Here is a 56,239-nt window from a genome sequence, read left to right as displayed (position 1 = left end):
AGGAGATGCAATTTTTGTAAAACCTCAAAAAATTTACCTTAAAAATACAAATTTAAATTATTGTTACTGTGAAAATTCAAAAACAGGAACACTTAGAGAAACATTCTTTGCTAATCAATTATATGAACACAAGTTAACCTATCCTAAAAATGGTGATTTTTTGGTAGATGAGAGGTATACTTTTGAAATTGGAGGGAAAAATAAATCATTCTCCCAAATTAAAGATGTAAAAAATTCTTTCATAGTTGTGGACGGTGTTGAAATAGGTCATCAAAACAAAATTCCACTTTGGTTATTTGGATTTTTATATTAAAATTTATAAAAATAAAAATATTGAAATTAATTTAACATTCAACATTTAACATTTAACATTCATAACTAATCACTCATTTCAGTTAAAAAGTAAACTCCTGACCCTATAGTTTTTATCTTTTTACAAAAGGATTTTTTGGCTTAATATCAATAGTATAACCCAAAATTCCTAAAATTTTATCAAATGTTGCAACACTTATTTTAGTTAAATTTCCGTTTTCAAGTTTAGAGAGTGTCGCACGGGAAATATTAGCCTTTTTTGCCAATTCTTCCTGTGATAAATTTTTTTCTTTTCTTAATTTTTTAATTATTTTTCCAAGATCTGATAATATCATCTTTTATTTCCTTATTTTGCCAGCTATCAAGCATTCTTTTACCGATTATTTCAAAATGGGAATTATTAGATATATATTCTTTTAAAAAAGAAATGCCTTTTTTTAAAGCTTCTTTACATTCTAAATAAAGCTCTTTTGCATTATTTAAAAAGCAGTATTTTTCTCCAAATTCAATTAATTCTTCATCATACCATTTTTTTCTTCCAAACATTGTAAGGGCAGGTTTGTCTTTAAAAATATAAGCAGTTGTAGTTACAACATCATAAGCAGGAGCAAGCCAAATTTTATTAAAATCATCGCTAAATAAAAGCCCAAAATTTTTAAGATGAGCATCTCCGTTTTTTAAAAAATAATTCATTACAATCATTTTAAAAAAAATCTCCATATCGTTTACATCACTAACATATTGATAAATTGTTTTTGCAACCTGTTCGTAGCTTCCTGTATATTTAAAAATTTTTGTTTTATCCATAAGAGAAATTACTTCTTCAAATCCTATATTTTCACTGTCAAATCTTTCAATTACTAAAAATTTTTTATTTTTAGAAAGATATATCTTTGGAATTTTAATTCCGGTAAATTCTAATGTTTTTAAACAAATATATTCATTTTCGGCTAAATACTTAAATTCATCTCCCCAGGTTTTAATTATATAATTTTTAAATACAAAATTTTCTTTATCTTTTAAAACAGCCATAGTTTTTGGCTGAACCCCGGATATTGCATTTTTTTTCAAAAAAGTTTTTAACAAATAATTAAAAGTATCATTAGTATCATTTTCTAAAATATAATCTAATTCAAAATTTACACCAAAATCATTTGTTTGACCATATTTAATCCTCCCCTCTATATTCGGGGCCAAAATTGAAAAGAGTAAATAATCGTCTATATATCCATAATTTTTTGTTAAATAATTTTTAAAAACTTCAAACAAATACCCCTCTGGCAAAAAAATATCAAAATAAGGGATTATTTCATTTTCTTTTATATAGTATTTTTGGGTGTTTGGAAGAGAAAGAGAAATTGAATTTTCAATATCAAAGTTTTTATATTCTAAAATATACTTTTTATCTTCTTTATCAAAAGTTGCAATATGTTGTTTATGATGAAATATATCTATCATGATTTTACTTTTTGTTTAAATTACTTTACAATAGTATCATATTATTAATAAAATGTAAAGTATTTTATACATCTATTTAATCTTTCATTCCCTCCCCATACTCATCACTAATTTCAATTAAAAAGTAAAATCCTGACCCTTTTTAATTCAACATTTAACATTCATAATTCAAAACTCATAACTCATCATTCATAACTCATAATTCAACACTCATAACTCATAACTAATCAATAAGCCCCTTTTCCTGTAATCATAACTTTAATTGTTTTTAAAATAATTTTTAAGTCATATAAGAAAGACTTATTTTCAATATATTCTAAATCTTGATTTATTCTTTCTTCAAATGTAGCTTCATTTCTTGATGAAACTTGCCATAAACCTGTAACTCCGGGTTTGACAGATAAAAGTTTATTCACTATTTCTTTAGGAATATTATACTCTTCAAATTCTGACATTATATAAGGCCTAGGTCCCACTACACTCATATCACCTTTTAAAACATTTATAAATTGAGGTAGCTCATCAAGAGAAGTTTTCCTTAAAAATCTGCCTATGGGAGTAACTCTTGGATCATATGTTTTTAGTTTTCTGTATTTTTGCCACTCTTCTTTTGCCTGAGAATTTTTTTCTAAAAATTCTTTCAAAATTTTATCATTATTTTCATACATAGTTTTAAATTTATACAAATTAAATTCTTTTCCATTTAATCCAGGTCTTTTTTGAATAAAAAAAACTTTCCCACCATCTGTTAATTTGATGATTATAGCTATTGGAATAGTGACAGGCAAAGTAACTACAATAGTAAAAATAGAAAACGCAATGTCAAAAATTCTTTTTATCATTTATTAGATCCTTATTAAGTTAAATTTTTTTTAAAATTTTATATTTAAAAAATTGTTTGCTTATTAATATTAAAAAAATTAAATTAGTATATAAATATCTTTTCCAAAGTCTCTTTGGATCTTGAATCAATCTATATAACCATTCTAAAGAATATTTTTGCATCCAGTTGGGAGCTCTTTTTTTTACTCCTGCATACACTTCAAATGCTCCACCAAATCCTATCATACAAGATTTAATTTTATTTTTATGTTCTGCCATCCATTTTTCTTGCTTTGGACAACCAAGTGCCACAAATACAAAATCTGGATTATAATCATTTATCATCTTTATAATATTATTTTTTTCATTATCATTCAATTTCCTAAATGGAGGTGAATAACTTTTTATTTGAATGTTAGGATATTTATTCTTTGCTTTTTTTTCTATTTTTTCTAAAATTTCCCTTGTTGAGCCATATAAAAATATCTTTTTTTTTAATTTTGCACATTCTCTTATTAAATCCGGCATTAAATCCATACCTGCAATTCTGTCTTGATCTATTCCATAAATATATTTTATAGCTTTTGCAATAGGCATACCATCAGGAATAACAATGTCAGCATTATCTACTACTTCTTTAAATTTTTTATCCAAATATGCTTCTATTAACATATGAACATTTGTTACACATACATAACTAGAAATTTTTTTTTCAGATAATAAAATTATATTTTTTAAAAAATTTTCATAAGATCCTATACATATATTAATATTTATTATTTTTTTTCTAAAAATCATTGATAACCTTTTCATATATATCTATTAATTGTTTATAATTTTTTTCAGGAGTATATTTTTCCAAATACTCATCTCTTGCATTTTGATAAAAAGTCTTATCTTTTTTTTCAAAAAACTCTGTAATTTTACTTCTTAAGTCTATAAAATCTCCTGCAATAAAATGCAAACCTAAATAATTATCTTTCACTATCTCTGCTTGACTACCAATATCTGATGTAATTATAGGTGTGCCTGTTGACAAAGTCTCAACTAATACCATTGGAAATCCCTCATACCATTCTGATGGAAATATTAAAGAAATACTTTTTTTGAGTAAATTTATAATCTCTTTCTTGGATTTAAATCCTAAATATTTTATATTTTTATTTTTTTTAGTATATTTTAAAACCTCATTTTTTAAAGGCCCTTCACCCACTACATATAGATTATATTTAGTATTTTCAAAAGCTTTTAACATAGTTATTATTCCCTTTTCTATAGACAATCTTCCAACATATACAAAATAATTTTCTCTATTTTTATATCCATTTCCAAAATCATCTACAAAATTAGATTTAACTAAAAATTTCTCTTCAGAAATATTCATATTAGAAGATAAAAATTTATTTTTTTGAAAATTCGTTAATGTTATAAATTTATCAACTTTGCTATGCCATGTTTTTATATATTTATGAATATTTGTTACCAAAGAAAGAGACAAAGTTTGCATAAATGAATTTCTATAACATTTATGTATAATACCTGAATATGGAAATATCTTATCCATACATTTTTCACATATATTTCCATTTCTAAATAAAATAGCATTTGGACATATTAATCTATAATTATGTAAAGTTAAAACCACAGGTATTTTAAATTTTTTTGCTACCCAAAATATAGAAGGAGAAGCAATAGGGAAAAAATTATGTACATGAATAACGTCTGGTTTAAATTTTTTAATCTTATCTTTTAACATATTAGCAGATTCAATATTATAAATACCAGATATACCTATTTTTAATTTACTAAAAATATTATTTATTCTACTATTCTCAAAAATTAATTTATCTACCATATGTCCTTTAGCTTTTAATAAAGACATTTCGTTATAAAAAACTGTATCTTCTCCACCATTTTGTTTATATTTATTATGAACCATTAATATTTTCATTTTATAGTACATTCTTCCATAATTTTTTCATATATTTTAAAAGCTCTGTATTGTAATTTAAATAAATATATATTATTTGTTATTTCATTGATTATTTTTTCTTTTGAATCTTTCTTTTTTTTAGAAGGCATTGAAATAAATGTAGAAATATCGTAGATATTTTTTTTTCTTTTTAATTCTTCTTTATCCATTAAAAAAACTAAATCTTTTGCCTTTTTTATAATATTTTCATCGGGTAGACATAAATTAAAATTATATTTTTCATTTATTATTGATATAAATTTTTTAGGCTCTTTAATCAATATATCAAAATTAAATAAAACTAAATTGGAAGATTTACATATTTTTAGTATATTTGTATAAAAATGTATATAATATTCAAATCCTATTTTTATAGACACATTCTCTCTTAGAAAAAACGAAATAACAGCATCTTGTGGATTTCTAATTAATATAACTATGGGTTTATCTAATTTTAATGCTTTTAAAACATGACCTACTTCATGTCTATGACGTGCAATTTTAATATCCTTATTTAAGGATTTTAATAAAGCTACTGCAAATGTATTTCCGCTTCTAGGAAAACCTTCTATTAATATATCACTATTTTTATTAATTAAAATATCTTTTCTTTTAACAAAATTTAAAAAATTTTCATATATTATATAATTCGTATTAAATAATATTTTTAATTTCCATTTTAGGTTTTCTTTATTCATATTTGTAAATCTCCTTCTTTGATGGTAATTTTAATAAACAATAATAAAAAACAAAAAAAGCTTGAAAATATTCGTAATAATTATCTACCATACCTATAAGTAATAAAAATATTATAATAAATTTTCTATCATAAAAAGAAAAAATATTTTTTCTTTTTAATTGATAAAAAAACAGAACAAATATTATAAAAACATTAACTAGACCTAATTCAGCAATAAAAGAAAATATTGAACCATAAGGATAATTAAAAGCACCTTGTAACCAATGAGGAGAATGTAATAACTCTTGCCATAAATAATAAGTGTTATGATACATATATTCTGATATATTTTTAAAAGGAAAAGCATGAACATATTCTCCTGTAAAAAATAAAGCCGCTCTACTGGAATAGGTACCTCCTCCCATTCCAATAAACAAAAAATTAATTGCATGATTTTTAAAATCATTTATAAAATTAACTATATATACTCCTTTATAACTTAATTTAGATAAATTTTCAAAAGATGAAAATGAATGTAATATTAATATTACTCTTTTAATTATCATAAAAAAATTATCAGGTTGCAAAAGTTTATATAATATTAATACAAAAATAAAAAATAGTACAAATTTAAATAAAGATTTATAACTTATACTTAATAATAATGCTATCATTACAGCTAAAATTAAATGATTTACAGATGCTAAAAATATAATAAATATAGAAAAAAAAACTAGCGTTTTATTTATATTTTTACCATAGTAAGTAATATACATATACAAAACTAATATCATAGTAAAAACAAATACTACATTAGCAGAATCAGGTGTAAAAATAAAAGGTATTCTAAAAGTACCTGCTATTATGTCTCCAAAATTAACATCAAAATTAAAATGAAATTTAATAACCCATTTTAAACTATTAATAAAAGAAAAAATAATTTGAACAAATAAATAAGCTTCTATAACTTTTTTCATAACATAATAATTATTTATAGGTATTATATTATTCAATTTTTTAAAATTAGTTATTAATAAAAAAATAATTGGAGAAATAAACAAAAAAAATAATAAAGTATTAAACATAAAATAAATACTGTTATTTATATATATTGATATTATTAAATTAAATATAATTAAAAGAGCTAAATAAATAAATGTAATATAATTTATAGGTAATTTTTTATTTGATATTTTTATAAATAAAAACAATTCATAAAAAATTAAAAAAAATAACATCTCTGGTTTATAAAAAAAAGAAATAAATATTAATGGTAAAAAATTTTTCCAAAATAATTTATTTGTTAAAAAGTATTTAAATTTCATAATTTTCCTATAATAAGTAGTTTTTTTCTTTTCCCCATATATTAAAAACACCATGATAAAAAGCTTTATTAAATAAAAAAAATGCGTCAAATTTAAATGTAAATAAAAAATATAAATTGTATTTTATAAAAAACATAAATAACTTGAATTTATTAAATTTTAAATATAAAAAAGTTCTATTACGATAAAAACAATAATCTTTTAAATTATTATTTTGATAAATAAAATTTTGATTCAAAAATCTTTTAGATTTCATTCTTGATTTAGGATGAATAAATAAGCTTTTTGTATAAATACAAGTTTTAAATTTATTTTTTATTCTATAAAAATACTCTACTTCGTCTCCCCAAATAAATAATCTTTTATTAGGAAAACCTATGGTTGCAATAACCTTTCTATTAATTAGTGTTCCATTGAATAAAGTAATATAATTATAATAAATATCATTATTTAAATCTTCTATAGAATAAAATTCTTTTTTATCAAACAATATTTTAAATGCCAAATCTTTTGTATTTTCTTTTGAAACAACCAAAGGTTGTAATACTAACAATCCACTTATTTTATGAAAATTTCTTAATTTTATTAAAGTTTCATTATTAAATGGTTTTCCATCATCATCCATAAGCCATAACCAATCATATTCTTTTTCATAAGCTCTTTTTACACCCTCATGAAATCCTCCAGCTCCTCCTGTGTTTTCATTCATTCTAACATAATGAACTTTTATAATGTCTCCATTAGTTAAATTTTTAATTTCAAATTCTTTTTCCCAAGGTTCATTTAACTCTTTTGGAGGTAATTCTTGTATATACCCTTTTTCCAAAAGTAATTCTGGAGTTTTATCTGTTGAAGCATTATCTATCAAATAAATTGCTTGTAATGGCCTTGTTTGTTTTTGCAATGCTTCTAAACATTCTATTAAAAGCTCTTTTCTGTTATATGTAACTACTACTGCACAAACTGTTTCTTTATTACTACTCATTTAACTTTCTCCTCAAAAACTTCTAAAGCTCTTTTAATTATATCATCCATATCATAATATTTATACTCAGCAAGTCTTCCTACTAATATTATATTTTTGAAATTATTTGAAAATTCTAAGTATTTATTATATTTTTCTTGGTTTTCTTTTGTAAAGATTGGATAGTATGGTGTATTTTGATTTTTTATATATTTTTGTGGATATTCTTTTAAGATAACTGTTTTATTAGTTTCAACCGGATGAATATATTTAAATTCGGTTATTCTTGTAAAGTCATAATTGTTTGGATAATTAACAGTTGCTACTTCTTGATAATATTCTTTTTCTAGAGTTTCAAATTTCATTCTCACACTTCTATATGGAAGCTCTCCAAACTTATAATCAAACAGCTCATCTATTTTGCCGGTAAAAATAAGTCTTCCTTTAAATTCCTGATTTAAAAAGTATATTTTTTTAGTATCTTGATCTATTTTAATAACTTCTTTAAAATCCGTATTTAACATTATTTTTATATTTGGATGATTTAACATTTTTTGAAATAAACTTGTATATCCTTCTTTTGGTATTCCTTGATACTTATCATTAAAATATCTATCATCTTTTCCAATAAAAACCGGCACTCTTGCTGTAACCTCACTATCAATCTCTTCTGGTTTTTTATCCCATTGTTTTGCTGTATAATGGACAAATATTTTTTCATAAACAAAATCAGCTAAAAATTTTAAATCTTTATCATTTGATTGTTTTAATTTTAGTATTGGAACTTTTGAATTATATTCATAATTTTCAAGAAGTTTTTTTTCTATTCTACAAGAGAGTTCAATTGGAAAAACTTCATACAAAGCATTAAAATTAAACGGAATTGGAACTTTTTTGCCATCTATAAAAGCCAATACCTTATGATGATATATATCCCATTCTGTAAAATTACTTAAATAATCCCAAACTTGCTTTTCATCAGTATGAAACAAATGAGGTCCATATTTATGTACTAATATATTTTCAATTCTCTCATCATAGCAATTCCCACCAATATGATTTCTTTTTTCTATTATTAAAACTTTTTTATTTAATTTATTTACTATTCTTTCAGCTAATACACTCCCTGCAAAACCTGCTCCTATTATTATATAATCAAACATATAATTTTCCTTTCATAATATTTATTCCTGTTTTTTGTAAATAAACATACATAGTAATTGTTATGAATAATTCTACAACTAATACTGAAATTGCTGAACCTATTTCTTGAAATAAGGGCACTATTATTAAGGATAAAATAATATTTAAAATACTTCCACTTATTAAAATTTTACTAAAAGCTTTTTTTCTATTAAAATTAAGCATTGTCTGAATTCCAAAAATATTACTTAATGCAATAATAAAAGGTAAAAACGCAATAATCTTTAAAACTAAAATACTTCTTTCATATTTTTCTCCTGCAACTAAATGAATAATCTCAGGAGCAAATATAAAAAGCAAAAAAGATAAAATAAAACTAAATAGTCCAATATAAATAGTAATTTTTCTAATGAAATTTAATCCTTCTAATTTATTTTCTTTTACTTTTTTAGAAATATATGGATAAACAGTCTGTGAAATAGGTCTTAATAAACCTTGGACTGCACTTTTAATTTTATCTGCTATTGAATAATATCCTACAATCATATTATTTGTAAACAATCCTAAAATAAATGTAGTAGATACCGTATATAAACTTATTGCTATATTTGATATAAATATATGCCAACCATCTGTAAAATAAGTTTTAAGTGTTTTTAAAGTTTGCAATCTAAATTTTATATTAAAATCTTTTTGAATAATATATAAAGCTATTAACCCTGCACTTATAAATCCTAAAGAATTAATCAGTGGCACCTTCCAATAATCACTCTCTTGATGAATAAAAACAAATATTGCTATTGTAAATATAACCTTAGATAATATGTTTAAAAATGTTATATATTTCATTCTCTCAATTCCCTGAAAAAACCATTGAGGAAATAGAACCTGACCTATCACCATCCCAAATGTCAATAAAAAAACTTCTAAATGTACTCTAAACTTATTAAAACTATAAACTAAAATTAGCAATAATAAAAAAGAAACAATCATTAAAATAAATTTTATAATCATAACACTGCTAAATATTTCATTAAGTTTTTCTTTATTATCTCTATAAATAGAAACTTCCCTTGTAGCTGTAAGATTAAATCCATAATCGGTTAATATATTAAAATAAGCTATAGTTGCCCCAGCAAATGCTAAAAGTCCAAATTTTTCCACGCCTAAAACCCTTACTAAATAAGGAAATGTAATAAGAGGCAATATATAATTTGCTCCTTGTAATATAGCTAATGAAATAAAATTTGACAATAATCTTTTGTGCTCTTCTTTTTGAAATTTTTGTTTTAGTTTTTTAATCATTGAATTACAAACCATGGATTTAAAAGATTTTCTTTGTTATAAACTAATAGTCGATAGTCGTTAATTGGTAATTGATAAACTTTTGCTCCAGTTTTCCTAACCACAGCATCAGCTGCTGCTGTGTCCCACTCCATAGTAGGAGCAAGGCGAGGATAAATATCTGCTTTTCCTTCTGCTACAAGACATAGTTTTAAGCTACTGCCAATAGAGATAAAATCATAGTCGATAGTTGATAGTCGATAGTCGATAGTCAAGGATTTAATAAATTTTTTTGTTTCATCATTTAAATGACTTCTGCTTGCTACTATAATAAACTTATCATCATTTCTTTTTATTGGAAGTTTTATTAGTTTATCTTTTTCTATTTTATATGCATTTTCATTATCATTAAAATAAATCCAATCTAAAACTGGTGCATAAACGACTCCAAAAACAGGTTCATTTTTATGAATCAAAGCTATATTTATAGTAAATTCTCCATTTTTTTTGATAAACTCTTTTGTCCCATCAAGTGGGTCTATCATCCAAAAATATTCCCAGTTTTTTCTCTCTTCGTATGGAATATCTTTTCCTTCTTCACTTAAAACAGGTAAATTATATTTTTTAAGTCCTTTTATAATTATATTATGAGATATTTTATCTGCCATAGTCAAAGGAGATTTATCATCTTTATATTCTACTTCAAAATCTTTATTATAAATATTTAAAACTTCTTTTCCTGCTTTTCTTGCTATTTCTAAAACATCATCTATATTAAACTCAAATTTATCTGTTTTAAATATTTTATTATACACTTAAAAACCCTTCTCTCTAAACTATTGTCTATCGTCTATTATCTAAAGTCTAAATATTTTTTATTTTTTAAATAATCTATTATTAAACTTACTGATGAAATAATATCATACTTTTTAGTATCAATTATAATTTCTGGACTTAATGGTCTTTCATAAGGAGAATCAATTCCTGTGAAATTTTTAATCTCTCCATTTAAAGCTTTTTTATAAAGTCCTTTTGGGTCTCTTTGTATACAAACTTCAAGTGGAGTATCCACAAAAACTTCTATAAAGTTTTTTGTTCCTATAATTTCTCTGGCTTTCTCTCTATCTTCAATAAAAGGAGAAATAAATGCTGTAATTGTAATAATCCCTGCATCTACAAAAAGTTTTGCAACTTCACTTATTCTTCTAATATTCTCTTTTCTATCTAAATCACTAAATCCTAAATTCTTATTTAATCCATGCCTTATATTATCTCCATCAAGTAAATATGTATGATATCTCATTTTATTCAGCTCATATTCTAATTCATTTGCAATAGTGCTCTTACCACTTCCACTTAACCCTGTAAACCAAAGGACACAGCCTTTTTGATTTTTAATTTTTTCCCTGTCATTTCTTGTAACTTTATTAGGATGCCATACAATGTTTTTCATAAAAATCCTTTCCAGTATCCAGACTATAGACTCCAGACAATAGTCAATAAAAGCAATGCTTTGCCGTGCTGTTTTTTAAATTTTTAACATAGTTAAAAATACTATCGACTATCGTCTATTGACTATTGTCTATCGTCTCATTTAACATAATGTTTCTTTACATACTTTACTATCAAATCCGCTGCTTCATCAGGATTCATTTTCTCTGTATCAATTACAATTTCAGCATGTTTTGGTTCTTCATATACATCACTAATTCCTGTAAAGTTTTTTATTTCACCTTTTAATGCTTTTTCATATACTCCTTTATAATCTCTTTTTTTACAAGTCTCAATACTTGCTTTTACATAAACTACGATATTATTTTTTACCATTTCTCTTATCATTTTTCTGCTTTCACGATAAGGAGATACAAAACTGCAAACTGTAGAAACTGAATTTTTTTGAAGAGTTTGGATTAAGTGTCCTATTCTTTTAATATGCCTGTTTCTCTCTTCTCTGCTAAATCCCGCATTAGGGAACATTTCTCTTACATCTTTAGAATCTATTCTCTCAAGTGGTATATCAAGCTTTTTTAATTTTTCATATACTTTATCAGCAATAGTTGTTTTACCACTTAGAGGAAGTCCTGTAAACCATAAATTAAAAGGCTCAATTCTTTTTCTACCCCATCTTATTCTTTGCCATGCTTTTTCATGCCCCCAATATAACCCAACTTTTGCTATTGTTTCCAATAATCCCGTTGCAACCGCAAGTTCTACATTTCCAAAAAAAACATAAACAATACTCATTGTAGTACCGGTAGCTATAAAACGCCAGCTAATCCCTTTTACAATTGAACGAATATTTGTCTCTTTATACAAATCTCATCCTTTGGATGAGATAAGGTTTTGGGTATAAGGTTTTAGGTAATAGAAATAATTTTGTGTAATTATCATATATTTTTACTCCTATAATTTATTAATGATTTTATCATTTTTGAGATATCTTCTAATTCTTTTAACAAAGCTATATACTCTTTTTTAGTTATATAATTTATTTCATATGCAATTGTTATTTGAGTAATTAATTCAGCAACTGAACCATTAGCTATATATAAAAACCTAATTGATTCCTTATTTGAATTTCTTTCATCTCCTTCAGCAATATTACTTGGAATAGAAACTGCACTTCGTCTCATTTGATCTTTTAATGAAAAGTCTCTTTTAAAAGTTTCTTTATTTGTTAAATAGTATATATCTACTACTAAACTTTTTGATTTTTGCCAAACATTTAATTCTCTAAAATTACCCATTTATCACCTTTTCACCTAGAACCTAACACCAAATACCCAATACCTCAATCACCTATTTTTCTACATCCCCACTCAGGAAAATGCTCTCTTATAAATTTATTAAGTGCAATTTCAGCTTCTGTATAAACTCTTTTTTTAGCTGTTTTTGTAGCTTCTCCTACTATCATTCCGGCAGCTACAGTATTATTTGTAATTTTATCTATTAATATAAATGCTCCTGTCTCTTTATTTTCTTCATAAAAATCAAATGCTATTTTTTCACTCAAATCAATTTTTACTCTTGCAATGTCATTCAGCTCAAGCGTTTTTGCTTCAAGTTTCTCCCAAGTATTTACATCTTTTTTAAATAATATTTTAGAAACTAGTGCATTTGTCTCTTTTGTATAAATTTTTAATATATATTCTCTATTTTTCAAAGGTTCTTCATCCATCCACACAATCATTGCTTCAAAAGAGTCATTAAATTTAGGTTCTATTTCTCCAACTTTAACTATCAAATCCCCTCTACTTATATCTATTTCATCGTTTAAAGTAAGGGTGATTGCCATATTTTTAAAGGCAGAATCAATAGTTTTAATGGAATCAATAGTATCAATAGTCTCTGGATTTATAGATGGAACAATGGATTTTATTTTCGAAAATTTTTTTGATGGGTATACAATTATATTATCTCCTGCTTTTATTTCACCACTGCTAATAGTACCTGCAAAGCCTCTAAAATCAAGATTTGGTCTGTTTACATATTGGACTGGAAAGCGGAAATTAGTCGATAGTCGATAGTCAATAGTCGTTAATTCTACCGTATCTAAATATTTAAGAAGTGGAAGACCTTCATACCAAGGTGTATTTTTTGAGTTTTCTACTACATTATCCCCTTTTAATGCACTTATAGAAATAAAGTCTATTTTAAAGTCCATATTCTTATATGGAAGAGATAATCTTAATTTCTCAAACATTTTTTTATAATCATTTACTATTTCATTAAATCTTTCCTCACTATAATAAACCAAATCCATTTTATTTATCGCAACTACAATGTTTCTAATTCCAAGCAATGTTACTAAAAATGAATGTCTTCTTGTCTGAGTAAGTACCCCTTTCCTTGCATCAATTAAAATTACCGCCAAGTCAGCAGTGCTCGCACCTGTTACCATATTTCTTGTATATTGTTCATGCCCTGGTGTATCTGCTATTATATACTTTCTTTTATCAGTTGAGAAAAATCTATATGCTACATCAATGGTAATGCCTTGTTCTCTTTCACTTTGAAGTCCGTCAACTAAAAGTGCAAAATCAATTTCTCCATCTACTGTTCCGTATTTTTTTGTTTCGTTTTTAGCTTGTGCTAATTGATCTTCAAATAGCATTTTGGAATCATACAAAAGTCTCCCTATAAGAGTTGATTTACCATCATCTACACTACCACATGTTATAAATCTTAGCATCTCTTTATTTTCGTGTTGCTTCAAATATTCAACTATTTCCATACACACCCTTTTTACTATTAATTCTATCTAAACTATTGATTCTATTGTTTCTATTATTTCTAAAAATACCCTTCTATCTTTTTCTTTTCCATACTACCTTCTTGGTCTTTATCTATAAGTCTTCCTTGTCTCTCACTTGTTTTGCTTAAAAGCATCTCTTCAATTATTTTTGGAAGAGTATCAGCATTTGAATTTATAGCCCCCGTTAAAGGATAACATCCAAGAGTTCTAAATCTTACTTTTTCCATTTTTGCTTTTTTTCTAAGTTCTTCTGGCATTCTATCATCATCTACCATTATTTTAGCACCTTCCCACTCTACTACCGGTCTTTCCTTTGCAAAATAAAGTGGAACTATAGGAATATTTTCAAGATATATATATTGCCAAATATCAAGTTCTGTCCAGTTACTTAAAGGAAAAACCCTAACACTTTCACCCTTATGAATATGTGTATTATATAAATTCCAAAGTTCTGGCCTTTGATTTTTTGAATTCCACCTGTGATTTTTATCACGAAAACTAAAAATTCTCTCTTTTGCACGAGACTTTTCTTCATCTCTTCTTGCTCCACCAATTATTGCATCAAAACCATATTTATTAAGTGCTTTTTTAAGAGCCTCTGTTTTCATTATATCAGTATGAACTTTACTTCCATGAATAAAAGGATTGATGTTCATTTCAATCCCTTCCGGGTTAGTATATACTAAAAGTTCCATTCCAAGCTCTTTTGCTCTTTTATCTCTAAACTCTATCATTTCGCGAAACTTCCATAATGTATCCACATGAAGTAAAGGAAATGGTGGTTTTGCCGGATAAAAAGCTTTCATAGCCAAATGTAGCATTACTGAACTATCTTTTCCTATACTATACATCATTACTGGATTGGAAAAATTTGCAGCTACTTCTCTTAAAATATATATACTCTCTGCTTCTAGTTGTTTTAAATGTGTTAATCTTTCATTATCTATCATGATAAATCCTTATACCATTCATAAATTTTCTAATTTTAGCATGTAGCAAGTAGTCAGTCGTCGGTAGATTATTTTCTACTCGCTGCTCGCTCATTTCTACATACCATCTATATACCTTTTCAATTCCTTCTTTTAATGTTGTTTTATACTGCCAACCTAAACTATGCAACTTACTAACATCTGTAACTTTTCTCATCGTTCCATCCGGTTTTTCTGTATTGAAATAAAAGTCTCCTTGAAAACCAATAATATCTTTAATCAAATATGCAAGGTCTTTTATTGAGATGTCTTTACCCGTTCCTATATTTATATGTGTATTGGTTATTGGTATATTTGTGTATTGGTTATTAGTTATTTGTTTGTTTTCACCAATATACGAATTACTAATATACCCATCAACAATGTCTTTAAAATCTACATTTTCCATTAAAAATACACAAGCATCCGCCATATCGTCTGAATATAAAAATTCTCGCATTGGTTTGCCTGAGCCCCAGATTTCAATCAACACCTTTGGTTTTGTTGATTGGTTATTTGTTATTGGTGTATTGGTGTATTGAATACCAAAGTGATTTAAAACTTTTAGTAAATCTTCTTTTGAACTTTTTTCCCCAATAACTAATAACGAATTACCAATAACAACTTTAGTCCCATTTAAATCTTTTCTAATTCCTTCCCAGTCTCCATTTTCAAGACATTTTCCTAAATGAATTTTTCTGATAAGAGCTGGTAGAACATGGGATTTTTCTAAATCAAAGTTATCATTTTCTCCATATAGATTAGTTGGCATTACTGAGATAAAGTTTGTGCCGTATTGTAAATTAAAACTCTCACACATTTTAATACCTGCTATTTTTGCTATAGCGTATGGTTCATTTGTATATTCAAGCTCTCCTGTTAATAAATATTCTTCTTTTATAGGTTGAGGACAGTTTTTAGGATAGATACAGGTACTTCCTAAAAACATCAGTTTTTTTACTTCGTATTTATATGCATTATAAATTACATTATTTTGAATTTGAAGATTTTCATAAATAAAATCTGCTCTATATGTATTATTAGCAATAATTCCCCCAACTTTTGCTGCTGCTAAAAATACATATTCAGGTTTTTCATTTTTTAAAAACTCCTCCACATCATTTTGATTTAATAAATCTAATTTTATCCATTTAACTTTATCATTTAAAGGCTGTCTGTTTCTATAAGTACTGATGACATTTTTATATCCCTTTTCAAGTAGCTTTTTAATAATAGCACTTCCTACAAGTCCTGTCCCTCCTGCTACATATATTTTACTATTTTTATTCATTTATATTCCTTTGTATTTGTTGTTTTATATCTTCAATACTTGGAATTGTATCTTTTAATTTATCTGGAAGTTTTGTAGTTAATCTATATTCACTAACTCCTATTGGCTTATTTATATCTCTTAAAGCATATTCTACAATTAAATCATTTTTTAATTTGCATATTAAAATACCTATAGTTGAATTATCTATTTCTGATTTTAAAATATCATCTACAGCAGATACATAAAAATTTAATTTTCCTGCATATTCAGGTTTAAATTCACCATTTTTTAATTCAATTACTACAAATGAATGAAGTTTTAGATGATAAAACAATAAATCTATTCTAAATTCTTGATTTTCTATTTCTAATTTATACTGCTTACCCACAAATGCAAACCCACTGCCAAGTTCAATTAAAAAATCTTTTATATTTTCAATTAAGGCATTTTCTAACTCTTTTTCTTTATAATCCTCACTAATAGTTAAAAAATCAAATATATATGGATCTTTAGTGATTTCTTTTACCAAATCTGATTGCAGTGGAGGCAAAGTATTATCAAAATTATTTACAGCTTTTTTCTGTCTATGATACAAGTCACTTTCTATTTGATGTATTAAAACATTCCTGCTAATTCCGTTTTTTAAAGTGTTTTCCACATAAAATATAGCTTCATTAATATCTTTACACTTTTGAATTATGACTATATTATGTCCCCATGGGATTTGAAACAATAAGGAAACAAGTTGTTTCCCTTTTTCATTATCCCAAAAATTTACCCATTGTCTAATAAATTTTAAATTTCTATAAGAAAATCCTTTTACATCAGGAAATGCTTTTGATAAATCTTTACTTAGATTTTCTAAAAATTTACTTCCCCATTTATAATTATTTTGAACTTCAATAATTTTTTTACCAAGATACCAATAAAATTGCAATAATTCACTGTTTACTTTTAAAGAAGCTTTTATTTGGGCAGATTTAAATTTAAATTTTAAATCTTCTAAAATTTTTTTATAATCTTGTAAATTATCAATAATCATATATTTCCCTATTTAAAATTATCAATTTACAATTAAACATTACTTATAATCCACAGCTTTTTGGAACTTCAAATCCGCATTCTTTAAGAACAAGCTCTTGATAGTTTTCTTTTAAATCACTCTCTACCATCTCTTTTGTCATCTCTTCAAGAGTTATTTTTGACTCCCATCCAAGTTTTTCTTTTGCTTTTGTTGCATCTCCTAAAAGTAAATCAACTTCTGTCGGTCTAAAATATTTAGGGTCTACATTTACAATATCTTTTCCTATCAAATTTTTTACATGATCGATAATATATTGTGGATGGGCCACATTGATTGTTTTTAAAAGGTTTTGAAGTTTTTCTTCATCTATTGCAGTAACAATTCCTTTTTCATTAACTCCTTTACCTTCAAATGAAATTTCTAACCCAAGATATTTTCCTGTAAGTCTTACAAATTCTCTAATTTCTGTGGTTCTACCTGTCGCTATTACCCAATCTTCCGATTTTTCATATTGAAGTATCATCCACATCATTCTTACATAATCTTTTGCATGTCCCCAGTCTCTTTTTGCACTTAGATTCCCTAAATAAAGTTTTTTATCAAGTCCTAAAAGGATTCTTGCCATTCCTCTTGTTATTTTTCTTGTTACAAATGTTTCTCCACGTCTTGGACTTTCGTGATTAAAAAGTATTCCATTGCAAGCAAACATATTATACGCTTCTCTATAATTTACCGTAATCCAATACGCATAGAGTTTAGCTACTGCATAAGGACTTCTTGGATAAAATGGTGTTTTTTCACTTTGCGGTACTTCCTGAACTAATCCATATAATTCACTTGTACTTGCCTGATAAATTTTTGTTTTATTTGTAAGTCCTAAAAGCCTTACAGCTTCTAAAATTCTTAAAATCCCTATACCATCCGCGTTTGCAGTATATTCCGGTTCTTCAAAACTAACTGCTACATGTGATTGTGCTGCAAGGTTGTATATTTCATCAGGCTGAACTTCTTGAATAATACGAGTTATATTCATACTGTCTGTCATATCTCCGTAATGTAAAAAGAAATTTACATTTTCTTCATGCGGGTCTTTATATAAATGGTCTATTCTTTTCGTATTAAAAAGGCTTGTTCTTCTTTTTATACCATGAACTTCATAACCTTTTTCAAGTAAAAATTCTGCTAAATAACTCCCATCTTGACCTGTTATTCCTGTAATCAAAGCTTTTTTAGGTTTTAGATTTGAGTTTTGAAATTTAAGATTATTTTTTTTCATACTTTTCCTTTTTATGATATTTTGATAATCCTGTTAGCATTTTAGAAATTTCATCTAAATCATTTATCCATTTTAAACCTGTTGGTTTATTGATATATTCTATTTCTATTCCAATATATGCTTGAGTAATAAATTCTGCTACCGAACCTTTTGAAATTTCTATAAATCTAATCTGTTCTTTTAGAGATTCTTTTTCCAGTCCTTCTGCAATATTACTTGCTATAGATAATGCACTTCTAATTATTTGATCTTTAAAACCAAAATCTTTTAACTCTTTTAATTCTTTATATACATTAGCACACATTCTTGAAGATTTTTTCCAAAAATCTAACTTTTCACATTTCATATCTTAGCACCTATCACTTAGCACATACTTCTATTAAAATCATCTTCAATTCTTACAATATCATCTTCGCCTGTATATTCTCCAACCTGTGCTTCAATTAATACCACAGGTATTTTACCGGGATTTGACAATCTGTGAATCTCTCCCATTTTTATGTATGTTGATTCATTCGGTCTTACAAGATATGTTTCATTTCCTACCTGAACTTCTGCTGTCCCGCTTACTACCACCCAATGTTCGCTTCTGTGGAAATGTTTTTGAAGGGAAAGTCTTTTACCCGGTTTTACTATTATTCTTTTTATTTTATATCCGTTTTCATCTATTAAATTCTCAAACACTCCCCACGGTCTATGTACTGTAGTATGAAACTCTGTTAAGTCTTTATTTTCTTTTTTTAACCTTTTTACCACATCTTTTACTTTTTGTGTTTTGCCTTTTTTTGTTATGAGTAAAGCATCATTGGTATCTATTACAATAAAATCTTCAAGTCCTATTGTAGCAACTGTTTTTTTTGGATTATCGCTGTAATAAAAGTTATTTTTGCTTTCTATCTCAACAGGTTTTACATTTGAATCTATTTCTTTGACTAAACTGTCAAAACTTCCTACATCATTCCATTCAAAATCTGATTCAACCACTTTTATTTTATCACTATTTTCCATTACTGCATAATCTATACTCTCTCCCGGAATATTTTCCATATCTTCTAATCTTATTCTTAAAATGTTTTTATCTTTTTTTGCATTTTTATAAGCTTCTAAACTTTTTTCATATATTTCAGGAGCATATTTTTTAAGTTCTTCTAAAAACACTCCCGCTTTAAACATAAACATTCCGCTATTCCAGTAAAAATTGCCTTTTTTTACATACTCCTCTGCTGTTTTCAAATCAGGCTTTTCATGAAATTTTTTTACATCTTCTTTATCTGCTTCAATATATCCATACCCTGTATGAGCTTCACTCGGTTTTATTCCAAATGTTACCAGATATCCCTGTTGGGCTAATTCTTTTGCTCTATTTATCGCTTCTTCATATTTTTTTTCATTTTTTATTAAATGATCACTCGGAGTTACAAAAAGTATTTCATCCTCATTGCTTTGAAACGCTGCGAGGGCAATTGCTGGAGCTGTATTTCTTCCTATCGGTTCAAGTAAAAAACTTGTATTATTTAATTTATTTATCTCTTCTAACTGGTCTAATGCTAAAAAATATTGATTTTCATTTGATACTATAAGCTGTGAATTGCACAGTTTTGAATTTCTCTTTGCTGTAAGCTGAAAAAGTGATTTATTATCAAAAAGTTTTATAAACTGCTTTGGCATTAATTTACGACTTAAAGGCCAAAGTCTCGTACCGCTCCCCCCGCAAAGAATTATATTTTTCAAAAACTCTCTCCTAAAAATTTTTTATAATTTTATCAAATTTCACTCAACCGTAACCGATTTAGCCAGATTCCTTGGCATATCCACATCATTACCCATTCTAATTGCTACTTCAAGTGCTAAAAGCTGGGTTATTACCATCATTTCAAAAAACTCCGCCATAGGATGCCTGCTTTTGTTTATTTTTATAAAATCATCAGTCAGTTCAATTTCTTCCTGAGATATTGTAAGCACTGTGGCGTCTCTTGCCACAAGCTCTTCAATATTTGATTTTGTTTTTTCAAACAGTATATTTTTACTGAGAAGCGCCACTACAAAAAGCTCTGGGTCTGCTAATGCAATAGGTCCGTGTTTCATTTCACCTGCCGGGTAGCCTTCTGCGTGAATATAGCTTATTTCTTTTAGTTTAAGCGCCCCTTCAAGTGCAAGAGGATAAAAAATATCTCTTCCTATAAAGAAAAATCCGTGTCCGTGAAGATATCTTTTTGAAAGCCTTTTAATTTTTTCGTGTAGTTTTGGATTTACTTTTGTAGCTTTTATGGCTTCGTTTATTGCTTCATATTCGTTTTTTTCTGCCAGATAGTTGCTAAGCATCCAAAGAGTCATTACCTGAGTGGCAAAAGCTTTTGTAGAAGCTACGCCTTTTTCTATTCCCGCTCTTAGCAAAATTGTTTTATCTGCAACTCTAACGATTGAAGAATTATCCACATTACATAAAGCTAATGTTTTAAGCCCTGCTTTTTTTGCCATTTTAAGAGTCTCAAGAGTATCAGCCGTTTCACCGCTTTGGGAAATTACTATAAAAAGAGTCTCTTTTGTTAATAGAGGCTCTCTGTATCTAAGTTCGCTTGCAACTTCCACATCCGTTCTAATTTTTGTGTTTCTTTCAAGCAGATATTTGCCTACAAGCCCCGCATGATAGCTTGTCCCGCATGCTGAAATGATTATATTGTTTATTCCTTCAAAAAATTCTTTGTCAAGCTCGTCAAATTTAATACCCTCTTTTGTATTGCGTCCTAATGTATTTTCTTTTAGCACATCGTATTGTTCATAAATCTCTTTTTCCATATAAAATCTGAATCCGCCTTTTTTGGCTGATTCCCTGCTTGAAGGCAGGGGTTTAAATACTGGGTTTATCGCTTTGTGGTCAAACAGACAAATTTCATCTTCAACATATCCGTATTCACCGTCTTCTAAATAATGTGCGCTGTTTACATATCCGATTAAAGGCGCGTCGGATGAGGCAAAGAAAAATTTGTCTTCGTTTTTAGCCACTATTAAAGGGCTTCCTTTTTTGGCAAAAAATATTTTTTCAGGGTCTTTCTCATTAATAAGCAAAATCGCATAAGCGCCTTTTAGCTTTTCAAGTGTTTTTTTGAATGCTTCAAACGCATTGCCGTTGTAAAAATGCTCAAACAGTTTAACAATAACTTCAGTATCTGTTTGAGAGATAAAATTTAAATTCTGGGCTTCAAGTTCTTTTTTAATTTCAGCATAATTTTCAATAATCCCGTTATGCACAACCGTGCTGAATTTTCCTGTCTGCGGGTGAGCGTTTATTTCTGTGGGTTTTCCGTGGGTTGCCCATCTGGTATGCCCGATACCAAGTTTCAGATTAATAAATTTTACATTTTTTAACTTAACTTCCAGGTTTTTCAGTCTTCCGACAGCTTTTATAACTTTAAGTTCCCCTTCGTCCATAACGGCGATTCCGGCGCTGTCATATCCTCTGTATTCAAGCTCTTTAAGACCTTCAAGTAAAAAATCCTGTGGATTTTTAATCCCTTTAACTCCTACTATTCCGCACATATTAACCTTTCATATTTTCATACATATAATTGGTGGCTTCTATAAATCCGGGAATACTTCCGCAGTCAAACCTTCTGCCTTTAAACTTATATGCTATCACCATTCCTTCATTTGCCTGCATTTTTATAGCGTCGGTCAGCTGAATTTCCCCGCCTTTTCCAGGCTTTACATTTCTTAACAAATCAAAAATATCGGGGGTTAAAATATATCTTCCTATAATTGCTAAATTGCTTGGGGCTTTGTCAACATCCGGTTTTTCCACCATATCATCTACCATTATTACACCGTCTTCTATTTTTTTACCGGATACAATTCCATATTTATTTACTTCGTTTTTATCCACTTCTTCAACAGCTATTATTGTACATTTATATTTTTTGTAAAGTTTAACCATCTGTGTTAAAACTTCCCCCACACACAAATCATCCGCCAAAACAACCGCAAAAGGATTGTTGCCAATGAGTGGTTCGCCACTCAAAACCGCATGTCCGAGTCCAAGCATCTCTTTTTGTCTTACATATGTAAAAGTGCATTTTTCTATCATTTCATTTGTTTCTTTAAGCAAAGAGGCTTTACTTGAATCTTTTATTTTATTTTCAAGTTCTGGGGAAAAATCCAGATAATCCTCAATAGCCCTTTTGTTTCTTCCTGTTACAAACCCTACTTCAAAAATTCCCGCATTCATAGCTTCTTTTATTCCGTAATGAATAAGGGGTTTATTAACAACCGGCAGCATCTCTTTTGGAACCGACTTTGTGGCCGGTAAAAATCTTGTGCCATACCCCGCCGCAGGAAACAGTACTTTTTTTATCATTTTTTCTCCTTATTCTACTAACATTTGATTTATAATTTTCTTTACTTCATAAATAACTTTTCTATCTATTTTTCCTAATTTTTTTATTATTCTTTTTTTATCAATAGTTCTTATTTGATCTAATACAATATAAGAATTTTCTCCTGCTTTAATCCTAGTTGGATAATTTCTTGTTTTAGAAGTCATCGGTGCAATTATTAGAGTATTTATATTAAAATTCATTTCATTTGGAGAAATTATAACACAAGGCCTTGTTTTTTTAATTTCAGAACCAATTGTAGGGTCTAAATTTACAAGCACTATTGAATATTGATTATACATCCATATCCCAATCTAAACTATCATCAATTAAAAGTTTATCATCATTATTTTTGTGCATTTTTTTAAATGCTTCATCCCAACCTTTTCTGCTATTTATTGGAATAATTATTAATTTATCATTTTCTTTTATTATTTTTACTTTTTCTGAATTTATTTGAAATTCTTTAGGTATTCTAATTGCCTGTGAATTCCCACTTATAAAAACTTTTGCTATTGCCTCCATATAAGAACCTTTTTTATTAAAAGTATATACAAATATACATTAAAAATCAAATTCAACATTCATAATTCAACATTTATAATTCAACATTCATAATTCAACATTCATAATTTATTTAGCTTTTTCTCCCACTCATATGCACTCTTACAAATAAATCCCAAATCATCATATTTTGGTTGCCATTTCATTTTTTCTTTTATTTTTGAATTGTCTGAAATCAGCATTGCTGGATCTCCCGCCCTTCTCTTAGCATTTTCCGCTTTAAAATCAACTCCGCTGACTTTTTTCATTGTATCAATTACCTCTTTTACGCTGGCACCCCTGCCGTATCCTACGTTAAAAATATCACTTTTATTATTATCTAGATATTCAATTGCATTTATATGCACATCTGCCAAATCAACTACATGAATATAATCCCTTATGCAGGTTCCGTCAGGTGTAGGATAATCATCTCCAAATATATACATTTTATCTCTTTTACCCACTGCACATTCACTAGCCACTTTTATTAAATGGGTTGCATTTTTTGTTTTCTGCCCTATCATCAAATCGGGGCTCGCCCCCGCCACATTAAAATATCTGAAAATTACATATTTTAATCCGTGAGCTTTAGCAGCATCCTGAATAATATTTTCGCTGAACAGTTTACTCTGTCCGTACGGATTTATCGGATTTGTAGGAAAATCTTCACTAATACCGACATTTTTCACTTTTAACTTTTCACTTTTCACTTTTATATCCGGTTCGCCGTATACCGCCGCCGTAGAAGAGAATATAAATTTTTCCACTCCGTATTTAACGGCCAAATTTACTAAATTAGCAGTGTTTGCTGTATTGTTTAAATAATATTTTAAAGGCTTTTCCACACTCTCAGGCACTATCAGACTTGCCGCAAAATGGATAATCGCATCAAATTGCTTTGTTTTAAAAATACCTTCAATTTCATTCCAGTTGCTAAGATTTGCTTCAATAAACTGAAAATCTCTAATTGTTTTTAGAGTATCAATTGTATCTTTAAATCCACTCACCAGATTATCTATTACAGTTACATCATAATCACTGTTTTCTAATAAAAGCTTTACCACATGGCTTCCTATATATCCGGCCCCGCCGGTAACTAAGATAGATGTTAGATGTTTAATGTTAAATGTTGAATTTGTTTTCATTTTAGCCCTTTTTGATTTTGTTGTGATGTTTTAATAATTTTAGTCAAAATATTGATTATTGAATCAATTTCTTTTAACAAATTTTTATTTTCTTCAAAATATCCACTATCTATTAATAATTTTATCCAGTACCTTGTTTCTCTTGCTTCTTTAGCCGCTATACTCATTTTAGCAATAAAATCTTTTTTAGTTATACCAGCTTGAGCTTCTTGAACATTTGCTCCAATTGAAGTCCCACATCTTAATAATTGTTTTGACATTATATATTCTTTTTTCACTTCAATTATATATTTATAAATTTTTGCAATTTCAAGAGCAAATTCATAACTCTTTTTAACTATTAAATTATTTTCTTTAATTTTTCCTTTCTTATTCATAATTTAACATCCAAAATTTCTCATTCATCATTCAACATTTATCATTCATCATTCAACATTTATAAAACTCCCTGTACCACTCAACAAAATTTCTAATCCCTTCTTTAACATCTGTATAAGGTTTATAGCCTAAATCTTTCTGTAAATCAGTTGTATCGGCCCACGTGCTTGCAACATCCCCGGGCTGCATTGGAAGCAGGTTTTTTTTAGCTTCCCTACCAAGTACTTCTTCAATTGCCTCTATAAAATCCATAAGTTTAACCGGAGCGCCGTTTCCTATATTGTAAACTTTATAAGGAGCCACACTCTCGCTCGGCCTTCCGTTCCACTGAGGATTTGGTTTTGGAGGATTGTCAATTACCCTCACGACACCTTCAACAATATCGTCTATATATGTAAAATCCCTTTGCATATCGCCATAGTTATATACATCAATCGGTTTATTTTTGAGTATATTTTTTACAAATTTAAATAAAGCCATATCGGGTCTTCCCCAGGGCCCGTAAACGGTAAAAAATCTCAGCCCCGTTGTAGGAATGTTGTAAAGATATGAATATGTGTGGCTCATAAGCTCCTCTGCTTTTTTTGTGGCGGCATACAGGCTGACCGGATGGTCTACATTGTCATCTGTTGAAAAAGGCTGTTTTTTATTTAGCCCGTATACACTCGAGCTGCTTGCATAAGCTAAAGATTTTACACCTGTTTGCCTTACGGCTTCCAGTATGTTCATATGCCCTACTATATTTGAACTGATATAAGCATCCGGATTTTTAAGGGAATACCTCACCCCCGCCTGTGCCGCAAGGTGGCATACTTTATCGAATTTTTCTTTTTCAAAAAGTTTAAAAAGATTAAATTTATCTTCAAGATTCAGTTTTATAAACCTGTAATTCGGATATTTACTAGACTCTACAATTTCGTTATATTCTATTTTTTCCTTGTCAATTCCGGCCTCATTTAATCTTGCATATTTTAAATTCACATCATAATAATCATTTATACTATCAAGCCCTACTACCTCATCCCCTCTTTTTGCAAGTCTGTTGGCCAAATGAAATCCTATAAATCCTGCCGTTCCTGTTACTAATATTTTCATATTATTCCTTTTTTACTTATTTATTATTTATATTTATTCTCCATTTTACATTTTCCATTTTCCATTATTAATTAATATTTAGTCTTTAGAATAAATATCCCTTGTATAAACTTTTTCTTTAATATCCTCTAAATTTTCATCAATTCTGTTTGCCAAAATCACATCGCATTTTTTAAGTTCGCCCAAACTGTCGCTAAATTCAACACCCTCTATTTCATTCCCTTTTGCCTTTGGCTCATAAACTACTATTTTTACAAAAGGTTTTAACATTTCAACCACATCAAATATGGCGCTGCTTCTGAAATTATCGCTTCCCGCTTTCATAATGAGCCTGTAAACACCGACTGTTTCCGGTTTTTTATCAAGTATTCTTTTTGCAATAAATTCTTTTCTTATTACATTTGATTCCACTATCGCATCAATAAGTCTCTGCGGAACGTTATCAAGCCTGTAATTTGCCAAAAGCTGTTTTGTGTCTTTTGGAAGACAGTATCCGCCGTATCCGAATGAAGGGTTGTTATAATGCATTCCGATTCTCGGGTCCAGACACACACCTTCAATTATCTCTTTTGTATTAAGACCTTTTGATATGGCAAAATTGTCCAGTTCATTAAAAAATGAAACCCTCATGGCAAGATAGGTATTTGCAAACAGTTTAACCGCTTCGGCTTCTGTATTGTTTGTAAAAACAAGCGGAATTGTCTCTTTATATGCCCCGTCTCTGAGTAAATTGGCAAATATTTCGGCTTTAGCGCTTTTTTCACCCACAATAATCCTGCTCGGATACAGACTGTCATACAAAGCTTTCCCCTCCCTTAAAAACTCAGGCACAAAAAATATATTTTTAAAATTAAATTCTTTTTTTATTCTTTCTGTATATCCTATCGGGATGGTTGAGCGGATTACTATTGTGGCTGATGGATTTATTTCTATTACATCTTTTATTACACTCTCAATGGATTTTGTGTTAAAATAATTGGTAACAGGGTCGTAATCCGTAGGAGTTGCTATTACCACATATTCAGCCCCGTCGTAAGCCTCTTTTTTATCAGTGGTGGCTTTTAGATTCAGTTTTTTTGTCTGAAAAAACTCGGTTATTTCCTTATCTTCGATAGGAGACATTCTTTTATTTACCATTTCCACTTTCTCAGGGATTATGTCAAGAGCCACAACTTCGTTGTTTTGTGAAAGAAGCACCGCATTGCTTAGCCCCACGTATCCTGTTCCAGCTATTGCTATCTTCATTTTATTTCCTTTATCATAATTAAAATTTTTTTCTTTTTATCTTTAAATAAAACCTTTTTTTTAGTTACCAAATAATAAAATCTTTCATTTTTTTGCAAAAAACCTTTTTTTAACTTTATAATTTTACCCAAATTTTGAATAGGTTTTTTTTCTATGATTTTATCTATAAGATTTTTTGGATAACCGGGGGAGAGTTTTTTGATAAATCTATTTTTTGAAACACATTTTTTATTTAAGCAAACACTGTTTTTGTAAATAGTAAATTCAACCGGAACACTGGCGTCTTTATAAATTATAAGTTTTTTATAATTAAATCCTTTTTCCAAAAATCCCTGATCGGCCGCTTTTACAAAAGGAGTGTCAATTACCGCATACACAGGCGTTGTTTTAGTGGCACAACCAAAAATAAAAATGTAAAATGTAAAATGTAAAATGTAAAATGACTTTTTTAAATTAAATTTTCCATTATCCATTGTCAATTTTCCATTATCTTATTTTTTTTATTTTATTTCTTGAAAGTTTATAAATCTTAGAAGGTTTTCCCTCAAAAAGGCCTCTTTTATTTTCCACTGTAACATCGGCTGTGTTTTTAGCCCACATTTCATCAAATTCTCTGCCGCTTTTATTGGCGGAAGTGGAATACATCCAGGAAAATTTTTTCAAAAATTCTAAATGCGACTCATCTCTTACCACCCTGAAACTTTTTTTATTGGGATATATAAAAGTGGTTTTTTTGCTTCTTCTAACCCTGTTTTTAAACTTGTCCGGCACCCTTGTAAATTGTTTTAAAGTTTTTAAACTGTCGACTTCCATTAATATGGGCTGATTTAAAGGACGGTTTTTTATTTTATTTAATTTTTCTTTATCCTGTGATAAAAATCCGGCGGTTGTATCGGTTTGAGTTAAATAAATTTTATTTGGATTCATTTTTTTTCCTAAGAAGTATTGCAATTTCATCCATTTCTTTGGCTTCTTTCAGTTTTGCTTTTTTAAGTATTTTTTTTATTTCTTCATTTTCCAAATATTTCATTTTTTCATATTCAATATTGGCTTTTTTAAGCTCATTCATAAGTTCATTTTTTCTGTTTTCTAAAACAATAATTTGATTTTTTAATTTTTCCATCTCCCCCCTTAACAGATGCTGCTGGGATTTAATCTGTGAAAAAAGAGAGAAATTCCCGTTTTCAGGAAGAGTCAGGGAAAAAAGAATATTTTGCAGGTTTTCTATTTTTTTATTCAGCTTAGTTATAGAAAAATTTATTTTTTGTACATCTTTTTCAAGTTTCTGGACAACCTGTTTTTTTATTTTTACAACAGAACTGAATTTTGTTTTCAATTTTCACTTTTCATTTTTCATCATGGCCGCTTTTGATAGCCAGATGAGCGTAATTCGTTTTGCTCATTTTCGCTCATTTTCCATTTTCCATTTTTCATTTTACACTTTTCACTTAATTGCTTGGCCTCTTGGCTACTCACAACTCACAACTCATCACCTCACTATCGTATCTTCCCTCTCGGCCCCGGTTGAGATATATTTTATTTTACAACCTGTTTTTTCTTCCAAAAATTCTATATATTTTTTGGCATTATCAGGTAAATCGCCCCATTTTCTTGCCCCGCTGCTTCCGTCCCATCCGGGAAGTGTTTCATAAACCGGTTTTACGTCATCCAAATCACTCGGGAAATAATCAAGTCTTTTTCCGTTTCTTTCATATCCCACACCCACTTTTACCTCTTTAAATCCGTCAAGCACGTCAAGCTTCATCAACGCCACTTCATCACAGCTGTTAATGGTAATGGCGTATTTTGCCGCCACAACATCAAACCATCCGCATCTTCTAGGCCTTCCGGTGGTGGTACCGAATTCTGCTCCCTGTTTTCTTATTCTCTCTCCCTCTTCACCTGATTCCTCTGTAGGAAAAGGGCCGTTGCCGACTCTTGTTGTATACGCTTTTGCAATGCCTGTGACTTTGTTTAATTTTTTAGGGGGAATTCCGCTGCCGGTTAACGCCCCGGAAGCTATCGTGTTTGAGCTTGTAACATACGGATAAGTCCCGTGGTCTATATCAAGAAGCGTTGCCTGGGCACCTTCAAGCAGCATATTTTTACTTATGTTATCCCAAAGATATTTTGTAGTGTCTGTAATGTTTTCAAAAAGTTCCTCTTTATAAAAGATTAACCGTTTTTTAACATCGTTAATATCAGGAATTTTTACCCCGAGATATTCCAAATAGCCTTTGTTCATTTCATAATAATCACTCAGTTTTCCAATCAGTTTGTCAATATCTTTAAGTTCACCCATCCTTACACCGGCTCTTACAATCTTATCCGCATATGCAGGGCCTATTCCCCTGCCTGTCGTACCTATTGCATTTTTACCCCTGAGTCTTTCGCGGGCCTTATCGATGGCTATGTGATGATCGAGTATCATATGCGCTTTATCGGAAATAAGCAGTCTGTTTTTTATATTCTTATCAAAATCTTTTATCTCTTTTATAAGCTGGGGAGGATAAACAACAACCCCGTTGCCTATCACATTCACGGCGTTTGGATTTAATACACCGCTTGGCAGTAAATGAAGGGCGTATTTTTTACCGTCCAATACAACGGTGTGTCCCGCATTGTGCCCGCCCTGAGAGCGGATTACAACATCATAGTTTTTTGCAACCAAATCTACTATTTTCCCTTTTCCCTCATCTCCCCATTGAAGTCCTACAATCAAATCAACCATTCATATCCTTTAAAAGATTATCCGTATAAACAGAAAAGCCTACACTTTCGATTCCGTCCACCTTGTATCTTCCGCCTTTTGCAAAAACAACATTATCTTTTATAAATCTGTAAAAAATTCCCGTATAATATCTTAAATTCGTTACATAAAGAGGGGCGATTATGTCTTCTTCGTTTGCAATATCTTTAATTTCTTTTAAGTATTTTTGAATTTCGCCCGGATAAACGCTTAAATCCTCCAAATCCTTTTTTGAATTTACAAAAAGAAGTTTTTGCAGCCAGGTTTCGTTAAATTTGTATATTCTCATTTTTTTTATATCTTCCAAATGAAGCCCCGTTAATTCACATACAACCCTTGGAATTTTAATATGTGAAATCTGAAGGGTGTAATTTTTGTTAAGCCTTTTAAAAATCTGTTTGTTTATATTTACAATTTCTTTTAAATCCCCTTCAAGCCATTCAGCGCCTATTTGATATATTTCATGACTCGGATATCTGAAAACAGGCTGAATATAAAACCATTTTTTAGCTTCGGTTTTAAGCCTTTTAATAACAAGCCTTATTACATCGATGGAAGAATCGGCCCTGAGGGCCAGATTTCTATTTTGGGTATCGGTTAATTTTATTATTTCTTTTTCGCTTAACGCAATTTGCTGATGGTAGGAAAAATAGGGGGTGATTATTTCTTCGAACTCATTGGCATCAAAAACTTCACTTGCCACATTTTCTATTTCCCTTTTTATTTTGGCACTCCTGCCGAAATAAAATCTGCTCCCGGACGGAATTTCATGTTTAAAAATCATCTATTTTCTCTCCTCGGTATATATTCTGAGTGCACTGCCGTCATATTTTCTAATTCCAAGCTCATCTAAGGCAAGTTCAAGCGAATTTACGATATAAAGCATTTTGTTTTCGTCAATTATTCCCATATTGTTGATTCTAAAGAGTTTGCCTTTCATAAAATCCTGGCCTCCCGCAACATTGATTTCATATTTTTCTTTTAAAATTTTTATAATTTCCTCCGCTTTTTCACTGTAAACCGCAGCCATTGAAGGTGCCGGCACCTGAGGAAAAACAGTAAGTCCTATTTCTTCAATAGCCGCAAGAAGCGCACTGTGTCTTTTAGCAGTATTTTCATAATGTTTATCAAATCCGATTTCTTCTAATTTTTTAAGCACTTCATCTAATGCAATAACAAGACTTGTTGCAGGCGTAAAAGATGTTGAGCCATCACGCTGTTTTTTTATTTCATTTGCAAGGTTAAAATAAAAACCTTTTCCTTTTCCTATTCGTTGAACGGCTTTTTCACTGAGACCTAACATTGCAAGTCCCGGAGGAAGCATAAACGCCTTTTGGCTTCCGCCTACCAAAACATCGATATTTGCGGTATCTATATCTTCAACCCCCATAGCGGTAATAGCATCTGCCACTATTATAATATCGGGGTTTATCAGTTTAACTTCGGCCGCAATGTCCTCAACAGGATGCCTGAGCCCTCCCGCACTCTCACAAATCTGAATAAATATTGAATCTATTTCTTCATCTTCCTCGACAGCCGCAACAATATCATCTGCCGCAGCGGGGGTATCCCAGTCATATTTTATTTCCCTGAAAGGGATATTAAACGCACTGCAGATTTTCCCCCATCTTTCACCGAATTTCCCGGCATTTATTGTTAGGGCTTTTTGTTTTACAATGTTCGTTACAGCCGCCTCCATAGCCCCGCTTCCGGAACTTGTCAAAAATACTGCTTCGGGCAGATGGGTCACTTTTCTAAATCTTTCAAGAGTATCAAGCAGAATTTGTTTAAATTCAGGGGTTCTGTGGTGTATTGTTTCACCCAAAAAAGTTTCCCTTACAAAATAAGGAATTTCTACCGGTCCCGGTGTTGCTAAAATCATTTGTTATCCTTTATTTTATTTATAATTTTTTCAGCGTCAAATCCAAAATATTTATAAACTTCGCTTCCCTTTCCGCTTGAGCCAAAACTCTCCATTCCAATCACCATATCGGCATATTTATACCACTCAAGCCCCCGTGCGGCTTCAATGGCAATAACTTTTCCTTTTAAGAGTCCTTTTTTAAATTCCTGTGTCTGCTTATCAAACAGATCAAAACAAGGCACACTTACAACCCTTGCATTAATTTTTTCGGCAATTTCCACAGCCAAATTCACTTCACTTCCGCTAGCAAGGATTGTAATTCCGTCGCCTTCCCTTAAAACATAAGCCCCCCTGCTTAAATCAATATTTTTAGGGGTTATATTTTTAAGCCCCTGACGGCTGAGGGCAAAAGCAACCGGTGCATCGATATTAAGTGCCGCCTTCCAGCAGTTTACATTTTCATTCGCATCCGCAGGTCTGAAAACATAAAGATTAGGAATAGCCCTAAGCGCCGTTAAATGCTCAATCGGCTGATGGGTCGGCCCGTCTTCCCCTAAAGCAATGGAATCGTGTGTGAATATCCAGTAATTTTTATGTGAACTTAGCGCCGATATTCTCAGTGCTCCCCTTAAATAATCGCTGAATACCAGAAATGTGGCAGCGTAAGGCAAAAACCCGTATGCGCTAAAGGCATTGTTTATAGCCCCCATTGCGTGTTCCCTGATACCGAAATGCAAATTTCTCCCGTGAGGAAAATCATCTTCATTTTTTAAATGGGTGTTGTTTGAAGGGGCCAAATCCGCACTTCCGCCAAGAAAAGACGGAACTGCCTTTGCAATTGCATTTAAAATTTCTCCGTTGCTTTTTCTTGTGGCAAGGCTGACATTTTTTTCAAATTCAGGCCATTTAATTTTATTAAAATCCCTGTTAAAAAATTCTTCAATTTCCTTGGTATTTGCTTTTTTTCTCCATTCGGCTTCTAATAATTCACCTTTTTCTTTTACACACCTGAACCTGACCAGTACATCATCAGGCACAAAAAAAGTTTTATCATTAGGAAATCCTGCCGCTTTTTTACTTTTCTTTATAACATCTTCACCAAGAGGCGCTCCGTGGGTTTTTTCGCTTCCCTCAAGCCCGACAGCACCCCTTGCTATAATTGTCTTTGCTATTATAATTGTAGGTCTTCCGTCCGTTTGAAGCGCTTTTTTAAGCGTTTTGGCAATATCTTCATAATCATGCCCGTTCATTTCAAGCACTCTGAAATTTTGGGAAGCAAACCTTTTTTTAATATCGTCTTTAAATACTTTGCCAACCTCTCCTTCGATAGAAATATTATTACTGTCGTATATTAAAATCAAATCTTCAAGCCCTTCGCTTCCGGCAATTGAACAGGCTTCATAACTTATGCCCTCTTCCAAATCCCCGTCACCGCACAGACACCATATTTTATGGTCAATTTCCGGAAATTTTTTATGTAAAAATTTTTTGGCCATTGCAAAGCCTACGGCATTTGCCACGCCTTGACCTAAAGGACCTGTTGTCACTTCAATCCCAGGAGTATGCCCGAATTCTGGATGTCCGGGAGTAATGCTGCCAAGCTGCCTGAAATTTTTCAAATCATCCATTGTAATATCATACCCCCATAAATAGAGCATAGAATAAATAAGCGGCGTTGCATGCCCGCCTGAAAAAACCAGTCTGTCCCTGTTTATAAAATGAGGGTTATGCGGGGTCAGATTAATAACTTCACTGAGCTCCACCATTATATCCGCCAAGCCCAAAGCGGCTCCGGGATGCCCCGAATTCGCCTTTTGCACCATATCAGCCGCCAAAAACCTTATTGTATCAGCCATTTTTTTCTTCATATTCATTCTAATCCTTCCTTTAAAATTTTTTCTATTATTTGTTTTAATTCTGGTAATTTATCAAAAATTGTATTCCATATTGTTAAAAAATCTATTCCAAAATAGTTATGAGAAACAATATTTCTAAAATCTATAATTTTTCTCCAATCATAATTCGGATAAACTTTTTTTAAATCTTGATAAATATTTTTAGTAGCTTCTCCTATTATTTCAAATTCCCTAATTACCGCCTGATAAGTTTTTCTGTCATTTTTAAATTCATCAAAATCTATATAAACAACATAACTTTCAATAGCATTAACAGATTCTAATATGTCATCTAAAAAAAGAGATTTATCTCTATGCATTAATAATATCCTTGTAAATATTTTTTTTTAACTTTTCTCTTATCATCTCTTTTGTAGCTAAATCAATTTTTCTTTTAAATTTATCTTCTAATTTATACTTTAAATCGAAATAGTTATCAAAAGTATGAAATTTATCTGATATAAACTCTACCATAATATCAATATCACTGTTTTCATTATCTTCTCCCCTCGCCACACTTCCAAAAAGATAAATTTTTTTTATTCCATATTTTTTCCTAAAATACTCTTTATTTTCTTTTAAATACTCTAAAACCTTATTTTTTATACTTTTCATTTTGTATTATGCCTATTTAAATATTTATTTAACAGTTTTTTCAATTCATTTTTTAAATTTTCATCAAAATTTCCCATTTCTTTTTCTATTTCACCTGCTAAATTATCCGCCTTTTTTCTTGCTTCTTTTTCTCCCAAAACAGTAACGAATGTATTTTTATTTTCATCCACACCCGTTGTTTTACCTGTTTTTGATGAATCAAGCAAATCAAGTAAATCATCTTGAATTTGGAAAAGAAGTCCGAGTTTAATACCAAAATCATATAATTTTTCCGCCAAATCGGTTTTATTTACAATAATCGCACCCATTTTAAGACTTGCCGCAATTAATTTTGCCGTTTTATTTATATGCAAAAATTTAAGCTCATCCAAATTAAGCTTTTTATTTTCAAAATAACAGTCAATTACCTGCCCTAAAACCATTCCGTTCGGACCTGCCGCATTTGAGAGAGTTTTAATAAGTTCTGTTTTTATATCATTATGCATAGGGGCTTTGCTTAAAACCTCAAAAGCATATGTATTTAAGGCATCCCCGACCAAAATAGCGGTTGTTTCATCATAAGTTGTATGAAGGGTTGGATGATTGCGTCTGAGAGCCGCATTGTCCATTGCGGGCAAATCATCGTGAATTAAAGAATATGTGTGAATAAGCTCAATAGCAAAAGCCGCATATTTTGCATTATCCGCTAAAAGCGGGTTATATGCGTTTACCACCGCCAAAAGAAGTCTGGGTCTGAATCTCTTTCCTCCAGCTATTAGCATTTCGTTTAATGCTTTTTCAAAAAAAGGATGAAAGCTTTTGGCACTAATTAAATTTTTTTTTATAAAATCTTCCATTACTTACCTTAAGGGAATATTTAATATTATACCTTGAAAATTCAATGTAATTGTAACATTTTTATAAGTGGAAAGTACCTTTTTAAGCTCATTGAAAGAAGAAATTTTTTTGTTGTTTATTTTTATCAGTTTTGCGCCTTCTTTAATATAATATTTTTCTTTCAGATTATCTGGAAGTTTTATAACTGTTAAATTTTTATCTACAACAATTCCGAAATGCATTAGAGGTGTAAAACCGTATTCTTTTTTTCTAATCTTGATTTTATATATATGTTTGGCAGTTTTAATCTCTACAATATTTCCTGGTTTTCCAAGCAAAATATATTTTGAAAAAATCTGCGGGGTTGCCGGACGGGCATTTATTGAAATTATTTTTTCTCCCAGCCTGAGCCCTTTTACATAAAAAGGGTCAAAAGAGATAATTTTCATATTTTCATCAGTATCAATTCCTACATCCCCCCAACAGCCGTACTTTATAAAATGTTTTATATATTCACTTTTTATAAAGCCATCTCCCCTGCCTATCCCGTAAGCCCTACAGAACATATCTGAGATAACAGAATTTTTAAGTGTTTTTACACTGATTTTTGCGGGGGTTAAGAAGTTCATATCCTCAGCAAAATTCCCCACATAAATTTTATTTTTTTTAATTGATGCCATCCACCATGCAAGCTTTGGATTATCATAAAATTTAACCGTTTTTTTATTCTTTTCTTTAATTAGGCACATTCCTGTAAAAGGGTCGTATTTTATACAGTTTTTATTACCAAAAATAATACTTGAATTTTTAGAAACAGGAATTGAATTTTCAATAAAAGAATATTTTTTAAGACAGGGAGTTAAATCTATAAAAGCAAACAGAAAAAGGGGGATTATAAATATTATTTTTTTCATTGTCCCAAATTAAGCCCGCCGAACATATTGAGAGCCTGCGATTTTTTATCTTCCAAAGCCATTTTAACAGCATCATTCACAGCACTCATAATTAAAATCTGCATTGATTCTTTGTCATCAAGCAGGGAATCATCTATTTTCAAATCTATTATTTCAAATTTTCCGTTTACGGTTGCCTCAACCATTCCCCCTCCCGCAGTAGCGGTATATGTTTTAGTGTCAGCCTCAGCCATACTTTCCTGAAGTTTTTTCATCATTTCGTTTAAATCCATATTTCCAAACATTTTACTCCTTTAATAAAGATAACAGATACTGTTTAGGTAAATTATCTATTTCACTTTTTGAATAAATTTTTAATATCCAAATTTCATTCTCTTTTTCTATCAAATAATATATAACTCTAAATCCTCCCCGTTTTCCTCTTTTAGAAGAAGAATTTTTTATTCTTAATTTATAAAAAGAATCTCCTAATTCTATCCCGTTTTTAGGATTTTTTTCTAAAATATTTAATAATTCCTTTAAATCTTCTTTTATATTTTTATATTTTTTTGTTAATTTTTTAATATCTTTTTTAGCAGTTTCTAAAATCCTAACTTCATATTTCATTTAAAAAATCTTCTAATTTTTGAGGTTTAATTTTATTATTTTTTAAGTAATTTAATTCCCTTTTTACTTCTTTAAATTCTTGTTCAAGTTCTTTAACGGTTATTTTATTGATAAGACCGTCTTTCAAATTATTTAAAATTGATAAAATTGTTTCTAAATCGTTATCTTTTATTTTTATTTCAATAGTTTTCATCACTCAGCCTTTAAATTATCTGTAATTTCAATTATTTCATTATTGTCATTTACAATTATAACAGATGGTTTAAATTTTTTTGCTTCTTCAAGCTCCATAGACGCATAAGCAATAATAATAATTTTATCCCCTACATGTACTTTTCTCGCCGCCGCACCGTTTAAACACACTTCGCCGCTGCCTTTTTTCCCTTTTATTACATATGTTGAAAATCTCTCACCGTTATTGATATTTACAATATCCACTTTTTGACCTACAAGCATTTTTGCTTTTTCAATCAGTTCTTCATCTATGGTAATGGAGCCCACATAATTTAAATTGGCATCTGTTACGGTTGCCCTGTGAATTTTGCTATAAAGCATTTTTATATTCATTTGATCTCCTTAAGCACAGAATTCCCCCTCAATTAAATATTCTTTTTTTGGTATTTGCATTTATATATCTTTATATTATTATATCACATTCGCATTATATATTAAAACATTAATCTAATATTAATTTAGTGCAAGTATTTCAATATTTCTTGCTTGTCACTAAAAGGGATTTTTTTATCACAGAATTTCATATATTTTTCATCACCTTTTCCTAAAATCAGAACTGCGTCAAAATTTTTTGAAAGTTCAACAGCCCTTTTTATAGCCTCTCTTCTGTCAATAATTATTTCAAAAGGCGTTTTTTTAATTCCTTTTTTTATATCTTCTATTATATTAACAGGATTTTCACACCTTGGATTATCGTTTGTAAGAATAATATATTCAGCCAGTTCGTCTGCAACTGCCCCCATTTTTTCCCTTTTTTCCCTGTCCCTGTTTCCTCCTGCACCGAAAACAACCAGTTTTTTACCTTTAACGGAGCTTATTACTTTTTGCATTCCGTCAGGAGTATGCGCAAAATCTACAATTATCAGAGGATTAATGGATACTGTTTCCATTCTGCCGGGCACTCCTCTAAAACGTGAATAGTGAGTAGTGAGCAGTGAATAGTTAGTTAATAATTCAACTGTTTTAATTGCAAGAGAAAAATTCATTTTGTTAAATTCACCTGCCATAGGGATATTATCAACAATTGGCTTTTCTAAAACATATAAATTTTCACAATTTACATTAAAATCATAACCACATATTTCCACTTTACACTTTTCATTTTTAACTTTTAACTTACCATTTATTACTTTTACCGCTTCGTCCTGAAAAAAACTCTCTTTTACTTTTTTATATTCCTGCATTGATTTATGATAATCTAAATGGTCCTGCGAAAAAGAAGTCAGAATTTTTGCCGAGTATTTTATTCCTTCAATTCTGTTTTGCGCAATTGCGTGTGAGCTTACTTCCATAATAAAAAAATCGGGCTTATATCTGTAAAGCCTTTTTATTGTAGTAAATATTGAAGGGGTTGTAAGCGTTTTTTCCTCAACTTTTTTTCCGTTTACAAAAAGTCCCTCCGTTCCCTGAACAGCCACAATGTATCCTAAATTTTTCAGCAGATACCCGAGTACAAAAGCGGTGGTTGTTTTTCCGTTGGTACCGGTTATTCCTATAAATTTTGTTTTTACATCTTTTAACAAATCTTCCGGGGTTAAAAAAGAGGTTATATGTTTTGAATATTTTGCGTTTTGAATAGTTTTTAAAAAAATTTTATTTTTATTTAATTCTTCTGTATTATCGGTAATTAAATTTTTATTTATTAATTCTTCATAATTCATTGTTTTAAAAGTGTATTAAATCCTTCTATTAAATCCAAATCATCTATATTAAATATCAATTCTTCAAAATAATTAATAGCGTTTTCCCTGAATCCGTATTTTAATAAAAGTTCAAAAAATTCAAGCACTTCTTCTTTTTTTTCAAAAATTACTTTGGTTGAAAGAATTATATTTTCCAAATCCTCTTTTGTTTTAATGATTTCTTTTACATCTTTAAACAAAATACCGTTCATTGCTTCAGGATTTATATCATTTTCCAAAAACAGGGAATTTATTATTTTCATAACTTTTTTATAATCTTTTTTCTCAATCGCCTCTTTTAAAATAGCTTTTATTTCAGAATGAATATTTGAGTAACTCATCTAATTTATCCTCATATCCGTGCGGTACATTCATTACTGCCAAATCCGGATGAATCTTTTCTTTCAGGGCTTTTTCAATACCGTATTTAAGCGTGGCCCCGGCACTAGCACATCCGACACACCCTCCCTGAAGCTGAACAAATACAACAGGTTTTTGAACATCTATCAATGTAACATCGCCCCCGTCCATCTGAAGCATCGGACGAAGCTCTTCAATTACGCTGCCTACAGCCTCTTTAAGCTCTTCATTGGAAAACGGAATTTCAGCCATATTTATCCTTTTTTTGCTAAATATAACAAATTAAATTAATTAAATCAATAGGGGAAAAGAAAAAGAGGGTTAATCCTGAATAAGTTCAATTGTACACAATTCAGCCGCATCGCCGATTCTGAATCTTGTTTTGATAATTCTTGTATATCCGCCGTTTCTTTCTTTGAATTTAGGAGCAATAATATCAATTAATTTCTGAGTCGCCGCTTTTGCTCTTTTGTTGCTTCCAAGTTTTGAATATATGAATCTGTGCGTATTAAAATCCGCATTTTTTGCACGAGTTATTAATCTTTCAATATATCTTCTAAGTTCTTTCGCCTTAGGAACAGTTGTTTCAATTTTTTCATGCTCAATCAAATCGCATGCCAAGTTTTTAAGAAGCGCGGCTCTGTGCTCGCTGTCTCTTCCCAGTTTTCTGTATCCGTGTCTGTGTCTCATTAAATCTCCTTAAGTTTTGATAGTTTTTCTTCAATAACTTTTTTAATTTCAAGCGGCAGTGTTTTATTGATAGAAAATCCTATTTCTTCTAATTTATCAAAAATTTCTTCAAGTGATTTTGCCCCTAAATTTTTAATATTGGCTATTTTTTCTTTACCCATTAAAACAAGCTCACCGACATATTTGATTCCGGCCCGATCAAGGGCATTAAAACTTCTGCTTCTAAGATTTAAGCCCTCTATCGGTTCAAATAATATATCGTAAGTATCATCCAAAATTACATTTTGGGCTGTTTTTGTTTCAATGTTAAATTCTTTTGTAAATATACTGAATTGTTTCAAATACACATCTATTGCATTTTTAAACGCCTCTATAGGAGAAATTTGCCCGTCTGTTTCAATTTCGAAAATAACTTTTTCAAAATTAGGGTCGTCTTCAACCAATATGTTTTCTATATTATAAACAACTTTTTTAATCGGGCTGAAATATGCATCAAGTCCTATAAATCCTTCAGGAAGGGAATCTCTGAAATTTTCAACGGCTACAAATCCCATTCCTCTTTTTATAATTAATGTAAGTTTAAGCTCGCCTTCTTCATTAAGCGTGGCTATATATGATTCAGGTGTAACAATTTCTATTTTATCATTTTCCAAGTCGGCCCCTTTAATTTCTTTAGGACCTACAAAATGATAATCCACGACTGCCTCGTCACCTTCTTTTAATTTAAATCTGATGTTTTTAATATTAATAATAAAGCTTGCAACATCTTCAAGCATACCTTTTAGTGAATCAAACTCGTGTTTTACCCCTTCTATTTTCATAGCAACGGGGGCAAAACCTGGAGTGGAGGCAATAAGAACCCTTCTTATGGGATGGGCTACGCTTACCCCAAATCCCGCTTCAAAAGGATAAATTTCAATATTTGCTTTATTTTCTTCTTCTTTATATGAAACTTCACTTGGGACAATAACTTCTGTTTTAATTTTATTCATTTTTTAACCCCTATTATTTAGAGTACAACTCAACTACTAATCTTTCTTCTACCGGAATGTTTACTTCACTTCTATCAGGAATTCTTTGGAATACGCCTACTTTTTTATCAATATCTACATCAACCCAAGGGGCTATTCCAGTTTGTTTAGACAGTTCTAAAGCTCTTTGAATTTGAGGATTGTTTTTGGTTTTTTCTTTAATTTCTATTCTGTCACCTTCTTTTACCAAATATGAAGGAATATTGACTTTTTTACCGTTAACCAAAATATGTCCGTGCGTTACAAGCTGTCTTGCAAATCTTCTGGTAGATGCAAATCCCATTCTGTAAATAACATTGTCAAGTCTTCTCTCAAGTAATTTAATTAAGTTTTCCCCTGTTGAGCCTTCTTGTCTGTTTGCCTCTTGGAAAAATTTTCTAAATTGTTTTTCAAGTACACCGTAATAATATTTAATTTTTTGTTTTTCTCTAAGCTGTAATCCGTATTCGGAAATTTTTGTTCTTCTTTGTCCATGTTGACCCGGTGCGTAAGGTCTTTTATCAAGTGCGGATTTACCCGCTAATCTTCTTTCACCTTTAAGCTCTAAACTTACTCCAAGTCTTCTTTCGATTCTTTCAACCGGTCCTGTATATCTTGCCATCGTTACACCCTTCTTCTTTTTCTTGGTCTACAACCGTTATGTGGCAGAGGAGTAATGTCTTTCATCCAAAGTACTTTAATTCCTTCAATTGCACCGACAGTTTTAACTGCTGTCTCTCTACCGCCACCTGGTCCTTGTACTTTAATTCCCACTTCTTTAATTCCATATTCTTTTGCTTTAGCCATAGCATCTTCAACTGCCTGCTGTGCGGCGAACGGAGTGGATTTTTTACTTCCTTTAAATCCCAAATGCCCTGAAGAGCTCCAGCATAAAGCATTACCCATTTCATCAGTAACGCTAATCATTGTATTATTGAATGTAGCTGAAATATAAACTATTCCGCGTCCTACTTGTTTTTTAATTTTTTTCTTTTTAACTACTTTTCTTTTTGCCATCATTCACCCTTTATTTTGCTTTTGCACCAACAGTTTTTTTCTTACCTTTTCTGGTTCTTGCATTTGTTTTTGTTCTTTGCCCTCTTACAGGAAGGCCGCGTCTGTGTCTTAATCCTCTGTAACACCCTAAATCCATAAGTTCTTTGATATTAAGCTGAACTATTTTTCTAAGTTCACCTTCTACTATGTAATTGCTTTGAATTTCTTTATTTAATGTTGAAACTTCTTCTTCGCTGAGTTCATAAACTCTTTTGTTTGGATCAATCCCAGTGTCTTTTAAGATTTTTCTGCTAAGAGTTAATCCGATTCCGTAAATATACGGAAGCGCATATTCTACTTTTTTGTTTTTTGGTAAGTCCACACCTGCAATTCTTGCCATGTTTTATCCTTGTCTTTGTTTATGTCTTGGATTTTCACAAATTACCCTGACAACGCCTTTTCTTTTAACGATTTTGCATTTCGGGCAAATTTTTTTAACTGAAGCTCTTACTTTCATAATATCCCCTTAATTTAAATTAAAAAAGTGTAAAGTGAAAAAGAAATTCACTCTTCATTTTTAACTTTTCACTTATTTTTATCCCCCTTAGGTCAATAGACCAGCCCTTGCAACTGTTTTTTAACAGATGCAAAGCCTCTATTTTGTTCAGGGGGATGGAATTATACCATAAATAATTTTAGTGGGTGGTGAGCGGTTGGTGGTGAGTGGTGAGAAAAAAAGAAAAATCTTTTATAATATTTCCTTATTAAAAGGAATTAATGAAAAATAAACGCAAGTAATCCTATTAATGCAAGAGTTACAGTTCCGACATTTATTTTATCAAATTCTCTTTTTAACAAAGCCAAAATTAAATAAATGACAAAACCCGCACTGATACCTATTGTAATGGAATAGGTAAGAGGCATTAAAACAGCCGTGATAAAACTTGTAACGGCTACGGTTCCGTCTGAAAAATCTATGTTTTTAAGTTCGCTAAACATAAGCACACCAACCATTACCAAAATAGGATAAATGGCATTGTCAGGAATCGCTTTATAAATTGGTAGAAAAAACAGTGTTGTGATAAACAAAAGCCCAGTAACTACCGCAGTTAGTCCGGTCCTACCCCCTTCTTCAACTCCGGCGGCACTTTCAATAAACGATGTTGTGGTAGACGTACCAAGACTGGCTCCTATTACGGTAGCGGCAGCATCTGCTTCAAGGGTTTTTTGAAGCTCACGGCTGCCTTTTTTAAATAAACCGGCCCTCATACCGATTCCGGCAAGTGTACCGATGGTATCAAACATATCTGTAATTAAAAATGTCATAATAACAGGTAAAAGTGCCAGTGTAAGCGCACTTTTTATATCAAAATGAAATGCTATATTTCCTATCCCCGAAGGCATAGACACAATCCCTTTTGGAAGCTCGCCTAAACCCAGCATCCATGCAACTATTGAAGTGATTATAATAGCTATTATAAAAGCCCCTTTTATTCTGTATGCAAAAAGTACAGCAGCAACTATAAATCCGAAAACACCGAGTAAAACTTTAGGATCGTGAAAATTTCCAAGACTTACAAGTGTAGCCGGATTATCCACAATAACACCCATTCCCTTAAGACCTATAAACGCTATAAACATTCCTATACCCGCACTTATAGCCCTTCTTACATCAATAGGTACCGATTCCAAAACCCAAACTCTGAATTTTGTAAATGAAAGAGCTAAAAATATAAGTCCGGAAATCATTACAATACCAAGAGCGCTCTGCCACGGAATATGCATCCCTTTGACCAGACCGAATGTAAAATATGCATTAAGCCCCATTCCCACACTCATAGCAACCGGGGTATTAGACCAAATACCGTTTAATATGGTGGAAATAATGGTAACAACAGCTGTTGCGGTAATAAGCTCGTCAAACGGCATACCGGTTAAACTCATAATGGAAGCGTTGACAGGCACTATATACATCATAGCTAAAAATGTAGTTAACCCGGCTCTCACCTCTGTAGAAACATTTGTGTTTTTTTCTGAAAGTTTAAATATTTTTTCCAGCATTTTTACCCTTTTTTTAGGCAAATTATATCATAATTATTAAAATAGAATTAACTTTTTAAAAGGTAGGACTGATTAAAAATTTAATAATTTATACAAATAAACAATTTATAAGTGAGGGATACTTATAAAGTAATAATTAAATAAGGGAAAACCCCTTATTTAATTTCTATTTTTTTACCTTCGGCTTTAGGTTTTCTTGGAATAAACACTTTTAACACCCCGTCTTCAAATTTTGCTTCAATTTTTTCAGCGTCAGCATCTGAAGGCAATTTAAAGCTTCTTTCAAATCTTCCAAAAAAGCTTTCAATTCTTGTATAATTTTCTTTTTCTTCTTTTTTCTCAAGTTTTCTTTCACCTGAGATACTCAAAATTCCTTCATTTATGCTGATATTAATATCTTCTTTTTTAACGCCGGGCAAATCGACTTCGACATAATAGCCGTTTTCATCTGCCTTTTCATTTACAGCAGGTGTAAAAGCTTCCACTTTTTGAACAGGTTTGTTTGCTCCAAGAACTGCTCCCAATCTTCTTTCTATATCTTGTAATTCTTTAAACGGATCGAATACTGTTGGCCACATCATCCCCTCCTTTAAAAGAATTTTATTTATTTACAGTGAAATTATATCAAATTTTATATTCTTTGTCAAGAAAGTTTATACTAAAAGACTAATATTTGATTATCTTCATTATTTAGATTTTCTTTCTTTAACAATTTAAGCATGTTATTTTTAAATTTATATATATATAAATCTTTCCCGTCATTTACATTTAAAACAAACACCGGTATTATTTTATCTCCCTTAATTAATAATTTTCCCTTTTTAATACTAATAGTCAAATCGTTTTTATCACATAATAAATCAAAAACTACCTCTTTTTTATTAAATGTCCCTTTGACAAAAATTTTTTCAAATTCATCGTATTTTATATTGAGTTTCTTTGAAACATCCTCTTTTAATTTAGCATTTTGAATTAAAAAGTTAAAACTGCCTTTATCGGACACAACAATTCTGCCGGTTATTTTTCCATAATCAAAAATATTTGGTAAATTTATATAATTGAAAAACATATTTGACGGCATATCAAAAACTATATTTGTAATATTTTGGTCATAAAATCCGCTGAAATTATTTCCTTTAAATTTTATTATTCCATACTCCGGATTATTCTCCGCTTTTAAGCTTACCTCGCCTTTAAACGGATAAATCAAAGGAAGAAGTTTCAAATCAAGTTTATCCAGATCAACAATATATTTAATGTTGTTTTTATTATCTACTGTAGCTTTAAAATTTCCTTCTAAAATTTCGCTTTTTATTTTACCGTTTATATTTATATTGTTAAACGAATTGAAAAAAACATTTATATTTGAATTAAACGGATTTTTTTGATAAGTTCCGTTTATCGAAGCGTAAATATTATAATTATAATTATTCGAAGAGAGATTAATTTTCACTTTGCCGTTAAGATTTTTCGGAATTTTGACAGACAGTTTATTTAAAACATACCCTAAATCGATATCACCGGTTTTAAAATTTATATCTTTTTTATTTTTATTCAGTTTTATTTTCAAAAAACCTATATTATTATCAAAATAAACCATACTGTTTATAAGATATCCTGTAATTTTTTTTATAACGTTTCCGCTTATTATCGCATTTTCTTTTATTTTTTTATTTGCCAAATCTATATATTTAAGCCTGCCTTCTATAATCGCATCAAAAGGGAACATTTCCCCGTATAATTTATATATATTGCCATCTTGATACAGAAGCATGGAAAATGTATTATAGTTGATTATAAGTTTTTCTATTTTTGTATTCTTAAAATAATGGTCAATTTCTTTTTGAAGATAAAATTTAATTATATTTTTCCCTATATCCGTATTAAATAACAACCAGACAAAAACTACAGACAAAATTAAAATACCTGAAAATATTTTTATTAATTTTTTAATTTTCATTGTTCCACCTTTATAGGTGTTTCAAAATATACACTGTTTGACGGAAACGCAAATGATGTATATTTTTCAACGGTTTTTTTAATTTCCAGATTTATTTCCTCTTTTATTTCCAGATATTTTTCCCAATCAGCCGTTTTGGTAAAAAAATAGCAAAATATATTAAGGGAACTGTCTGCGTATTCATCAAAATATATTAAAAGGGGTTCTTTATGAACTAAAGGGTGGTTTTTTAAATAACTTCTTATTTCATTTAACAGTTTGTTTAAATCTTCCACACTTGTAGAATATGTAAGGCCTATTCTCATCATAACCCTTCTTCTGTCACGCCTTGAAAAATTTTCCACATTTGAAACAGCAATTACCGAATTCGGAACAACTATCACTCTTTTGTCAAAAGCCCTTATTTTTGTTGTTCTCATTCCTATATCTTCCACAATTCCCTCGGCATTTCCTATTTTCACCCATTCTCCGACTTTAAAAATATTGTCGGTCAGTATTGCAATCCCGCCGAAAAGATTTGCAGCCGTATCTTTTGCCGCCAGGGCAAACGCCAAACCGCCGAGACCGAGTGAAGCGATAAATCCTGTAACGTTAATTCCAAATTCCTGAAGCATTGCCACAATACCGATAATAACAACAAAAGCTTTAGTGATTTTTATAAGAAAAGAAGCCAGTTCCCTCGAAGCTTTTCCGTATTTTCCAAGCAGATGATATACCCAGTCTTCGAATTCACATACAAGATTATACATTACCCAAAAAATATCAAAAATTAAAAGTCCTCTTATTATATGGTTTAAAAATTCGCCTTTAAGATTCAGAAAATAAAAAAATCCCCAAATACCGGCTATAACAAACAAAAATCTTAAAGGATTTTTAAATGCGGCAAAAAATTTGTCATCTATATCTGTTTTGGTTTTTGAAGAGAGTTTCTGGAAAAACGAAAGAACAAAAAGTGTAAAAATTTTTCTGAAAACCAAAAATATAAATAAAACAATAAAAGCCAGAATTATTTTATACAAAGGCGTATTTAAAAAAGTAGTGTTTAAAATTTCAATTATTCCCCTCATCCTTTCCCCCAAACATTTTTTCATCTTTCATAATTATAACAATTTTTTTAAAAACCGGCACAGCTGTGGCTGATGCGAAATAATACGGGAAAGGCGCTTTTACATGGAAAAATGTAATACCTATGGTATATTTTTTACCGTTTGCATCGGCAAATCCGAAAAAAGAGGAATTATAAACTTTCTGATACACCCCGTTTTGGGTTGTATGGGCGGTTCCTGTTTTCCCTGCGGTAAATATATTATCCATTAAAGCAGCCTTTGCCGTCCCTTTTAAAACAACTTTTCTTAGAATGTTTAGCATTTCATTCGCCGTTAAGGTCTTAATAACCTTTTTTTTATCCGTAGGAACATCGGCAATTTTAGGAGTTACCATAACACCGTTATTGTTAAATACATTATAGGCTTTTAAAAGTTCCATAAAATTGACAACTATTCCGTATCCGTAAGCTGAAGTTGATTTGTAAACAGGATAATTATAAAGTTTTAAAGGTTGAAGTCTGCCTTTTAGTTCATAAGGTAAATCGATTCCGCTTATTTTGTCAAGTCCAAATTTTCTGTAACCGTAAAACTGCTCTTTTGCAGAAAGCCTGAGCGCCAGCTGGGACATGACAATATTGCTTGAATACACAATTGCGTTTTCGGCACTCAGCCATTTAAACGGCTTATCATCTATAATAGGAGTTTTTCTCCAGTCGGGTTTCCATCTGCCGTTATATGCATTCAATACTTCATAAGGATTTACTTTATTATGTTCAAGTAAAATGGCAAATGTTATCGGTTTCATAACTGACCCGGGTTCAAAAAGTTCCCTTAGGGCAGAAATTTTCATATTGGGAATGTCTTTTTTTGTTATATGGTTCGGGTTAAACCTGTTTGAAGAAGCCAATGCTAAAATTTTTCCGCTTTTGCTTTCCATTACTGCGGCTATTACCTCATCCGCTTTATATTTTTCTTTTGCCTCATCCAAAATATTTTCTATTCTTTTCTGTAAAACAAGGTTTATGTTAAGCTTTAATGTTTTTCCGTTTTTAGGATATTTGACAACGGCATTTTTATCGTAGATAATATTTCCCCCGACATCCCTGTATCCCGTTATAATTCCATTTTCCCCCGGGCTTAAAACATTGTTATAATATTCTTCTATCCCGTTGTTTCCTTTTTGTGTTTCTTTTGAATAACTTCCGAGATACGGTTCAAACGTATCATTATACGGATATACCCTTTTAAAAAGAGGTGAAAGGACTATATTTCCGTCTATATTTTTAGGAGCCACGCTTTCAATGTCATATCCTCTTCTTATACCGTTAACACTTATGAAAACACGGTATTTATCAAGGACACGTCTTAAATAAATTAACTGTTGTTTGGTATTTTTGTCTATAACGGCCAGCAGAATTCTCTTATGGATTTTTAATTTATCAACAATTTCTCTTTTACTTATACCGGTATAAATACTGAATAAATCTACAAACAGTTTTTTTTTAAAAAACGATATATAATCGGGGTCTATATAAACAGCATAGATTCTCTCACTCTTGGCCAAGGTAAAATTACCGGCGACAATATTCCCCCTGAGCGCACTTTCGATTTTTTTAATATAAGGATTAAAATATGATTTCGGTCTATAAATAGAAAAAAACAAAAAAGCGCCGAATATAACTAAAAAAAGAATAAAAAAAAGAATATAAACTAAAGGTATTTTAATATTTTTCATTAAATTTGAGTTTTAAGTAGCTCTTTATAGGCACTTATAGCCTTATTTCTGACTTCAAGCATCATTTTCATTTTAAGTTCCGCTTTTTGAATAGTTATACTTGCTTTTGCCAAATCTTTAACATCTCCGGTTGCTATATCGGTTTCGGCTTTTTTGGCGCTTTGTAGAAAATTATTTGTCTCATTTAACTCTTTTTTTAAAATTTCTTCAAAATTATCATCATTTGATTTGTTTTTGTTTTGTATATTTCCGATATTTATATTTGAATCTATTTTATTAATAAAAGCCATTTTTTATTCCTTAGCTTTGTAATATGTTTATGGCACTGTTCGCCATTGTTTTTGCACTCTGAAATGCCGCCACATTAGCCTGATACGCCCTTGTTGCTTCCAATAAATCGGCCATTTCAATTACAGGATTAATATTTGGATACGCTACATAACCTTTGGCATTTGCATCAGGGTTTGTCGGGTCATATTTTAAAATCGGTTTTGAATCATCCCTTACCACTTTATCCACCATTACAGTTTCAATCGGAGGTTTCGCCTTTGCACCGTCTTCTCCCTCTTCATCCAAAGGATTTTCATATCCGGCAAAAGAAGCATTGTTTTCAAGTTCTTTGTTAAGCGTTTTTTCAAAAGGCACAGCTTTAAAAACAACCTCTTTTCTTCTGTACGGCCCGCCTTCATCGGTTCTTGTGGTATTTGCGTTTGCAATATTTTCTGAAATTATATTTATTCTGAATCTCTGGGCTGAAAGTCCGTATCCGGATATATCAAAACTGTTTAAAAATCCCATTTTTTTCCTTTTATTTAAAACTTGGCCACTTGCCAACTCATTACTCACAACTCACTACTCACAACTCACCACTCACTATTATATATTCTTACTTGAATCAATCACCAGCTTAAACAAATCTATTCTTTTTTTTACCGCAGCCACCTCGGCGTTATACATAAGGGCATTTTTTGCCATTTCTGTAGTTTCCACATCTATATCAACGCTGTTTCCGTCATTTCTTGCCAAATGACCGTCTCTGAAAAACACAACAGGCTCATTTTTATCTTCTACATTTTTAGGCTCCAAATGCATAGCATTAGTTTTTGCAAGCTCTAATTTTTTATTGTTTCCATGTTCTATTTCATTTCTTAAGGTATCTTCAAATCTTATATCTTTTGGTTTGTAATAAGGAGTATCGGCATTTGCTATATTGCTTGCAATTAAATCCTGTCTGATTTTTCTGTATTCAAGAGATTTTTCCAAAAAATTAATTGTTTTAAACAAACCAAAACTCCTTTTTTAATTTCAAGCAATTTTTATTCCCTTTACCTACAACCTCTCAGCTTTCACTTTTCACTTTCCATTTTTCACTTTAAACTTGGCAACTTGGCTAGTCACAATTCACTACTCACAACTCACTGTATTATTATGATAAAATTCTATATTAATTATACACTATAAAGGTTAATTTTGCAAAAAGTCGATGCGTTAATTTTTATTATAGTTGCCATATTTTTACTGATAGGTTCCCTTTTTTCATATTCTCTGCCTGTTTTTTTGGAAACTTCAAAAAACCTGGGGGAATATCATTTTGTAAGCAGATATCTTTTTTTTGGTTTTTTAGGTTTTGTAATTATGACGATTCTTTCTTTTCTAAACACTGATATATGGTTTAACAAGCTTGGATGGCTTATTTTTATAACTTCTTCTATATTGGTAATATTAATGCCTTTTTTACCCGAAAGTATTGCCCCTGTAATTAACGGTGCAAGAAGATGGATAAAAATAGGGGCGTTTAAATTTTCCCCCGTTGAATTTTTCAAAATCGGAGTAATATTTTTTTTATCATGGTCTTTTACAAGAAAAGTTAAAAACATCAATTCCCTAAAAGAAGAGATAAAACTTATTTTACCCTATCTTATAATACTGGGAGGTTTTTGGTATCTGATACTTGCTTTTCAATCGGATTTGGGACAGGTTATGATAATGGCTTTGGTTTTTGCTTTTATGTTATTAATTGCAGGGGGCAGATTTCAAACATTCACTTTAATTATTTCGGGCGGTATTTTTGTGTTTATTTTAGCCGTTTTCTCATCTAAATACCGCCTTTTAAGGTTTAAAGCATGGCTGGCACTTATGTCGTCAAATTTTTTTCCACATCCGATAGTTGACACTTCCCCAGCAAGTTACGGACAGGTCCAGGAAGCTTTGAATGCAATTCACAACGGTGGAATTTTGGGGACAGGCATAGGAAACGGTGTATTCAAACTCGGATTTTTAAGCGATGTGCATACCGATTTTGTATTGGCCGGTATTGCGGAGGAAACAGGTATAATAGGAATCAGCTTAATTGTAATTTTGTTCAGTGCCTTAATTTACAGAATATTCAGAATCGCAAACAGGAGCGAAAAAAAAGAATATCAGCTTTTTGCCTTCGGAATAGGGACTTTAATTTCACTGCAGTTTATTCTAAATGCACTGGGCGTTACGTCATTGATTCCTATAAAAGGTCTTACAGTCCCTTTTTTAAGCTACGGCGGAAGTTCACTTTTAGCTTTTTTAACGGCAATAGGAATGGTTTTAATGATAAGCAAAAGAACGAAGTTATAATAAATGGTGAAAATAGTGAGTAGTGAAAATGGTGAAATTGGAGAATAAATGGAAAATTTAAATATGGCAATAACAGGCGGTGGAACGGGGGGACACCTTAAAATTGCAAAAATTATAAAAAATGAATTAAATAAAAGAGGATTAAATCCAATTTACATAGGTTCAACCTCTGGGGCAGACAAAGAGTGGTTTAGTGAAGATGAAGGGTTTAGCAAAAAATATTTTCTCTCATCCACAGGTGTTGTAAATAAAAAAGGAATAAAAAAAATAGATTCTTTAATTAATATAATAAAATTATCTTTTCAGGCAAAAAAAATATTAAAAGAAAATAATATAAATGCAGTTTTCAGTGTAGGAGGATATTCAGCAGCCCCGGCAGCTTTTGCCGCTATAACAAGCAATAATCCCCTTTTTATTCATGAACAAAATGCACATATCGGCTCACTTAATAAATTATTAAAACCTTTTTCCAGAAGATTTTTTTCCACATTTTTATATAACGACCCCTATCCTGTGGAACAAATTTTTTTTGAAAAAAATAGAATCAGGAAAAAGCTAAAAACTGTTATTTTTTTAGGAGGAAGCCAGGGGGCGATTGCAATAAACGATTTGGCTTTGTCGCTCGCCCCCGTTTTAAAAGAAAAAAATATTAATATAATTCATCAGACAGGAAAAAGGGATTACGAAAGAATTAAAAATTTTTATGAAAAAAACGGTGTAAAAGCAGACGTTTTTGATTTTTCAAAAGATTTAGCCGATAAAATCACACAAGCCGATTTTGCAATAAGCAGAGCCGGAGCTTCAACACTGTTTGAACTTGTCGCAAACCAGATTCCGACTCTTTTTATTCCCTACCCTTATGCAGCGGGAAACCATCAATATTATAATGCAAAATTTTTAGAAGAAAAAAAAGCGGGATTTGTAATAAGACAAAATGAAATAAACGATGAAAAGATTATAAAAATTCTTTTTGATTCTAACTTAGAGGCTATTTCAAAAAATTTGGCTAAAATAAACAAAAAAAACGGGGCTGAATTTATAATAAATGAAATTTTTAAAACTCTTCATCAATCATAGCGCAAATCATATGTCCGACCATTATATGCATTTCCTGAATTCTTGGCGTATCATAGCTTGGAATAACAATATTCACATCTCCCAAATCTTTCATCTTACCGCCGTCTTTTCCTGTTAAAGTAATAACCTTACAGCCTGTTTTTCTGGCATAATCTATTGCATTTATTACATTTTTTGAATTGCCGCTTGTTGAAATTGCTATTAATATATCATCTTCATTTGCCAACGCTTCTACCTGTCTTGAAAATATTTGTTCAAAACCGTAATCATTTCCTATTGCTGTAAGAGCGGATGTATCGGTAGTTAGAGCTATACCGGCAAGAGCTTTACGCTCTTTTTTAAACCTGCCGCTAAGCTCGGCTGCAATATGCTGAGAATCGGCCGCACTTCCTCCGTTTCCACAAAGTAAAATTTTACCTCCGTCTTTTAAAGAAGCCAAACAAAGCTCGGCCGCACTTACAATATCAGGCAACAGTTTTTCCATTTTTTTAGCTACCTCGATATGATTCATCAAACATTTATTTAACATTTCTCTCCTTTTTTTTACTTTTCATCATGGCCGCTTTTCAAGCAGCCAGATGAGCGTAATTCGCTTTGCTCATTTTCGCTCATTTTCCATTATCCATTTTCCATTTTCAATTGGTATAACTTGGCAACTTAACTACTCACAACTCACTACTCACCATTCCTCACTTTTTTTATAATATTCGTAGTACTTTTCCCCTCAACAAAATCAATGAGTCTTACTTCTTTTGCAATATCGCTTCCTACAACCTCTTTATTTTTATAATCGGCCCCTTTTACCAAAATATCCGGTTTTATTTTTTTAATGAGTTCATACGGGGTATCTTCATCAAAAATAACCACATAATCAACAACCTCAAGAGAAGCTAAAAGATAAGCCCTGTCGTATTCATCATTTACCGGTCTATTAGGACCTTTAAGTCTACTTACTGATTCATTTGAATTAACACCGACTATAAGTTTATCTCCAAGAGCTTTTGCCTTTTGAAGGTATTTTACATGACCTATATGTAAAATATCAAAACATCCGTTTGTAAAAACTATTTTTTTATTTTCAGCCCTTAAAGCATTTGCTATTTTTTCAATTAATTTAAAATCAACTATTTTATAATCCACATTGTTATCTATTCTTTTTTCGGCTTCTTTAATTTCTTCAAGCGACACAGTAGCACTTCCGAGTTTTCCTACTACAACAGCGGCGGCCGCGTTTGCAAAATGCATGGCATTGATTAAATCATCACTTTTATTTAAATAATATCCCAGACTTGCCAAAACCGTATCCCCTGCCCCCGTTACATCATATACTTCTCTTGCCAAAGTAGGCACTTCTACGAAATTATCTGCAAAAAGAGCCATTCCATCTTCACTGAGAGTTACTAACAAATAATCAAGATTCAGCTCTTTTTTAACTTTCCATCCAGCTTTTATTAAATCATCTTTATTTTTTATCTTCATCCCTGCCGCAGTTTCAAGCTCTTTTTTATTAGGCTTTAACATCCACGCATTTATATATTTTGAAAAATCTTTTTTTGGATCAATTATAAGCTTTTTATTATATCTGTTTGCAAGTTTGATTATTTTTTGAGTTAGACTTTTTGTTAAAACACCTTTTTCATAATCGCTTAAAAGAATTATTTCAATATTTTTAATATTTTTATCTAAAAATTCAATTATTTTTTCTTCATATTCTTCACCAATAGGTTCTATTGTCTCTTTATCATACCTGATTACCTGCTGATGGGACGCTATTACCCTGCTTTTTATAATAGTCTCACGCGATTTATCTATAAAAATCCCGTTTGTGTCTATATTTTTTTCTTCTAAAAGCTTTAACATTCTTTTATAATTTCTGCCAATAACACTTGAAACTATCACTTCAGCCTCAAGTGTTATTAAATTATTTACGACATTCCCGGCACCTCCGAGTCTGTCTTCTTCTTTTTCAACTTCCACAACAGGCACCGGAGCCTCAGGGGAAATCCTGTGGCTTTTCCCCCATAGATAATGGTCTATCATAAAATCGCCGACAATTGCTATCATTTCACTTCTTCTTCGTAAATTCGTCTAATTTCAGGTAAATAAGCTTTTATCCCGTCTTCCAGGCTGAATCTCGGATTATAATCCAGATATTTTCTTGTATCTTCAATATCAGCCTGGGTAAAATACTGATACTGCTTTGCATATGGATTTGGAATGTATATATCATCTCTTTCAATACCTAACTCTTTTTTTAATATATCCACAATATCCTGAAAACTTCTGGCCTTTCCGGTTCCCACATTATAAACCCCGTTTTTTTTGGCTGCGCAGGCTTTTATATTCGCCTGAATTACATCTTCAACATATATAAAATCCCTTTTTATTTTATCACTTCCCTCAAACAGTTTTGCACTCTCTCCTTTTAAAAGCTGAAGTCCAAACTGCAAAACCATTGAAGCTGTTTTATTCTTAAAATATTCCCTCTCACCGTATACATTAAAATACCTAAGTCCAATAACTCTAATTTTATCATAATACTCTTTTGCTAAATTATCCATCATAAGTTTGGAAAAGCCGTATACATTATTTGGATTTTCATGCCCCACTTTAAATATTTTAGAATTTCCATAAGTCGCCGCAGAGCTTGCATAAATCATAGAAGCATCTTTTTTAACTACCAAATCCAATAAATCCTTAAAAGCATTTACATTCGTATCTATCATTATTTTCTGATCAAGAACCGTGGTATCTGAAATTGCGGCTTCATGGAATATATAATCAATATCATAAACTTCAAGTCTTTCCAAGTCTTCTTTTTTTGTAATATCTCCGCTGATTACAATCCCCTTGAATCCCAACAGATTTTTAAAATGCCCAAAACTTTTTAAGTTTCCGTTTGAAAAAGTCTCTTCGTTTCTGAATTTATCAAAAACAATTACTTTTGCATCAGGATAATTTTCCTGAAAGTAAAAAGCTAAATTACTGCCTATAAATCCGGCTCCACCTGTAACTAAAACAGTTTTATTATTAAAATCAATATCAACATACTTCATTTCATTCCTTTTTGATTTTTTCAATTATATCAAATAAAGAATTTTTAACTAAATAAGTTTTCCCAACTCCCGCATTTTTCCCGGCTTTAATATCACTTATTTTATCGCCTATCATTATGGAATCTTTTAAAGAAATATTATATTTTTTTGCCAAATTCAAAATCATCCCGGGATTTGGTTTTCTACAGTAACATCCAACATCCGGATGATGGGGGCAAAAAGCGACTTCTTTTATTTCAAACCCCCTTTTTTCAAGTTCATTTAGCATATAATCTGTGAGTTTTTTAAAATCCTCTTCCCTGTAATATCCCCTGCCTATACCTGACTGATTGGTTACAATAAATAAAGTAAAACCTTTATCCTGAAGTAATTTTAATAATTCAAAAATCCCTTCTTTGAATTGAAAATCTTCTATTTTATAAACATAATTTTTATCAACATTTATAACCCCGTCTCTGTCTAAAAAAGCCGCTTTCATTATTATCCTTTAATTTTTAACTTTTCATCATGGACGCTTTTCAAGCAGTCAGATGAGCTTAATTCGCTTTGCTAATTTTCGCTCATTTTCCATTTTCCACAATTTTTAACTTTTCACTTTTCATTTTTCAATTAGCAACTCTTTTGCCGCTTCAATCACCTCACCAGCTTCAATACTTTTCATACATTCATGCGACTTCAAAGGACACTCTCTTTTTTTACAGGGAGCACATTCCAGATTTTTAGTAACTA

At 30.4% G+C, this 56,239-nt stretch carries 69 protein-coding genes (2 of these 69 only partly in view); 3 read left to right on the top strand and 66 right to left on the bottom strand.

The features are described from left to right. Nucleotides 1-313 carry the final stretch of an ATP-binding protein gene (locus tag DZ68_RS0104750; RefSeq protein WP_024790818.1) on the top strand. It extends 872 nt beyond the left edge of the window, so the window shows 313 of its 1,185 coding nt (coding positions 873-1,185); its start codon lies beyond the left edge, outside the window; its stop codon occupies nt 311-313. A 112-nt stretch (nt 314-425) separates the two neighbouring features. Here DZ68_RS0104750 and DZ68_RS0104745 read toward each other — a convergent pair whose 3' ends face one another. The 61 genes from DZ68_RS0104745 to flgB form a co-directional block, all read right to left on the bottom strand. Beyond that, on the bottom strand, nt 426-647 hold the full coding sequence (locus DZ68_RS0104745; protein ID WP_024787501.1) for a helix-turn-helix domain-containing protein: 222 nt from the start codon (nt 645-647) through the stop codon (nt 426-428). Continuing rightward, nucleotides 616-1,770, bottom strand: coding sequence for a type II toxin-antitoxin system HipA family toxin (locus tag DZ68_RS0104740; protein ID WP_024790817.1), 1,155 nt, complete (start codon nt 1,768-1,770; stop codon nt 616-618). The genes DZ68_RS0104745 and DZ68_RS0104740 overlap by 32 nt, the downstream gene beginning before the upstream one ends. 227 nt (nt 1,771-1,997) lie before the next feature. Further along, nucleotides 1,998-2,612 carry a sugar transferase gene (locus DZ68_RS0104735; protein WP_024790816.1) on the bottom strand — a complete coding sequence of 205 codons (615 nt, stop codon included), beginning with the start codon at nt 2,610-2,612 and terminating at the stop codon, nt 1,998-2,000. A gap of 19 nt (nt 2,613-2,631) precedes the next feature. Further along, on the bottom strand, nt 2,632-3,390 hold the full coding sequence (locus DZ68_RS0104730) for a WecB/TagA/CpsF family glycosyltransferase (protein WP_024790815.1): 759 nt from the start codon (nt 3,388-3,390) through the stop codon (nt 2,632-2,634). Then, nucleotides 3,380-4,543 carry a glycosyltransferase family 4 protein gene (locus tag DZ68_RS0104725; RefSeq protein ID WP_024790814.1) on the bottom strand — a complete coding sequence of 388 codons (1,164 nt, stop codon included), beginning with the start codon at nt 4,541-4,543 and terminating at the stop codon, nt 3,380-3,382. The genes DZ68_RS0104730 and DZ68_RS0104725 overlap by 11 nt, the downstream gene beginning before the upstream one ends. Further along, nucleotides 4,540-5,262, bottom strand: coding sequence for a hypothetical protein (locus DZ68_RS0104720; RefSeq protein ID WP_024787497.1), 723 nt, complete (start codon nt 5,260-5,262; stop codon nt 4,540-4,542). The genes DZ68_RS0104725 and DZ68_RS0104720 overlap by 4 nt, the downstream gene beginning before the upstream one ends. After that, nucleotides 5,255-6,220: a hypothetical protein gene (locus tag DZ68_RS0104715; RefSeq protein ID WP_156921105.1), complete on the bottom strand. Its 966-nt coding sequence runs from the start codon at nt 6,218-6,220 to the stop codon at nt 5,255-5,257. Before DZ68_RS0104715 ends, DZ68_RS0104720 begins: the two co-directional genes overlap by 8 nt. A 355-nt stretch (nt 6,221-6,575) precedes the next feature. Further along, nucleotides 6,576-7,553: a glycosyltransferase family 2 protein gene (locus tag DZ68_RS0104710; protein WP_024790812.1), complete on the bottom strand. Its 978-nt coding sequence runs from the start codon at nt 7,551-7,553 to the stop codon at nt 6,576-6,578. Continuing rightward, nucleotides 7,550-8,695: a UDP-galactopyranose mutase gene (glf, locus tag DZ68_RS0104705; protein WP_024790811.1), complete on the bottom strand. Its 1,146-nt coding sequence runs from the start codon at nt 8,693-8,695 to the stop codon at nt 7,550-7,552. The genes DZ68_RS0104710 and glf overlap by 4 nt, the downstream gene beginning before the upstream one ends. Then, on the bottom strand, nt 8,688-9,980 hold the full coding sequence (locus tag DZ68_RS0104700) for a flippase (RefSeq protein ID WP_024790810.1): 1,293 nt from the start codon (nt 9,978-9,980) through the stop codon (nt 8,688-8,690). Before DZ68_RS0104700 ends, glf begins: the two co-directional genes overlap by 8 nt. Then, complete coding sequence (gene cysQ, locus DZ68_RS0104695; RefSeq protein ID WP_024790809.1) at nt 9,977-10,774, bottom strand: 3'(2'),5'-bisphosphate nucleotidase CysQ; 798 nt, start codon at nt 10,772-10,774, stop codon at nt 9,977-9,979. The genes DZ68_RS0104700 and cysQ overlap by 4 nt, the downstream gene beginning before the upstream one ends. A 38-nt stretch (nt 10,775-10,812) precedes the next feature. Continuing rightward, entirely contained in the window at nt 10,813-11,412 is a 600-nt protein-coding gene (cysC, locus tag DZ68_RS0104690) for an adenylyl-sulfate kinase (RefSeq protein WP_024790808.1), read from the bottom strand. Nucleotides 11,413-11,549: 137 nt separating this feature from the next. Further along, nucleotides 11,550-12,275, bottom strand: a complete 726-nt coding sequence (gene cysC, locus DZ68_RS0104685; RefSeq protein WP_024787491.1) for an adenylyl-sulfate kinase — start codon at nt 12,273-12,275, stop codon at nt 11,550-11,552. Nucleotides 12,276-12,346: 71 nt separating this feature from the next. After that, entirely contained in the window at nt 12,347-12,706 is a 360-nt protein-coding gene (locus tag DZ68_RS0104680; RefSeq protein ID WP_024790807.1) for a four helix bundle protein, read from the bottom strand. Nucleotides 12,707-12,750: 44 nt separating this feature from the next. Beyond that, nucleotides 12,751-14,193 (bottom strand): sulfate adenylyltransferase subunit CysN, encoded by a 1,443-nt coding sequence (gene cysN / locus DZ68_RS0104675; RefSeq protein ID WP_035908490.1) that lies wholly within the window; start codon nt 14,191-14,193, stop codon nt 12,751-12,753. A gap of 59 nt (nt 14,194-14,252) precedes the next feature. After that, entirely contained in the window at nt 14,253-15,164 is a 912-nt protein-coding gene (gene cysD / locus DZ68_RS0104670; protein ID WP_024790805.1) for a sulfate adenylyltransferase subunit CysD, read from the bottom strand. Continuing rightward, nucleotides 15,154-16,473: a GDP-L-fucose synthase gene (locus DZ68_RS0104665; protein WP_024790804.1), complete on the bottom strand. Its 1,320-nt coding sequence runs from the start codon at nt 16,471-16,473 to the stop codon at nt 15,154-15,156. Before DZ68_RS0104665 ends, cysD begins: the two co-directional genes overlap by 11 nt. Beyond that, nucleotides 16,466-17,497, bottom strand: coding sequence for a YhcG family protein (locus DZ68_RS0104660; protein WP_035908152.1), 1,032 nt, complete (start codon nt 17,495-17,497; stop codon nt 16,466-16,468). The genes DZ68_RS0104665 and DZ68_RS0104660 overlap by 8 nt, the downstream gene beginning before the upstream one ends. Nucleotides 17,498-17,540: 43 nt before the next feature. Beyond that, the gene (gene gmd / locus DZ68_RS0104655; RefSeq protein WP_024787487.1) at nt 17,541-18,755 is read right to left on the bottom strand and encodes a GDP-mannose 4,6-dehydratase; all 1,215 of its coding nucleotides are present in this window, start codon (nt 18,753-18,755) and stop codon (nt 17,541-17,543) included. Further along, nucleotides 18,742-19,101, bottom strand: a complete 360-nt coding sequence (locus tag DZ68_RS0104650; protein WP_024787486.1) for a four helix bundle protein — start codon at nt 19,099-19,101, stop codon at nt 18,742-18,744. Before DZ68_RS0104650 ends, gmd begins: the two co-directional genes overlap by 14 nt. A gap of 17 nt (nt 19,102-19,118) precedes the next feature. Further along, nucleotides 19,119-20,486 carry a mannose-1-phosphate guanylyltransferase/mannose-6-phosphate isomerase gene (locus DZ68_RS0104645; protein WP_024790802.1) on the bottom strand — a complete coding sequence of 456 codons (1,368 nt, stop codon included), beginning with the start codon at nt 20,484-20,486 and terminating at the stop codon, nt 19,119-19,121. A 39-nt stretch (nt 20,487-20,525) separates the two neighbouring features. After that, nucleotides 20,526-22,292 (bottom strand): glutamine--fructose-6-phosphate transaminase (isomerizing), encoded by a 1,767-nt coding sequence (glmS, locus tag DZ68_RS0104640; protein ID WP_024790801.1) that lies wholly within the window; start codon nt 22,290-22,292, stop codon nt 20,526-20,528. 1 nt (nt 22,293) lies between these two features. After that, entirely contained in the window at nt 22,294-23,106 is an 813-nt protein-coding gene (gene galU, locus DZ68_RS0104635) for a UTP--glucose-1-phosphate uridylyltransferase GalU (protein ID WP_024790800.1), read from the bottom strand. A 9-nt stretch (nt 23,107-23,115) separates the two neighbouring features. Next, complete coding sequence (locus tag DZ68_RS0104630) at nt 23,116-23,427, bottom strand: type II toxin-antitoxin system PemK/MazF family toxin (protein WP_024790799.1); 312 nt, start codon at nt 23,425-23,427, stop codon at nt 23,116-23,118. Then, nucleotides 23,420-23,650: an antitoxin gene (locus DZ68_RS0104625; RefSeq protein ID WP_024787482.1), complete on the bottom strand. Its 231-nt coding sequence runs from the start codon at nt 23,648-23,650 to the stop codon at nt 23,420-23,422. Before DZ68_RS0104625 ends, DZ68_RS0104630 begins: the two co-directional genes overlap by 8 nt. Nucleotides 23,651-23,751: 101 nt before the next feature. Further along, nucleotides 23,752-24,816 (bottom strand): UDP-glucose 4-epimerase GalE, encoded by a 1,065-nt coding sequence (gene galE / locus DZ68_RS0104620; protein WP_051428175.1) that lies wholly within the window; start codon nt 24,814-24,816, stop codon nt 23,752-23,754. Beyond that, nucleotides 24,813-25,193 (bottom strand): four helix bundle protein, encoded by a 381-nt coding sequence (locus DZ68_RS0104615; RefSeq protein WP_035907118.1) that lies wholly within the window; start codon nt 25,191-25,193, stop codon nt 24,813-24,815. Before DZ68_RS0104615 ends, galE begins: the two co-directional genes overlap by 4 nt. 52 nt (nt 25,194-25,245) lie before the next feature. Beyond that, nucleotides 25,246-26,289, bottom strand: coding sequence for an NAD-dependent epimerase (locus tag DZ68_RS0104610; RefSeq protein WP_024787479.1), 1,044 nt, complete (start codon nt 26,287-26,289; stop codon nt 25,246-25,248). Nucleotides 26,290-26,367: 78 nt separating this feature from the next. Beyond that, the gene (locus DZ68_RS0104605; RefSeq protein ID WP_024787478.1) at nt 26,368-27,534 is read right to left on the bottom strand and encodes a nucleotide sugar dehydrogenase; all 1,167 of its coding nucleotides are present in this window, start codon (nt 27,532-27,534) and stop codon (nt 26,368-26,370) included. After that, nucleotides 27,531-28,007: a hypothetical protein gene (locus tag DZ68_RS0104600; RefSeq protein WP_024787477.1), complete on the bottom strand. Its 477-nt coding sequence runs from the start codon at nt 28,005-28,007 to the stop codon at nt 27,531-27,533. The genes DZ68_RS0104605 and DZ68_RS0104600 overlap by 4 nt, the downstream gene beginning before the upstream one ends. Nucleotides 28,008-28,020: 13 nt before the next feature. Beyond that, complete coding sequence (locus tag DZ68_RS0104595; protein WP_024787476.1) at nt 28,021-28,461, bottom strand: Sua5/YciO/YrdC/YwlC family protein; 441 nt, start codon at nt 28,459-28,461, stop codon at nt 28,021-28,023. Continuing rightward, nucleotides 28,448-28,870 (bottom strand): flagellar FliJ family protein, encoded by a 423-nt coding sequence (locus tag DZ68_RS0104590; RefSeq protein WP_024787475.1) that lies wholly within the window; start codon nt 28,868-28,870, stop codon nt 28,448-28,450. The genes DZ68_RS0104595 and DZ68_RS0104590 overlap by 14 nt, the downstream gene beginning before the upstream one ends. 153 nt (nt 28,871-29,023) lie before the next feature. After that, nucleotides 29,024-30,265 carry an adenylosuccinate synthase gene (locus DZ68_RS0104585; protein ID WP_024790798.1) on the bottom strand — a complete coding sequence of 414 codons (1,242 nt, stop codon included), beginning with the start codon at nt 30,263-30,265 and terminating at the stop codon, nt 29,024-29,026. Further along, a complete protein-coding gene (locus DZ68_RS0104580) occupies nt 30,258-31,067 on the bottom strand; it encodes an ATP phosphoribosyltransferase regulatory subunit (protein ID WP_024787473.1) in 810 nt (269 codons plus the stop codon). The genes DZ68_RS0104585 and DZ68_RS0104580 overlap by 8 nt, the downstream gene beginning before the upstream one ends. Beyond that, nucleotides 31,068-32,165 carry an alanine--glyoxylate aminotransferase family protein gene (locus tag DZ68_RS0104575; protein WP_024790797.1) on the bottom strand — a complete coding sequence of 366 codons (1,098 nt, stop codon included), beginning with the start codon at nt 32,163-32,165 and terminating at the stop codon, nt 31,068-31,070. It lies immediately after the preceding gene. Next, complete coding sequence (gene tkt / locus DZ68_RS0104570) at nt 32,162-34,015, bottom strand: transketolase (protein ID WP_035907381.1); 1,854 nt, start codon at nt 34,013-34,015, stop codon at nt 32,162-32,164. Before tkt ends, DZ68_RS0104575 begins: the two co-directional genes overlap by 4 nt. Nucleotides 34,016-34,017: 2 nt before the next feature. Further along, a complete protein-coding gene (locus DZ68_RS0104565; RefSeq protein WP_024787470.1) occupies nt 34,018-34,362 on the bottom strand; it encodes a DUF86 domain-containing protein in 345 nt (114 codons plus the stop codon). Next, nucleotides 34,355-34,657, bottom strand: a complete 303-nt coding sequence (locus DZ68_RS0104560; protein WP_024787469.1) for a nucleotidyltransferase family protein — start codon at nt 34,655-34,657, stop codon at nt 34,355-34,357. The genes DZ68_RS0104565 and DZ68_RS0104560 overlap by 8 nt, the downstream gene beginning before the upstream one ends. Continuing rightward, nucleotides 34,654-35,493 carry a polyprenyl synthetase family protein gene (locus DZ68_RS0104555; RefSeq protein WP_024787468.1) on the bottom strand — a complete coding sequence of 280 codons (840 nt, stop codon included), beginning with the start codon at nt 35,491-35,493 and terminating at the stop codon, nt 34,654-34,656. Before DZ68_RS0104555 ends, DZ68_RS0104560 begins: the two co-directional genes overlap by 4 nt. Nucleotides 35,494-35,496: 3 nt before the next feature. Further along, nucleotides 35,497-36,387, bottom strand: coding sequence for a hypothetical protein (locus tag DZ68_RS0104550; protein WP_024787467.1), 891 nt, complete (start codon nt 36,385-36,387; stop codon nt 35,497-35,499). After that, a complete protein-coding gene (locus DZ68_RS0104545; protein WP_024790795.1) occupies nt 36,384-36,671 on the bottom strand; it encodes a YbaB/EbfC family nucleoid-associated protein in 288 nt (95 codons plus the stop codon). Before DZ68_RS0104545 ends, DZ68_RS0104550 begins: the two co-directional genes overlap by 4 nt. Nucleotide 36,672: 1 nt before the next feature. Then, the gene (locus DZ68_RS0104540) at nt 36,673-36,993 is read right to left on the bottom strand and encodes a type II toxin-antitoxin system RelE/ParE family toxin (RefSeq protein ID WP_024790794.1); all 321 of its coding nucleotides are present in this window, start codon (nt 36,991-36,993) and stop codon (nt 36,673-36,675) included. Then, a complete protein-coding gene (locus tag DZ68_RS0104535) occupies nt 36,983-37,186 on the bottom strand; it encodes a hypothetical protein (protein WP_024790793.1) in 204 nt (67 codons plus the stop codon). The genes DZ68_RS0104540 and DZ68_RS0104535 overlap by 11 nt, the downstream gene beginning before the upstream one ends. Continuing rightward, nucleotides 37,186-37,560: an aspartate 1-decarboxylase gene (gene panD / locus DZ68_RS0104530; RefSeq protein ID WP_024789634.1), complete on the bottom strand. Its 375-nt coding sequence runs from the start codon at nt 37,558-37,560 to the stop codon at nt 37,186-37,188. Before panD ends, DZ68_RS0104535 begins: the two co-directional genes overlap by 1 nt. 125 nt (nt 37,561-37,685) lie before the next feature. After that, nucleotides 37,686-38,888 carry a UDP-N-acetylmuramoyl-L-alanyl-D-glutamate--2,6-diaminopimelate ligase gene (locus tag DZ68_RS0104525; protein WP_024790792.1) on the bottom strand — a complete coding sequence of 401 codons (1,203 nt, stop codon included), beginning with the start codon at nt 38,886-38,888 and terminating at the stop codon, nt 37,686-37,688. Beyond that, nucleotides 38,885-39,250: a hypothetical protein gene (locus DZ68_RS10025; RefSeq protein WP_024787462.1), complete on the bottom strand. Its 366-nt coding sequence runs from the start codon at nt 39,248-39,250 to the stop codon at nt 38,885-38,887. Before DZ68_RS10025 ends, DZ68_RS0104525 begins: the two co-directional genes overlap by 4 nt. Next, entirely contained in the window at nt 39,225-39,521 is a 297-nt protein-coding gene (locus DZ68_RS0104515; protein WP_035907112.1) for a NifU family protein, read from the bottom strand. The genes DZ68_RS10025 and DZ68_RS0104515 overlap by 26 nt, the downstream gene beginning before the upstream one ends. Before the next feature lie 69 nt (nt 39,522-39,590). Next, nucleotides 39,591-39,959, bottom strand: a complete 369-nt coding sequence (rplQ, locus tag DZ68_RS0104510; protein WP_024790791.1) for a 50S ribosomal protein L17 — start codon at nt 39,957-39,959, stop codon at nt 39,591-39,593. Next, a complete protein-coding gene (locus DZ68_RS0104505; protein ID WP_024790790.1) occupies nt 39,959-40,951 on the bottom strand; it encodes a DNA-directed RNA polymerase subunit alpha in 993 nt (330 codons plus the stop codon). The genes rplQ and DZ68_RS0104505 overlap by 1 nt, the downstream gene beginning before the upstream one ends. 13 nt (nt 40,952-40,964) lie before the next feature. Then, nucleotides 40,965-41,591: a 30S ribosomal protein S4 gene (gene rpsD / locus DZ68_RS0104500; protein ID WP_024787458.1), complete on the bottom strand. Its 627-nt coding sequence runs from the start codon at nt 41,589-41,591 to the stop codon at nt 40,965-40,967. A 2-nt stretch (nt 41,592-41,593) separates the two neighbouring features. Continuing rightward, nucleotides 41,594-41,986, bottom strand: coding sequence for a 30S ribosomal protein S11 (gene rpsK / locus DZ68_RS0104495; RefSeq protein ID WP_024787457.1), 393 nt, complete (start codon nt 41,984-41,986; stop codon nt 41,594-41,596). Nucleotides 41,987-41,996: 10 nt separating this feature from the next. Beyond that, nucleotides 41,997-42,365 (bottom strand): 30S ribosomal protein S13, encoded by a 369-nt coding sequence (gene rpsM / locus DZ68_RS0104490; protein WP_024787456.1) that lies wholly within the window; start codon nt 42,363-42,365, stop codon nt 41,997-41,999. Between the two features lie 3 nt (nt 42,366-42,368). Continuing rightward, on the bottom strand, nt 42,369-42,482 hold the full coding sequence (rpmJ, locus tag DZ68_RS0104485) for a 50S ribosomal protein L36 (protein ID WP_024787455.1): 114 nt from the start codon (nt 42,480-42,482) through the stop codon (nt 42,369-42,371). A gap of 257 nt (nt 42,483-42,739) precedes the next feature. Further along, entirely contained in the window at nt 42,740-44,026 is a 1,287-nt protein-coding gene (locus DZ68_RS0104480) for an NCS2 family permease (RefSeq protein WP_024787454.1), read from the bottom strand. A gap of 155 nt (nt 44,027-44,181) precedes the next feature. Beyond that, on the bottom strand, nt 44,182-44,604 hold the full coding sequence (locus DZ68_RS0104475; protein WP_024787453.1) for an Hsp20/alpha crystallin family protein: 423 nt from the start codon (nt 44,602-44,604) through the stop codon (nt 44,182-44,184). Between the two features lie 80 nt (nt 44,605-44,684). Further along, a complete protein-coding gene (locus tag DZ68_RS0104470) occupies nt 44,685-45,986 on the bottom strand; it encodes a hypothetical protein (RefSeq protein ID WP_024787452.1) in 1,302 nt (433 codons plus the stop codon). Further along, the gene (locus tag DZ68_RS0104465; protein ID WP_236617352.1) at nt 45,983-47,053 is read right to left on the bottom strand and encodes a mechanosensitive ion channel family protein; all 1,071 of its coding nucleotides are present in this window, start codon (nt 47,051-47,053) and stop codon (nt 45,983-45,985) included. Before DZ68_RS0104465 ends, DZ68_RS0104470 begins: the two co-directional genes overlap by 4 nt. Beyond that, on the bottom strand, nt 47,037-48,767 hold the full coding sequence (locus DZ68_RS0104460; RefSeq protein WP_024787450.1) for a penicillin-binding protein 2: 1,731 nt from the start codon (nt 48,765-48,767) through the stop codon (nt 47,037-47,039). Before DZ68_RS0104460 ends, DZ68_RS0104465 begins: the two co-directional genes overlap by 17 nt. Continuing rightward, entirely contained in the window at nt 48,767-49,057 is a 291-nt protein-coding gene (fliE, locus tag DZ68_RS0104455; protein WP_024787449.1) for a flagellar hook-basal body complex protein FliE, read from the bottom strand. The genes DZ68_RS0104460 and fliE overlap by 1 nt, the downstream gene beginning before the upstream one ends. Nucleotides 49,058-49,067: 10 nt before the next feature. Further along, nucleotides 49,068-49,565 carry a flagellar basal body rod protein FlgC gene (gene flgC / locus DZ68_RS0104450; protein WP_024787448.1) on the bottom strand — a complete coding sequence of 166 codons (498 nt, stop codon included), beginning with the start codon at nt 49,563-49,565 and terminating at the stop codon, nt 49,068-49,070. A gap of 78 nt (nt 49,566-49,643) precedes the next feature. Beyond that, nucleotides 49,644-50,051: a flagellar basal body rod protein FlgB gene (gene flgB / locus DZ68_RS0104445; protein WP_024787447.1), complete on the bottom strand. Its 408-nt coding sequence runs from the start codon at nt 50,049-50,051 to the stop codon at nt 49,644-49,646. A gap of 186 nt (nt 50,052-50,237) precedes the next feature. Between flgB and DZ68_RS0104440 the strand changes: the two genes are divergently transcribed. Together DZ68_RS0104440 and murG are read left to right on the top strand one after the other, a co-directional pair. Beyond that, entirely contained in the window at nt 50,238-51,377 is a 1,140-nt protein-coding gene (locus DZ68_RS0104440; RefSeq protein ID WP_024790788.1) for an FtsW/RodA/SpoVE family cell cycle protein, read from the top strand. A 48-nt stretch (nt 51,378-51,425) separates the two neighbouring features. Beyond that, the gene (gene murG / locus DZ68_RS0104435) at nt 51,426-52,454 is read left to right on the top strand and encodes an undecaprenyldiphospho-muramoylpentapeptide beta-N-acetylglucosaminyltransferase (protein WP_035907106.1); all 1,029 of its coding nucleotides are present in this window, start codon (nt 51,426-51,428) and stop codon (nt 52,452-52,454) included. Here the strand turns inward: murG and gmhA are convergent. From gmhA to waaF, 5 genes are all read right to left on the bottom strand, one after another. Next, on the bottom strand, nt 52,432-52,938 hold the full coding sequence (gene gmhA / locus DZ68_RS0104430) for a D-sedoheptulose 7-phosphate isomerase (protein WP_369792211.1): 507 nt from the start codon (nt 52,936-52,938) through the stop codon (nt 52,432-52,434). The genes murG and gmhA overlap by 23 nt on opposite strands. A gap of 191 nt (nt 52,939-53,129) precedes the next feature. Continuing rightward, nucleotides 53,130-54,518: a D-glycero-beta-D-manno-heptose-7-phosphate kinase gene (gene rfaE1, locus DZ68_RS0104425; protein ID WP_024787443.1), complete on the bottom strand. Its 1,389-nt coding sequence runs from the start codon at nt 54,516-54,518 to the stop codon at nt 53,130-53,132. Beyond that, nucleotides 54,515-55,510: an ADP-glyceromanno-heptose 6-epimerase gene (rfaD, locus tag DZ68_RS0104420; protein ID WP_024787442.1), complete on the bottom strand. Its 996-nt coding sequence runs from the start codon at nt 55,508-55,510 to the stop codon at nt 54,515-54,517. The genes rfaE1 and rfaD overlap by 4 nt, the downstream gene beginning before the upstream one ends. 1 nt (nt 55,511) lies before the next feature. Next, nucleotides 55,512-55,988 carry a D-glycero-beta-D-manno-heptose 1,7-bisphosphate 7-phosphatase gene (gene gmhB / locus DZ68_RS0104415; protein ID WP_035907104.1) on the bottom strand — a complete coding sequence of 159 codons (477 nt, stop codon included), beginning with the start codon at nt 55,986-55,988 and terminating at the stop codon, nt 55,512-55,514. A 120-nt stretch (nt 55,989-56,108) separates the two neighbouring features. Further along, nucleotides 56,109-56,239 carry the final stretch of a lipopolysaccharide heptosyltransferase II gene (gene waaF, locus DZ68_RS0104410; RefSeq protein WP_024787440.1) on the bottom strand. It continues 757 nt past the right edge of the window, so only the last 131 of its 888 coding nucleotides appear in the window; its start codon lies off the right edge, out of view; the stop codon is at nt 56,109-56,111.

This window comes from Lebetimonas sp. JS085, assembly GCF_000523295.1.
Lineage (GTDB): Bacteria > Campylobacterota > Campylobacteria > Campylobacterales > Nautiliaceae > Lebetimonas.
The sequence above is the reverse complement of the archived record's forward strand: the minus strand, read 5'-3'. Positions and strand labels throughout refer to the sequence as shown.

What these genes read in the sequence shown, in the direction of transcription:
- DZ68_RS0104745 (WP_024787501.1), bottom strand. Translation starts at nt 647, where the DNA reads ATGATATTATCAGATCTTGGAAAAATAATTAAAAAATTAAGAAAAGAA.
- DZ68_RS0104740 (WP_024790817.1), bottom strand. Translation starts at nt 1,770, where the DNA reads ATGATAGATATATTTCATCATAAACAACATATTGCAACTTTTGATAAA.
- DZ68_RS0104735 (WP_024790816.1), bottom strand. Translation starts at nt 2,612, where the DNA reads ATGATAAAAAGAATTTTTGACATTGCGTTTTCTATTTTTACTATTGTA.
- DZ68_RS0104730 (WP_024790815.1), bottom strand. Translation starts at nt 3,390, where the DNA reads ATGATTTTTAGAAAAAAAATAATAAATATTAATATATGTATAGGATCT.
- DZ68_RS0104725 (WP_024790814.1), bottom strand. Translation starts at nt 4,543, where the DNA reads ATGAAAATATTAATGGTTCATAATAAATATAAACAAAATGGTGGAGAA.
- DZ68_RS0104720 (WP_024787497.1), bottom strand. Translation starts at nt 5,262, where the DNA reads ATGAATAAAGAAAACCTAAAATGGAAATTAAAAATATTATTTAATACG.
- DZ68_RS0104715 (WP_156921105.1), bottom strand. Translation starts at nt 6,220, where the DNA reads ATGAAAAAAGTTATAGAAGCTTATTTATTTGTTCAAATTATTTTTTCT.
- DZ68_RS0104710 (WP_024790812.1), bottom strand. Translation starts at nt 7,553, where the DNA reads ATGAGTAGTAATAAAGAAACAGTTTGTGCAGTAGTAGTTACATATAAC.
- glf (WP_024790811.1), bottom strand. Translation starts at nt 8,695, where the DNA reads ATGTTTGATTATATAATAATAGGAGCAGGTTTTGCAGGGAGTGTATTA.
- DZ68_RS0104700 (WP_024790810.1), bottom strand. Translation starts at nt 9,980, where the DNA reads ATGATTAAAAAACTAAAACAAAAATTTCAAAAAGAAGAGCACAAAAGA.
- cysC (WP_024790808.1), bottom strand. Translation starts at nt 11,412, where the DNA reads ATGAAAAACATTGTATGGCATCCTAATAAAGTTACAAGAAATGACAGG.
- DZ68_RS0104680 (WP_024790807.1), bottom strand. Translation starts at nt 12,706, where the DNA reads ATGGGTAATTTTAGAGAATTAAATGTTTGGCAAAAATCAAAAAGTTTA.
- cysN (WP_035908490.1), bottom strand. Translation starts at nt 14,193, where the DNA reads ATGGAAATAGTTGAATATTTGAAGCAACACGAAAATAAAGAGATGCTA.
- cysD (WP_024790805.1), bottom strand. Translation starts at nt 15,164, where the DNA reads ATGATAGATAATGAAAGATTAACACATTTAAAACAACTAGAAGCAGAG.
- DZ68_RS0104665 (WP_024790804.1), bottom strand. Translation starts at nt 16,473, where the DNA reads ATGAATAAAAATAGTAAAATATATGTAGCAGGAGGGACAGGACTTGTA.
- DZ68_RS0104660 (WP_035908152.1), bottom strand. Translation starts at nt 17,497, where the DNA reads ATGATTATTGATAATTTACAAGATTATAAAAAAATTTTAGAAGATTTA.
- gmd (WP_024787487.1), bottom strand. Translation starts at nt 18,755, where the DNA reads ATGAAAAAAAATAATCTTAAATTTCAAAACTCAAATCTAAAACCTAAA.
- DZ68_RS0104650 (WP_024787486.1), bottom strand. Translation starts at nt 19,101, where the DNA reads ATGAAATGTGAAAAGTTAGATTTTTGGAAAAAATCTTCAAGAATGTGT.
- glmS (WP_024790801.1), bottom strand. Translation starts at nt 22,292, where the DNA reads ATGTGCGGAATAGTAGGAGTTAAAGGGATTAAAAATCCACAGGATTTT.
- galU (WP_024790800.1), bottom strand. Translation starts at nt 23,106, where the DNA reads ATGATAAAAAAAGTACTGTTTCCTGCGGCGGGGTATGGCACAAGATTT.
- DZ68_RS0104630 (WP_024790799.1), bottom strand. Translation starts at nt 23,427, where the DNA reads ATGTATAATCAATATTCAATAGTGCTTGTAAATTTAGACCCTACAATT.
- DZ68_RS0104625 (WP_024787482.1), bottom strand. Translation starts at nt 23,650, where the DNA reads ATGGAGGCAATAGCAAAAGTTTTTATAAGTGGGAATTCACAGGCAATT.
- galE (WP_051428175.1), bottom strand. Translation starts at nt 24,816, where the DNA reads ATGAAAACAAATTCAACATTTAACATTAAACATCTAACATCTATCTTA.
- DZ68_RS0104615 (WP_035907118.1), bottom strand. Translation starts at nt 25,193, where the DNA reads ATGAATAAGAAAGGAAAAATTAAAGAAAATAATTTAATAGTTAAAAAG.
- DZ68_RS0104610 (WP_024787479.1), bottom strand. Translation starts at nt 26,289, where the DNA reads ATGAAAATATTAGTAACAGGAACGGCAGGATTTATAGGATTTCATTTG.
- DZ68_RS0104605 (WP_024787478.1), bottom strand. Translation starts at nt 27,534, where the DNA reads ATGAAGATAGCAATAGCTGGAACAGGATACGTGGGGCTAAGCAATGCG.
- DZ68_RS0104600 (WP_024787477.1), bottom strand. Translation starts at nt 28,007, where the DNA reads ATGGATAATGGAAAATTTAATTTAAAAAAGTCATTTTACATTTTACAT.
- DZ68_RS0104595 (WP_024787476.1), bottom strand. Translation starts at nt 28,461, where the DNA reads ATGAATCCAAATAAAATTTATTTAACTCAAACCGATACAACCGCCGGA.
- DZ68_RS0104585 (WP_024790798.1), bottom strand. Translation starts at nt 30,265, where the DNA reads ATGGTTGATTTGATTGTAGGACTTCAATGGGGAGATGAGGGAAAAGGG.
- DZ68_RS0104580 (WP_024787473.1), bottom strand. Translation starts at nt 31,067, where the DNA reads ATGATTTTTAAACATGAAATTCCGTCCGGGAGCAGATTTTATTTCGGC.
- DZ68_RS0104575 (WP_024790797.1), bottom strand. Translation starts at nt 32,165, where the DNA reads ATGATTTTAGCAACACCGGGACCGGTAGAAATTCCTTATTTTGTAAGG.
- tkt (WP_035907381.1), bottom strand. Translation starts at nt 34,015, where the DNA reads ATGAAGAAAAAAATGGCTGATACAATAAGGTTTTTGGCGGCTGATATG.
- DZ68_RS0104565 (WP_024787470.1), bottom strand. Translation starts at nt 34,362, where the DNA reads ATGCATAGAGATAAATCTCTTTTTTTAGATGACATATTAGAATCTGTT.
- DZ68_RS0104560 (WP_024787469.1), bottom strand. Translation starts at nt 34,657, where the DNA reads ATGAAAAGTATAAAAAATAAGGTTTTAGAGTATTTAAAAGAAAATAAA.
- DZ68_RS0104555 (WP_024787468.1), bottom strand. Translation starts at nt 35,493, where the DNA reads ATGGAAGATTTTATAAAAAAAAATTTAATTAGTGCCAAAAGCTTTCAT.
- DZ68_RS0104550 (WP_024787467.1), bottom strand. Translation starts at nt 36,387, where the DNA reads ATGAAAAAAATAATATTTATAATCCCCCTTTTTCTGTTTGCTTTTATA.
- DZ68_RS0104545 (WP_024790795.1), bottom strand. Translation starts at nt 36,671, where the DNA reads ATGTTTGGAAATATGGATTTAAACGAAATGATGAAAAAACTTCAGGAA.
- DZ68_RS0104540 (WP_024790794.1), bottom strand. Translation starts at nt 36,993, where the DNA reads ATGAAATATGAAGTTAGGATTTTAGAAACTGCTAAAAAAGATATTAAA.
- DZ68_RS0104535 (WP_024790793.1), bottom strand. Translation starts at nt 37,186, where the DNA reads ATGAAAACTATTGAAATAAAAATAAAAGATAACGATTTAGAAACAATT.
- panD (WP_024789634.1), bottom strand. Translation starts at nt 37,560, where the DNA reads ATGAATATAAAAATGCTTTATAGCAAAATTCACAGGGCAACCGTAACA.
- DZ68_RS0104525 (WP_024790792.1), bottom strand. Translation starts at nt 38,888, where the DNA reads ATGAATTATGAAGAATTAATAAATAAAAATTTAATTACCGATAATACA.
- DZ68_RS10025 (WP_024787462.1), bottom strand. Translation starts at nt 39,250, where the DNA reads ATGAGTTACTCAAATATTCATTCTGAAATAAAAGCTATTTTAAAAGAG.
- DZ68_RS0104515 (WP_035907112.1), bottom strand. Translation starts at nt 39,521, where the DNA reads ATGGCTGAAATTCCGTTTTCCAATGAAGAGCTTAAAGAGGCTGTAGGC.
- rplQ (WP_024790791.1), bottom strand. Translation starts at nt 39,959, where the DNA reads ATGAGACACAGACACGGATACAGAAAACTGGGAAGAGACAGCGAGCAC.
- DZ68_RS0104505 (WP_024790790.1), bottom strand. Translation starts at nt 40,951, where the DNA reads ATGAATAAAATTAAAACAGAAGTTATTGTCCCAAGTGAAGTTTCATAT.
- rpsD (WP_024787458.1), bottom strand. Translation starts at nt 41,591, where the DNA reads ATGGCAAGATATACAGGACCGGTTGAAAGAATCGAAAGAAGACTTGGA.
- rpsK (WP_024787457.1), bottom strand. Translation starts at nt 41,986, where the DNA reads ATGGCAAAAAGAAAAGTAGTTAAAAAGAAAAAAATTAAAAAACAAGTA.
- rpsM (WP_024787456.1), bottom strand. Translation starts at nt 42,365, where the DNA reads ATGGCAAGAATTGCAGGTGTGGACTTACCAAAAAACAAAAAAGTAGAA.
- rpmJ (WP_024787455.1), bottom strand. Translation starts at nt 42,482, where the DNA reads ATGAAAGTAAGAGCTTCAGTTAAAAAAATTTGCCCGAAATGCAAAATC.
- DZ68_RS0104480 (WP_024787454.1), bottom strand. Translation starts at nt 44,026, where the DNA reads ATGCTGGAAAAAATATTTAAACTTTCAGAAAAAAACACAAATGTTTCT.
- DZ68_RS0104475 (WP_024787453.1), bottom strand. Translation starts at nt 44,604, where the DNA reads ATGTGGCCAACAGTATTCGATCCGTTTAAAGAATTACAAGATATAGAA.
- DZ68_RS0104470 (WP_024787452.1), bottom strand. Translation starts at nt 45,986, where the DNA reads ATGAAAATTAAAAAATTAATAAAAATATTTTCAGGTATTTTAATTTTG.
- DZ68_RS0104465 (WP_236617352.1), bottom strand. Translation starts at nt 47,053, where the DNA reads ATGAGGGGAATAATTGAAATTTTAAACACTACTTTTTTAAATACGCCT.
- DZ68_RS0104460 (WP_024787450.1), bottom strand. Translation starts at nt 48,767, where the DNA reads ATGAAAAATATTAAAATACCTTTAGTTTATATTCTTTTTTTTATTCTT.
- fliE (WP_024787449.1), bottom strand. Translation starts at nt 49,057, where the DNA reads ATGGCTTTTATTAATAAAATAGATTCAAATATAAATATCGGAAATATA.
- flgC (WP_024787448.1), bottom strand. Translation starts at nt 49,565, where the DNA reads ATGGGATTTTTAAACAGTTTTGATATATCCGGATACGGACTTTCAGCC.
- murG (WP_035907106.1), top strand. Translation starts at nt 51,426, where the DNA reads ATGGAAAATTTAAATATGGCAATAACAGGCGGTGGAACGGGGGGACAC.
- gmhA (WP_369792211.1), bottom strand. Translation starts at nt 52,938, where the DNA reads ATGGAAAAACTGTTGCCTGATATTGTAAGTGCGGCCGAGCTTTGTTTG.
- rfaE1 (WP_024787443.1), bottom strand. Translation starts at nt 54,518, where the DNA reads ATGATAGCAATTGTCGGCGATTTTATGATAGACCATTATCTATGGGGG.
- rfaD (WP_024787442.1), bottom strand. Translation starts at nt 55,510, where the DNA reads ATGAAGTATGTTGATATTGATTTTAATAATAAAACTGTTTTAGTTACA.
- gmhB (WP_035907104.1), bottom strand. Translation starts at nt 55,988, where the DNA reads ATGAAAGCGGCTTTTTTAGACAGAGACGGGGTTATAAATGTTGATAAA.